The sequence below is a fragment of the Sphaerisporangium sp. TRM90804 genome, assembly GCF_029846175.1.
Classification (GTDB): Bacteria; Actinomycetota; Actinomycetes; order Streptosporangiales; family Streptosporangiaceae; genus Sphaerisporangium.
Genome location: NZ_JARWAC010000003.1, coordinates 1 through 57671 on the forward strand (window position 1 = coordinate 1; position 57671 = coordinate 57671).

General features: G+C 73.5%; 49 protein-coding genes (1 of these 49 running past the window's edge). 29 read left to right on the top strand and 20 right to left on the bottom strand.

The genetic code is table 11. From position 1 onward, the window contains the following. The first annotated feature begins 9 nt into the window (after positions 1-9). The 14 genes from PYR91_RS03205 to PYR91_RS03270 all read left to right on the top strand — a co-directional run bounded on the left by PYR91_RS03205 (position 10) and on the right by PYR91_RS03270 (position 13523). Positions 10-117, top strand: coding sequence for a SapB/AmfS family lanthipeptide (locus PYR91_RS03205; RefSeq protein ID WP_279777504.1), 108 nt, complete (start codon positions 10-12; stop codon positions 115-117). A gap of 83 nt (positions 118-200) precedes the next feature. Further along, positions 201-1994 (top strand): ABC transporter ATP-binding protein, encoded by a 1794-nt coding sequence (locus PYR91_RS03210; RefSeq protein WP_279777392.1) that lies wholly within the window; start codon positions 201-203, stop codon positions 1992-1994. Then, positions 1991-3742 (top strand): ABC transporter ATP-binding protein, encoded by a 1752-nt coding sequence (locus PYR91_RS03215; RefSeq protein WP_279777393.1) that lies wholly within the window; start codon positions 1991-1993, stop codon positions 3740-3742. The genes PYR91_RS03210 and PYR91_RS03215 overlap by 4 nt, the downstream gene beginning before the upstream one ends. A gap of 187 nt (positions 3743-3929) precedes the next feature. After that, positions 3930-4364 carry an Asp23/Gls24 family envelope stress response protein gene (locus PYR91_RS03220; RefSeq protein ID WP_279777505.1) on the top strand — a complete coding sequence of 145 codons (435 nt, stop codon included), beginning with the start codon at positions 3930-3932 and terminating at the stop codon, positions 4362-4364. After that, positions 4361-5008: a hypothetical protein gene (locus tag PYR91_RS03225; RefSeq protein WP_279777394.1), complete on the top strand. Its 648-nt coding sequence runs from the start codon at positions 4361-4363 to the stop codon at positions 5006-5008. Before PYR91_RS03220 ends, PYR91_RS03225 begins: the two co-directional genes overlap by 4 nt. A gap of 70 nt (positions 5009-5078) precedes the next feature. Beyond that, on the top strand, positions 5079-5270 hold the full coding sequence (locus PYR91_RS03230) for a hypothetical protein (protein ID WP_279777506.1): 192 nt from the start codon (positions 5079-5081) through the stop codon (positions 5268-5270). Then, positions 5267-5686, top strand: a complete 420-nt coding sequence (locus PYR91_RS03235) for an Asp23/Gls24 family envelope stress response protein (RefSeq protein ID WP_279777395.1) — start codon at positions 5267-5269, stop codon at positions 5684-5686. The genes PYR91_RS03230 and PYR91_RS03235 overlap by 4 nt, the downstream gene beginning before the upstream one ends. Next, positions 5683-6486: a DUF6286 domain-containing protein gene (locus PYR91_RS03240; RefSeq protein WP_279777396.1), complete on the top strand. Its 804-nt coding sequence runs from the start codon at positions 5683-5685 to the stop codon at positions 6484-6486. Before PYR91_RS03235 ends, PYR91_RS03240 begins: the two co-directional genes overlap by 4 nt. Positions 6487-6507: 21 nt before the next feature. Further along, positions 6508-7065, top strand: a complete 558-nt coding sequence (locus tag PYR91_RS03245; RefSeq protein WP_279777397.1) for an alkaline shock response membrane anchor protein AmaP — start codon at positions 6508-6510, stop codon at positions 7063-7065. Positions 7066-7237: 172 nt separating this feature from the next. After that, positions 7238-7699, top strand: coding sequence for a DUF4383 domain-containing protein (locus tag PYR91_RS03250; RefSeq protein ID WP_279777398.1), 462 nt, complete (start codon positions 7238-7240; stop codon positions 7697-7699). 207 nt (positions 7700-7906) lie between these two features. Beyond that, the gene (locus PYR91_RS03255) at positions 7907-8416 is read left to right on the top strand and encodes an RNA polymerase sigma factor (RefSeq protein ID WP_279777399.1); all 510 of its coding nucleotides are present in this window, start codon (positions 7907-7909) and stop codon (positions 8414-8416) included. Beyond that, positions 8409-9254 carry a VOC family protein gene (locus PYR91_RS03260; protein ID WP_279777400.1) on the top strand — a complete coding sequence of 282 codons (846 nt, stop codon included), beginning with the start codon at positions 8409-8411 and terminating at the stop codon, positions 9252-9254. The genes PYR91_RS03255 and PYR91_RS03260 overlap by 8 nt, the downstream gene beginning before the upstream one ends. A gap of 168 nt (positions 9255-9422) precedes the next feature. Beyond that, positions 9423-12374 (top strand): BTAD domain-containing putative transcriptional regulator, encoded by a 2952-nt coding sequence (locus PYR91_RS03265; protein WP_279777401.1) that lies wholly within the window; start codon positions 9423-9425, stop codon positions 12372-12374. Between the two features lie 168 nt (positions 12375-12542). Next, on the top strand, positions 12543-13523 hold the full coding sequence (locus PYR91_RS03270; protein WP_279777402.1) for a winged helix-turn-helix domain-containing protein: 981 nt from the start codon (positions 12543-12545) through the stop codon (positions 13521-13523). Between the two features lie 20 nt (positions 13524-13543). Here the strand turns inward: PYR91_RS03270 and PYR91_RS03275 are convergent, their stop codons facing one another. Next, positions 13544-14260: a TetR/AcrR family transcriptional regulator gene (locus PYR91_RS03275; protein ID WP_279777403.1), complete on the bottom strand. Its 717-nt coding sequence runs from the start codon at positions 14258-14260 to the stop codon at positions 13544-13546. A 92-nt stretch (positions 14261-14352) separates the two neighbouring features. Between PYR91_RS03275 and PYR91_RS03280 the strand changes: the two genes are divergently transcribed. After that, positions 14353-15348: an aldo/keto reductase gene (locus PYR91_RS03280; RefSeq protein ID WP_279777404.1), complete on the top strand. Its 996-nt coding sequence runs from the start codon at positions 14353-14355 to the stop codon at positions 15346-15348. 76 nt (positions 15349-15424) lie between these two features. Here PYR91_RS03280 and PYR91_RS03285 read toward each other — a convergent pair whose 3' ends face one another. Next, the gene (locus PYR91_RS03285) at positions 15425-16231 is read right to left on the bottom strand and encodes an SDR family NAD(P)-dependent oxidoreductase (protein WP_279777405.1); all 807 of its coding nucleotides are present in this window, start codon (positions 16229-16231) and stop codon (positions 15425-15427) included. Between the two features lie 272 nt (positions 16232-16503). Between PYR91_RS03285 and PYR91_RS03290 the strand changes: the two genes are divergently transcribed. The 4 genes from PYR91_RS03290 (at position 16504) to PYR91_RS03305 (ending at position 19224) form a co-directional block, all read left to right on the top strand. Continuing rightward, on the top strand, positions 16504-17166 hold the full coding sequence (locus PYR91_RS03290) for a response regulator transcription factor (protein WP_279777406.1): 663 nt from the start codon (positions 16504-16506) through the stop codon (positions 17164-17166). A 71-nt stretch (positions 17167-17237) separates the two neighbouring features. After that, positions 17238-17672 carry an ATP-binding protein gene (locus PYR91_RS03295; protein WP_279777407.1) on the top strand — a complete coding sequence of 145 codons (435 nt, stop codon included), beginning with the start codon at positions 17238-17240 and terminating at the stop codon, positions 17670-17672. Between the two features lie 80 nt (positions 17673-17752). Then, positions 17753-18841, top strand: a complete 1089-nt coding sequence (locus PYR91_RS03300; protein WP_279777408.1) for a PAS domain S-box protein — start codon at positions 17753-17755, stop codon at positions 18839-18841. Then, positions 18838-19224 (top strand): response regulator transcription factor, encoded by a 387-nt coding sequence (locus PYR91_RS03305; protein ID WP_279777409.1) that lies wholly within the window; start codon positions 18838-18840, stop codon positions 19222-19224. Before PYR91_RS03300 ends, PYR91_RS03305 begins: the two co-directional genes overlap by 4 nt. Before the next feature lie 150 nt (positions 19225-19374). Here PYR91_RS03305 and PYR91_RS03310 read toward each other — a convergent pair whose 3' ends face one another. The 8 genes from PYR91_RS03310 to PYR91_RS03345 all read right to left on the bottom strand — a co-directional run bounded on the left by PYR91_RS03310 (position 19375) and on the right by PYR91_RS03345 (position 31555). Next, positions 19375-20649, bottom strand: a complete 1275-nt coding sequence (locus tag PYR91_RS03310) for a cytochrome P450 (RefSeq protein ID WP_279777410.1) — start codon at positions 20647-20649, stop codon at positions 19375-19377. An 18-nt stretch (positions 20650-20667) separates the two neighbouring features. After that, positions 20668-21381 carry a helix-turn-helix domain containing protein gene (locus PYR91_RS03315; RefSeq protein ID WP_279777411.1) on the bottom strand — a complete coding sequence of 238 codons (714 nt, stop codon included), beginning with the start codon at positions 21379-21381 and terminating at the stop codon, positions 20668-20670. Between the two features lie 418 nt (positions 21382-21799). Next, complete coding sequence (locus tag PYR91_RS03320) at positions 21800-23356, bottom strand: gamma-glutamyltransferase (protein WP_279777412.1); 1557 nt, start codon at positions 23354-23356, stop codon at positions 21800-21802. Between the two features lie 64 nt (positions 23357-23420). Continuing rightward, a complete protein-coding gene (locus PYR91_RS03325) occupies positions 23421-24194 on the bottom strand; it encodes a peptidylprolyl isomerase (RefSeq protein WP_279777413.1) in 774 nt (257 codons plus the stop codon). Beyond that, positions 24191-28384 carry a glycoside hydrolase family 38 C-terminal domain-containing protein gene (locus tag PYR91_RS03330; RefSeq protein WP_279777414.1) on the bottom strand — a complete coding sequence of 1398 codons (4194 nt, stop codon included), beginning with the start codon at positions 28382-28384 and terminating at the stop codon, positions 24191-24193. The genes PYR91_RS03325 and PYR91_RS03330 overlap by 4 nt, the downstream gene beginning before the upstream one ends. Before the next feature lie 3 nt (positions 28385-28387). Further along, complete coding sequence (locus tag PYR91_RS03335; protein ID WP_279777415.1) at positions 28388-29209, bottom strand: carbohydrate ABC transporter permease; 822 nt, start codon at positions 29207-29209, stop codon at positions 28388-28390. A 49-nt stretch (positions 29210-29258) separates the two neighbouring features. After that, the gene (locus tag PYR91_RS03340; protein ID WP_279777416.1) at positions 29259-30188 is read right to left on the bottom strand and encodes a sugar ABC transporter permease; all 930 of its coding nucleotides are present in this window, start codon (positions 30186-30188) and stop codon (positions 29259-29261) included. Beyond that, on the bottom strand, positions 30185-31555 hold the full coding sequence (locus PYR91_RS03345; protein ID WP_279777417.1) for an extracellular solute-binding protein: 1371 nt from the start codon (positions 31553-31555) through the stop codon (positions 30185-30187). Before PYR91_RS03345 ends, PYR91_RS03340 begins: the two co-directional genes overlap by 4 nt. 192 nt (positions 31556-31747) lie before the next feature. Between PYR91_RS03345 and PYR91_RS03350 the strand changes: the two genes are divergently transcribed. From PYR91_RS03350 to PYR91_RS03360, 3 genes are all read left to right on the top strand, one after another. Continuing rightward, positions 31748-32956: an ROK family transcriptional regulator gene (locus PYR91_RS03350; protein WP_279777418.1), complete on the top strand. Its 1209-nt coding sequence runs from the start codon at positions 31748-31750 to the stop codon at positions 32954-32956. A 50-nt stretch (positions 32957-33006) separates the two neighbouring features. Further along, positions 33007-33912, top strand: coding sequence for an ROK family protein (locus tag PYR91_RS03355; protein WP_279777419.1), 906 nt, complete (start codon positions 33007-33009; stop codon positions 33910-33912). Positions 33913-34079: 167 nt separating this feature from the next. Beyond that, on the top strand, positions 34080-40733 hold the full coding sequence (locus tag PYR91_RS03360) for a HEAT repeat domain-containing protein (protein ID WP_279777420.1): 6654 nt from the start codon (positions 34080-34082) through the stop codon (positions 40731-40733). A gap of 74 nt (positions 40734-40807) precedes the next feature. On the opposite strand, the gene PYR91_RS03365 is transcribed toward PYR91_RS03360, so the two are convergent. Further along, complete coding sequence (locus PYR91_RS03365; RefSeq protein ID WP_279777421.1) at positions 40808-41143, bottom strand: hypothetical protein; 336 nt, start codon at positions 41141-41143, stop codon at positions 40808-40810. 370 nt (positions 41144-41513) lie between these two features. On the opposite strand from PYR91_RS03365, the gene PYR91_RS03370 reads away from it, so the two are divergent. The 3 genes from PYR91_RS03370 to PYR91_RS03380 all read left to right on the top strand — a co-directional run bounded on the left by PYR91_RS03370 (position 41514) and on the right by PYR91_RS03380 (position 42633). Continuing rightward, positions 41514-42011: a DUF2975 domain-containing protein gene (locus PYR91_RS03370; protein ID WP_279777422.1), complete on the top strand. Its 498-nt coding sequence runs from the start codon at positions 41514-41516 to the stop codon at positions 42009-42011. Then, positions 42011-42232: a helix-turn-helix transcriptional regulator gene (locus tag PYR91_RS03375; protein WP_279777423.1), complete on the top strand. Its 222-nt coding sequence runs from the start codon at positions 42011-42013 to the stop codon at positions 42230-42232. The genes PYR91_RS03370 and PYR91_RS03375 overlap by 1 nt, the downstream gene beginning before the upstream one ends. Before the next feature lie 218 nt (positions 42233-42450). Next, entirely contained in the window at positions 42451-42633 is a 183-nt protein-coding gene (locus PYR91_RS03380; RefSeq protein ID WP_347942863.1) for a DUF397 domain-containing protein, read from the top strand. 160 nt (positions 42634-42793) lie between these two features. Here the strand turns inward: PYR91_RS03380 and PYR91_RS03385 are convergent, their stop codons facing one another. The 9 genes from PYR91_RS03385 to PYR91_RS03425 form a co-directional block, all read right to left on the bottom strand. Beyond that, a complete protein-coding gene (locus tag PYR91_RS03385) occupies positions 42794-43876 on the bottom strand; it encodes a hypothetical protein (RefSeq protein ID WP_279777425.1) in 1083 nt (360 codons plus the stop codon). Positions 43877-44220: 344 nt separating this feature from the next. Beyond that, positions 44221-45174: an NAD(P)-dependent alcohol dehydrogenase gene (locus PYR91_RS03390; protein WP_279777426.1), complete on the bottom strand. Its 954-nt coding sequence runs from the start codon at positions 45172-45174 to the stop codon at positions 44221-44223. Positions 45175-45396: 222 nt separating this feature from the next. Then, on the bottom strand, positions 45397-45858 hold the full coding sequence (locus PYR91_RS03395) for a hypothetical protein (protein WP_279777427.1): 462 nt from the start codon (positions 45856-45858) through the stop codon (positions 45397-45399). Positions 45859-46089: 231 nt separating this feature from the next. Beyond that, on the bottom strand, positions 46090-46554 hold the full coding sequence (locus PYR91_RS03400; RefSeq protein ID WP_279777428.1) for a 2Fe-2S iron-sulfur cluster-binding protein: 465 nt from the start codon (positions 46552-46554) through the stop codon (positions 46090-46092). Next, positions 46551-47489: an FAD binding domain-containing protein gene (locus PYR91_RS03405; RefSeq protein WP_279777429.1), complete on the bottom strand. Its 939-nt coding sequence runs from the start codon at positions 47487-47489 to the stop codon at positions 46551-46553. The genes PYR91_RS03400 and PYR91_RS03405 overlap by 4 nt, the downstream gene beginning before the upstream one ends. Then, the gene (locus PYR91_RS03410) at positions 47486-49786 is read right to left on the bottom strand and encodes a xanthine dehydrogenase family protein molybdopterin-binding subunit (RefSeq protein WP_279777430.1); all 2301 of its coding nucleotides are present in this window, start codon (positions 49784-49786) and stop codon (positions 47486-47488) included. The genes PYR91_RS03405 and PYR91_RS03410 overlap by 4 nt, the downstream gene beginning before the upstream one ends. Positions 49787-49827: 41 nt before the next feature. After that, positions 49828-50577 (bottom strand): SDR family NAD(P)-dependent oxidoreductase, encoded by a 750-nt coding sequence (locus PYR91_RS03415; protein WP_279777431.1) that lies wholly within the window; start codon positions 50575-50577, stop codon positions 49828-49830. A 258-nt stretch (positions 50578-50835) separates the two neighbouring features. Continuing rightward, positions 50836-52278 carry a wax ester/triacylglycerol synthase family O-acyltransferase gene (locus PYR91_RS03420; RefSeq protein ID WP_279777432.1) on the bottom strand — a complete coding sequence of 481 codons (1443 nt, stop codon included), beginning with the start codon at positions 52276-52278 and terminating at the stop codon, positions 50836-50838. Between the two features lie 98 nt (positions 52279-52376). Then, positions 52377-53144 (bottom strand): TSUP family transporter, encoded by a 768-nt coding sequence (locus PYR91_RS03425; RefSeq protein WP_279777433.1) that lies wholly within the window; start codon positions 53142-53144, stop codon positions 52377-52379. 972 nt (positions 53145-54116) lie between these two features. On the opposite strand from PYR91_RS03425, the gene PYR91_RS03430 reads away from it, so the two are divergent. The 4 genes from PYR91_RS03430 to PYR91_RS03445 all read left to right on the top strand — a co-directional run. Then, positions 54117-54392, top strand: coding sequence for an MbtH family protein (locus PYR91_RS03430; protein ID WP_279777434.1), 276 nt, complete (start codon positions 54117-54119; stop codon positions 54390-54392). 57 nt (positions 54393-54449) lie between these two features. Beyond that, positions 54450-55433 carry a TauD/TfdA family dioxygenase gene (locus PYR91_RS03435; RefSeq protein WP_279777435.1) on the top strand — a complete coding sequence of 328 codons (984 nt, stop codon included), beginning with the start codon at positions 54450-54452 and terminating at the stop codon, positions 55431-55433. Then, the gene (locus tag PYR91_RS03440; RefSeq protein ID WP_279777436.1) at positions 55430-56416 is read left to right on the top strand and encodes a TauD/TfdA family dioxygenase; all 987 of its coding nucleotides are present in this window, start codon (positions 55430-55432) and stop codon (positions 56414-56416) included. Before PYR91_RS03435 ends, PYR91_RS03440 begins: the two co-directional genes overlap by 4 nt. 130 nt (positions 56417-56546) lie before the next feature. Next, positions 56547-57671, top strand: partial view of a non-ribosomal peptide synthetase gene (locus PYR91_RS03445; RefSeq protein ID WP_279777437.1) — the 5' portion only. The gene runs 5091 nt beyond the window's last position; only the first 1125 of its 6216 coding nucleotides appear in the window; its start codon is at positions 56547-56549; its stop codon lies beyond the right edge, outside the window.

Here is a 57671-nt window from a genome sequence, read left to right on the forward strand (position 1 = left end):
CTTCTCGACCTGCAGAACATGGACGTTCCCACCGGCGGCGGCGGTGGCGGCTCCAACCTGAGCCTCGTCGGGTGCACCCCCCACGAGAACAGCAGCCTGAGCATCCTCTGCGGCTGACATGTGACAAAGCCTGGGGCGGCCCTCGACCGGCCGCTCCAGGCTTGTTCGTTCCCTCAAGCGAGTGGAAGGAAACCTTTGCGATGTCGGGCACCCGGACGCGGGGCGGCCAGGTGACCGGCTCCGGACCCTCCCCCCAGACGGCGGACGGCCTGCTTCTGCAGGTGCTCCGCCGCAGCGGCCGGTGGCCGGCGGTGTACGCCGTCACCGCGCTGACCGGCGCCGTGGTCGAGCTGCTGCTCCCCGGCGCCCTCGGGCACGCGGTGGACGTCCTGGTCAAGCCCGGCGCCGAGCCGGGGAACGCCCTGCTCGTCTGCGCGGTGCTCGTCGCGACCGTCGTGGTGTGCGACGCGGTGGCCGTCCTGGCCGCGGGCTCGGGCGGCGCGCAGGCCGCGCGGTGGCTGCGCCGGCGGGTGGTGGGGCACGTTCTGGCGGGCGGTCCCGCCGTCTCCCGCCGCTTCCCCCCCGGTGACCTGGTCACCCGCGCCGGATCCAACGCCGAGGAGGCGGGCGCGGCCCCCGAGGCCCTGATCACGGCCATGGCCCTGCTCGTGCCGGCGTTCGGCTCCCTGATCGCGCTCGCGCTGATCGACCCCTGGCTGGCCGTGGCCTTCTCCGTGGGCCTGGCGGTGATCGCCGTCGTGCTGCGCGCGTTCCTGCGCGAGACGACGGCCGTGTCGGGCGGCTACCAGGAGGCCCAGAGCGACCTTGCCACGCGTCTGATCGACGCGCTGTCCGGCGCGCGCACCATCGCGGCCGCCGGCACCGAGGAGCTGGAGGCCGGGCGAGTGCTGGCCCCGCTGCCGCGGCTGCGGGCCCACGGCATGGCCCTGTGGCGGGTCAACGCCCGCGCGGGCGTGCAGGCCGCCATCGTCGTGCCCCTGCTGGAGATCGCGGTGCTCGGCGTGGGCGGGTTCCGGCTCGCCGCGGGCGAGCTGACCGCCGGGCAGCTCTTCGCCGCGGCGCGGTACGCGGTGCTCGGCGCGGGCATCGGCGCGGCGCTGGGCTACCTCAACAGGCTCGGCCGCGCCCGTTCGGCCGCCCGCCGCGTCCAGGAGGTCCTGCACCACCCCGCCGTCGCCTACGGCACACACGAGCTGCCCGCCCCCGACGGCTCCGGGGGGCCGCACGAGCGTACCGGCGGCCGGGCGGGGAGACTGGAGTTCCGGGCGGTCACCGTGTGCGTGGACGGGCAGCCCGTCCTGCGCGACGTCGACCTGGTCGTTCCGGGGGGCGCGGCCGTCGCCGTGGTGGGACGCTCCGGGAGCGGCAAGTCGCTGCTCGCCGCCGTGGCCGGCCGGCTGGCCGACCCCGACCTGGGCGAGGTGCTGCTCGACGGGGTGCCGCTGTCGCGGCTGAGCCGCGCGGCGCTGCGCGCGGCCGTGGGCTACGCGTTCGAGCGCCCGGTCCTGTTCGGCTCCACGCTGGGCGAGGCCATCGCGGTGGGGCGCTCGGAGCGGGCGGCGAGGGCCGCGGCCGTCGCGGCGGCGGCCGACCCGTTCATCCGCAAGCTGCCCCGCGCCTACGACACCGCGCCGGACGAGGCGCCGATGTCGGGGGGCGAGCGCCAGCGCGTCGGCCTGGCCAGGGCGTTCGCCCACGGGGGCCGGCTGCTGGTCCTCGACGACGCGACCTCCAGCCTGGACACCGTCACCGAGTACCAGGTGGCCCGCGCGCTCACCGAGGAGCTGCGCGACCGCACCCGGCTCATCGTGGCGCACAGGGCCACGACGGCGGCCCGCGCCGACCTGGTCGTGTGGCTGGACGAGGGCCGCGTGCGGGGCTGCGGCCCGCACGAGGTCCTGTGGCAGGACCCCGGCTACCGCGCCGTCTTCCAGGTCGCCGAACCCGGCGCCGGGCACCTGGTGCGGGCATGACCGCCCCGCCCACCGGCGTCGGGCCGGAGGCAGGGGTGCGGGAGGTGCTGTGGCGGGCGCTGCGGGCGCGGCCCCGTCACCTGGCGCGGCTGCTCGGCTGGTCGTTCGCGGAGATGGCGCCGTCGTTCCTGTCCGGCTACGCCATCGCGCACGCGCTGGACGACGGGTTCGCGGCCCGTGACCCGATGACCGGCCTCGGGTGGCTGCTGATGCTCGCGGGCGCCTGGGTCGCCGCCGCGATCGGCGCGCGGCAGGTGCTGCTGTCCATCGCCGGCATCGTGGAGCCGTTCCGCGACGACCTGCTCACCCACATCGTCACCGGCGCGCTGCACGGGGCCGCGACCACCGGGCGGGGGCCGGACACCGCGGCGGTGTCCCGGCTGAACCGTCAGGTCGAGCTGGCCAGGGACTCCTTCGGCGCCGTGATCGCGGTGGTGCGATCCTTCGTGTTCTCGGTGGTGGGCGTGGTGCTCGGCGTGCTGTCGCTGATGGGCGCCGCCCTGCCGCTGGTGCTGCTGCCCCTGGTCGCGGGGCTCGCGCTGTTCCTGGTCTCCCTGCCCGCCATGGCCGTGCGGCAGCGGGAGGCGATCCTCGCCGAGGAGCGCACGGCGTCGTCCCTGGCCTCCATGGTGGAGGGCCTGCGGGACGTCGCGGCGTGCGGCGCCGAGGACGGCACGGCGGCCGTGGTCGGCGTGGCCGTCGACCGCCAGGCCCGGGCGACGCGGGGGCTCGCGCGCCTGACCGCGGTGCGCACGATCTCGCTGGCGGTGGGCGGCTGGCTGCCCATCCTGCTCGTCCTGGCCGCGACGCCCTCACTGGTGCGCGACGGGGCGACCGCCGGGGTCGTGCTCGGCACGCTCACGTACGTGGCGCAGTCGCTCACGCCCGCGCTGGGCAGCCTCGTCCAGGGGGTGGGGGTCAACGGCGTGCGGCTGATGGTGGCGCTGGAGCGCATCCTGACGACGAGCGCGCACCGCCTCCCCGAGCCCCGGGAGCGGGGGGCGGCGCCCCCGGGGACGCTGCTGCGGCTGCGCGGCGTCACGTTCGCCTACGGCCCGGGCGCCGACCCGGTCGTCGACGGCCTCGACCTGGTCGTCAGGGAGGGGGAGCACCTCGCCGTCGTCGGGCCGAGCGGGATCGGCAAGTCCACGATGGCGGCCCTGGTGGCCGGGCTCCTGCGGCCGGCCGAGGGGCGCGTCCTGATCGGCGGGGTGCCGGTGGAGGAGCTCGACCGGGCCGCGCTGTGCCGTACCCGCGTGCTCATCCCGCAGGAGGCGTACGTCTTCCGGGGCACGCTGGGCGAGAACCTGAGGTACCTGGCGGACGGCGCCTCCGACGCCGACGTCGAGAAGGCGATCGACGAGGTCGGCATGACCGCCCTCGCCCGAAGGCTCGGCGGGTGCTCCGCGCCGGTGGACCCCTCGGAGCTGTCCTCGGGTGAACGCCAGCTCATCGCGCTGACCAGGGCCTACCTGTCCCCCGCCCGGCTCGTCCTGCTCGACGAGGCCACCTGTCACCTCGACCCCGCCGCGGAGGCGCGGGCGGAGGAGGCGTTCGCCCGCCGCGACGGCACGCTCATCGTCATCGCGCACCGGCTGACGTCGGCCCTGCGCGCGCGGCGGGTGCTCGTCATGGACGGCGCCCGCGCGCAGGCCGGGACGCATGACGAGATGGTGGACGCCTCACCCCTTTACCGGGACCTGATGGGCCGTTGGGACGGAGCGGTGACGGCGGCCGCCGACAGCTGAAAACATCCGGCCACCCCCGAGCGAAAACCCGACAAACAGGTTAAAATGGTGCATATCTCCCTCTCGGGGATGGGAGAAGAACTCCACCGGTGCCTTCCTATTTCGGGCTTCGGCGGCGCGGGAGAAGCGCCGCTGGAACGGGGGCGACAAGGTGAGCACACAACAGAGGAACGAGACCACCCGGCCGGTGCCGGGGACGGGGACCCGTGACGGGCCGTCGTCGCTCGAAAGCGGGCGGGGCAGGACGACGATCGCCGACGTGGTGGTCGCCAAGGTCGCGGGCATGGCGGCCCGCGAGGTGTCCGGCGTCTACGCGCTGGGGGCCGGGATGGGCCGGGCGCTGGGCGCGGTACGCGAACGCCTGGGCGGGGGCACGGGGACGACCGTCACCCAGGGCGTCGCGGTCGAGGTGGGCGAGACCCAGGCGGCGGCCGACCTCAACGTGATCGCCGAGTACGGCGTGTCCATCCCCGACCTGGCCGCCGGCATCCGCCGCAACGTGATCGACGCGATCGAGAAGCTGTGCGGGCTGGAGGTCACGGAGGTCAACATCGTCGTCGACGACCTGCACCTGCCCGGCGAGGAGCCGCCTCCCGAGCCGCAGGCGTCCCGGGTCCGATGAACCAGACCCCGGGCACCCCGAAGCGCGTCCCCCGCACCGGCGCGCCGGGCGGCGACGTGCCGGGCGGCGACGTGCCGGGCGGCGACGTGCCGGGCGCGGGCCCGCGGAACACCGGCGCGGCGAGCGGCGCCCCTTCCGGTCCCGGCGGATCAGGCGCATCGGGCGGCGCTTCCCGCGGCACCCGTTCTCGCGAGACCGCCTCCCCGGCGACGGCCGCCGGCCGTGCCGCGAAGGCGGATCCGCGGGCGGCGGAGGCCGCGTCCGGGCCCGCGCCGAAGAGCGCGGCCGAGCCGGCGCCCGTCGCCGAGCAGGGGCCGCAGACCGAGGCCGGGCACGGGGGGAACGCCGCCGAGACCGGAGGCCTGGCCGAACGCATCGCCGACGCGGTGACCGCCTGCCCGGGGGTGGCCTCGCTCAAGGGCGGGGTGGTGGCCACCCACCTGCCGGGCCGCACGGTCGCGGGCGTGTCGGTCGGCGAGGGGCAGGTGCGGGTCGCGGTGGTCGCGCGCTACGGGCCGCCGCTGGCCGAGATCGCCGGGCAGATACGGGCGTCGGTCACGCCACTGGCCCCCGGCATGCCGATCCACGTGCACATCCAAGACGTCCGCCTTCCGCGGGAGGGCGGCAGACCCTCGGACGCGTGATCGCGCACGGTCGTCAGTGATCTACGACAGCCGGCGGTCCGCTATTCCGATCCAGGGGAAGGTGAGCGATATGGACGAATCACGCATGTGGCCGGCGATAGGCCTGCTCTGGGGCACGGCCCTGGGGTTCGCCGTCGCGTTCGGCGGCCTGACCGTGTTCCTCGTCGTGCTGGTGCTCAGCGTGCTGGGCTTCCTCGTCGGCCGCGCGATGGTCGGAGATCTCGACATGAGCGGCATGCTGGGCGGGCGGAGGCGTACGTGAGCACGGAAGCCACAGCACGCCTCCCCGGCGGTTCCGGCGCCGCTCCGGCACCGGACGGCGCCCCGGGGCCCCCGGAAGAGCGGGGGCACACCCGGATCAGCGACCGCGTGGTGGAGCGCGTCGCCGCGAGCGCCGCCGCCGAGGTGCGCGACACCGGCGGGGCCGCGCGGCGGCTGCTGGGCGTGCCGCGCGGCGGCGAGGAGCCGGAGGTCCACGCGAAGATCATCGGTCAGGTGGCCATCGTGCGGGTGGCGGTGTCGGTGGTCTACCCGGCGCCGGTCCGCCAGGTGGCGCGGCGCGTGCGCGAGAGCGTCGCCGGCCGGGTCCGCGAGCTGACGGGCCTGGACGCGCGGCAGGTGGACGTCGTCGTCAGGCGCCTCGTCCACCCCGAAGAGGAGCAAAGGCACGTGCGATGACCACACCCGACCGCGACCCGTCCGAACGCCCCGGCCAGGAGCCGACCGTCCAGGGCCCCACCTGGACGACCGGCCCGGACCCGGCCGGCACCGGCCACGACGTCCCGGCCCGGGAGCACGACGCGAGCCGCGGCTGGGCCGGCGCGGACGCGCGGGACGAGGAGATGGACGCCCCGACCGGGCCCATGCCCGTCGCCGAGGACGACACGGCCCCCCGGGGGCACGACGGGGGCGGGACGGTGATCCGCGACCGGGAGCACCGCCGGGCCGCGGTGCGCGCCTTCCGGCCGCGGCGGACCGTGCCCGCGACGATCGCCGCGATCCTGCTGGCCGCCGCCGCCATCCCGACCGTGGTCGGCGCGGTGGCGGCCATGGCGGGCCGCCGGGCGGCGCTGCCGTCCCTGTCGTGGCTGGCCGGGTTCGGCCGGATGTACTGGGACGCCCCCGCGATGCTGACGACCAGCGCCGTCGCGCTCCTGCTCGGCCTGGTGCTGCTCGGGTCCGGGCTGACGGCCGGACGCCCCCGCCTGATCCCGCTGGCCTCGGCGGACCCGCGTTCGGTGGTCGGCATCTCCCGTCCCGGGCTGCGCCGCCACCTGACCGCCGTCGCGACCCGCGTGGACGGCGTCTCGCGGGCCCGCGTCCAGATGGGCCGCCGCGTGCGGGTCGTCGTCGACACGCCGCTGCGCGACCCGGGCGACCTGTCCGCACGGGTTACCGAGACGGTCACCGCGCGCCTGCGGGAGCTCGAACCGTTCCGTCCCCCGCCCGTCAACGTCGTCGTGCGGCGAAGAGACTGAATCGGCGAGGAGGAGAGAGCGGTGGGCGACCGTACCGGACGGGTGAACCGGGTGGGGCTGACGCTGACCGGGCTGGTGCTCACGGTGGTGGGCGCGGCGGGGCTGGCGCGTGGGCTGGGCCTGCTCGGGCCCGCCCACCAGAGGGTGGTCACTCCGGCGGCGGGCGAGTTCACGGCGGCGAACGCGGCCTGGTTCTGGCCCGCGCTGGCGCTGCTGGGGCTGATCGTGTTGCTGCTGGCGCTCCGGTGGCTGGTCATCCAGGCCCGGAGGGAGGCCGTGCGCTTCCTCGACCTGGAGCACGACACCGGCCACGGCACCACCCGCCTCGGCGCGCGCACCGCCGCCGGGGCCATCGAGGACGACCTGCGCGAAGGCCCGCACGGCGAGCTGGCGCACGCGACGTTCTCCGGCGCGCCGTCCGCGCCCCGGCTGGCGCTGGACGTCACGCTTCCGGAGGACGCCGACCCCGCCGGCTCCGCCCGCCGCGCGGAGCGCGGCGTGACCCGGCTGCGCCAGGCGCTGGAATGGGAGCACATGCCGGCGGTGATCCGGATCCGTCCCGTCCGCACCCACCGCTGACCGCTCGCGCGGCCTCGGTCGCCACCTCCCCCGCCGCGCCCCCCGCTTGTGCCCGGGGCGCGCGGCGGGGGACCGGTTTTCAGGAGTCTTTGTGTGAGTGACCGGTAAACACCGTCATACGCAGGGAATTCGGCAAGTAGCCACTTATTCATCACTTCAGGGGAGGGCGCTCATGAGTGCGCACGCGCGTGAGGCCACCCGAACGCCGGTGCAGATGGCTGCGCTGATCTTCGGCATCATCTTTCTCGTGCTCGGGGTGCTCGGGTTCATTCCCGGGGTCACCACCGACTACGGCGCCATGAGGTTCGCCGGACCCGGGTCGGACGCCCACCTGCTGGGCGTGTTCCAGGTGTCGGTCCTGCACAACATCGTGCACCTGCTGCTCGGCGTCGCCGGGGTGGCGCTGGCCCGCACCTGGACGGGGGCCCGCAACTACCTCATCTGGGGCGGCGTCATCACCCTGTTGCTGTGGATCTACGGCATGCTCGTCGGCCGGGAGAGCGCGGCCAACTTCGTCCCGATGAACGCCGCGGACAACTGGCTGCACTTCGTCATGGGGATCGTGATGGTCGCCCTGGGCGTCCTGCTGACCAGGCGCACGGCCTCCAGCAGGTCCAGGGTCACGCCCCTGTAGCTTCGCCGGGTGGCCTCGTCGCGCGCCGGGAGGGGCTTCGCCTCCTTCGTGTTCGTGGGGTAGGCCGGGCCCGGAGGGGGCAGGAGGACGCTCGTCCGTCGAGGGTCCGCAGCGGCATGCCGTCGACGCTCGCCGAAAAAGTCGGCGCCGCCCCGTCGGAGTTCGGGGGTGCCGGGCGATGGAGAGAGCGTGAGGTTACCGGCGGGTGTGGAGCCAGATCCCCGGGCGGCGCTGCTCGCGTTGTACGACGCGGCGCTGCCGGAGGTCTACGGCTACCTGCTGTCGCGGTGCGGGCAGCGCTCGCTGGCCGAGGACCTGACCGCCGAGGTGTTCCTGGCGGCGGTGGAGGCCGTGCGCAAGCGGCCGCCGCCCCAGCTGAGCACCGCCTGGCTCGTCGGCGTGGCGCGCAACAAGCTCGTCGACCACTGGCGGCGCGCCGAGCGGGAGCAGCGCGGGCTGCGGGTCGTCCACGGGCAGGCCCACGAGCACGAGGACCCGTGGGACGCCCGGCTCGACGCCATGGTGGCCCGTGAGGTGCTCGGCGAGCTCGGCCCGCACCATCGCGGCGCGCTGATCCTGCGCTACCTGGACGGCCTGCCCGTCCCGGAGGTGGCGCGGCTGCTCGACCGCACCGTCCACGCCACCGAGACGCTGCTCGTGCGGGCCAGGAAGGCCTTCCGTGAGGCCTACGAGAGGAGGGAGGGCCGCGATGTCTGACCCCTTCGAGGCCCTCTGGGACCCGGCCATGCCGCTCGACCCCGACCCGCGCTTCGCCGCGCGACTGCGCGCCCGCGTGGAGCGGGCGCTGCTCGACGATGTGAGAGGACAGACCATGCGGACACAGACACGGCTTCGCCACGGAGACGTCGGATACGTGACACTTCAGGTTCCGGACGCCGGACGGGCCGCCTCGTTCTACCAGGAGGTGCTCGGCTGGCGGTACACGCCCGGCGCCTCCCCCCAGGGCCGCGAGGTCGCCGGCGTGGTGCCGTCCCACGGCATCTGGGGCGGCCAGGAGACACGCACGCTGTGGGCCTGCTACCAGGTGGACGACGTCCACGACGCCGTGCGGCGCGTCCGCGAGGCCGGGGGCCGGGCCGAGGAGCCGGCACGGCGCCCGTACGGGCTGATCTCGACCTGCGCCGACGACCAGGGGCTGGGCTTCGGCGTGTACGAGGACGCCGGGGAGGGGCTGGCGCCGGACGGCGCGGAGCCCGGCGAGCTGGCGTACCTGACGGTGGAGGTCCCCGACGCCGCCCGCGCCCGCGCCTTCTACGGCGAGGTGTTCGGCTGGGAGTTCCGGCCCGGCAACGTCGAGGACGGGTGGCAGGTGCACGTCGGGGGCGCGGAGCTGCGCCCGATGACCGGCCTGCTGGGCGGCCGGGAGCGCGCGGCCGTCGTGCCGATGTACGCGGTCGCCGACACGCACGAGGCCGTGGCCCGGGTGCGTTCCCTGGGCGGCACGAGCACCGAGCCCGAGCGCATGCCGTACGGCGTGACGGCCGAGTGCACCGACGACCAGGGCATCCGCTTCTACGTCGGCGACCTGGCCTGACCCTGCCGCCCGCCGGCGAGGACCCGGCGCCCGCCTCCCCCGGCCTATCCGGTCGGCCGATTCGGTGACATATCGGCATGTTTCGCGATATGTAGTGGTGTGCACGCTCGGGGTGGAGCATGCGCATCGTGCCGGGGGGGCACGCGGGCACACGATCGGGGGCGGCGGATGACGACGTCAGAGGCCGTGGCCTTCCGGGTGCTCGGGCCGCTGGCCGTCTTCGCGGACGGCCGCGAGGTGCCCGTGGCGGGCAACCAGGTGCGGGTCGTGCTCGCCGGGCTGCTGCTGCGCTCCGGCGAGACCATCCCGGCCGCGCGCCTGGCGCGGTGGCTGTGGGACCGGGAGCCCGAAAGCGGGCACCGCGCGAAGGCGACCGTCCAGTCCTACGTCAACCGGCTGCGGGCCGTGCCGGGGGTGCGCGACGTCCTGCGCACCACACCCGCCGGGTACCGCGTCGAGCCCGGCGCGGGCGCGCTCGACCTGACGCTCTTCCGCGACCTGGCGGCCTCCGCCCGCCACGCCCTGGCCACCGGTGACGGGGAGTCGGCGCTGGGCCACCTGTCGCGGGCCGTCGAGCTGTGGCGCGAGCCCGTCCTGGCGAACGTCGACTCCCCGGCGCTGCACCGGGACGAGGTGGCGCCGCTCGTCGAGGAGTGGCTGCTGGTCCAGGAGCAGTGGGTGGACGCGAACCTGCGCGCGGGGCGGCACGGCGAGCTGGTGCCCCGGCTGCGCGAGCTCACCCGCGCCCACCCGTTGCGCGAGCCGTTCTGGGAGCGCCTGATGCTCGCGCTGCACCGGGCAGGACGGCCGGCCGAGGCGCTGCACGCGTATCACGCGCTGAGCGCGGTGCTCGCCGAGGAGCTCGGCGTCTACCCCGGGCCGGCCCTGCGCGCCCTGCACCAGGCGATCCTCACCGACGACCCCTCCCTGCCCGCCGTCCCGGCGGCCCCGGCCGGCTCGCGGGCGGACGTCCCGGCGGTGCCGGTGCCACGGCAGCTGCGGCCGGACGTGCCCGGGTTCGCCGGGCGGCGGGCCGAGCTCGCCGCGCTGGACCTGCTGCTGGAGGACACGGCCCGCCAGGACGGCACCACGGTGGTCTCGCTGCAGGGCATGGCGGGCTCGGGCAAGACGGCGCTGGCCGTCCACTGGGCCCACCGCAGGCGCGCGTCCTTCCCCGGCGGGCAGCTCTACCTCGACCTGCGCGGGTACGGCGGCGGGCGGCCGGTGGAGCCGGCCGCCGCGCTGGAGACGCTGCTGCGCGCCCTCGGCACCCCCGCGGACCGCGTCCCGGCCGGGCTGGAGGAGCGCGCCTCGCTGTTCCGCACGCTGCTGGCCGGCCGGCGCGCCCTGGTGCTGCTGGACAACGCGGGCGGCAGCGACCAGGTGCGCCCGCTGGTGCCCGGCTCGGACGCCATGATGATCGTCACCAGTCGCAACCAGCTGCGCGGGCTGGTCGTCCAGTACGGCGCGCGGCGGGTGGTGCTCGACCAGATGCGCCCGGAGGAGGCGTCCGAGCTGCTGACCGAGGTGCTCGGGACCGAGCGTGTCGCGTCCGCGCCGGAGGCGGTGGCCGAGATCATCGAGCGCTGCGCCCGTCTTCCCCTCGCGCTGCGCATCTTCGCCGAGCGCGCCGCCCGCTTCCCCGGCGTCCCGCTCGGCAGGCTCGTCGGCGACCTGCGCGACGAGCGGACGCGGCTGGCCGCGCTGGACACCGGCGACGGCGACGACACCGACCTCAGAACGGTGTTCTCCTGGACCTACCACGCGCTGAACCCGAGGGCGGCGCGGCTGTTCCGCCTGCTCGGCCTGCACCCGGGGCCGGAGGTCAGCACGGCCGCCGCCGCGGCGCTGGCCGGCGGCGACGCCGCGGCCGTCGCCCGGCTGCTCGACCGGCTGACCGCCGACCACCTGCTGCGGTCGCGCTCCCCCGGCCGGTACGACTTCCACGACCTGCTGCGCGCCTACGCCGCCGAGCAGGCGCGCGAGGCGGCGGCCGAGGAGGATCCCGGCCCCGCCCTCGCCCGGCTCATGGAGTGGTACGCGCACGCGGCGCGCCAGGCGTCGGACCACCTGCCGCCGGGGGGACGCTCGCTTCCCGCCGAACCGCCGCCGTCCGGGCTCGCCCCGGTGCGGTTCGCGGGCACCGAGCAGGCGGTCGCCTGGTACGAGGAGGAGCTGGCCAACCTGGTGGCGGCCGTCCGGGCCGCCGCCGCGCGGGGGTGGCACGGGCTCGCCCTGCGCCTGGCGCGCGCGCTGGCCCCCTTCGCCGGCGTGCACGTGCCGGGGCCGCTGTGGGTGGACGTCTGCCGGGCGGCGGTGACGGCGAGCCGCCGGCTCGGCGACACGGCCGAGGAGGGCTGGGCGCTCGTCGACCTGGCCTGCGCGCACGTCCGGCTGGGGCGGCTGCGCGAGGCGGTGGCGCGGTACGGCGACGCACTGACGGCGGCCCGCCGGGTCCGCGACCGCGACCTGGAGGGCGAGGTGCTCGCCGACCTCGGCGCCGCGCACTTCCGCCTGGGCGACCACGCGCGCTCGGCCCGCTGCCACGGCGAGGCGCTGGCCATCGCCCGCGAGAGCGGCGACCGCGGGCTGGAGGCGGAGACGCTCAACAACATCGCGCGGAACGACAACGAGCTCGGGCGCCACGAGCGGGCGCTGGCCGGCGGCGGTGCGTCGCTCGCCGTCGCCACCGAGCTGGGCGACCGGTACCGCCGGGCCGAGGCGCTGCGCACGATCGGCGTCGCGCACGCCGGACTGGGGCGCCCGAAGGACGCGGCCGTCGCGTTCCACGAGGCCGCGGCCGGATTACGCGCCTTCGAGGACCGCCGCGGCGAGGCGGACGTCCTTCCCCTGCTGGCCCGGGCACTGGACGCCTGCGGTGACCGCGACGGAGCCGAGGACGCCCGGCGGCGCGGCGAGGAGCTGGCGGCCGAGCTGGACGCGGCCGGGTGGCGGGGACCGGCCCCCGTGACACCGGCCCCCGCCGACCCCGCACCGTCGGCTCCCGAGCGCCGTTCCCCGTCGGCGCCGGAGCCTCGTGCACCGGCGGCGCCGCCCTCGACGACGCCGCCGTCGCTTCGGGGATCCCCGGAGATCCCTCGAAGCCATGACCGACTCTAGGCAGGGCCGCTCACATTCCGCTCACCGCCCGCTCACAGCGCGATCGCGAGGACACCGCCCGGCAAAAGGTCCCATACCAGCCTGGTTTAAGTACGCCGCGAAATCCGCGCATACATCACATCTCTGGCTAGGTTTCTCGTATCGGACCAAGGAGTGGACTGGAGTCTGATGCGGACGACCCTGAACGTGGAACGACCCCTGAGCGTGCCGGTGGGGCTGACGCTGGCACCCGGGCTGTCGATGCTCGCGTTGATCACCGACTCGCTGGGAGGGCGGGAACGCGGCGCCCCCGAGTCGTGGCGAGGGCTGGTGCGGTCGGTGGCCGAGGACAAGGACGCGCCCATCGTGCGCTCCCTGGCGACCCCCGGCTACAGCGTGGTGCCCGACCTGGTGTTCCCCGGCGATCCCGTCACCGACATCGGCGCCGAGACCCAGGTCGAGATGCTGCGCGACCTGCCCGGCGAGGCGCTGCTCGACGAACTGGAGGCCATCGTCGGCGACGAGCCGCCGCCGCAGTGGCGCGCCGCGGCCGACCGGCCGGTGGAGTGGCTGCACGGGTACGCCGACCTGCTGGAGCGGACGTGGTCGGTGATGGAGGACGTGTGGAAGCGCGCCCGGCCGCTGCTGGACCGCGAGATCGAGCGGGTGGCGATCGCCGCGGCCAGGGGCTCCATGGACGCGGTGCTGAACGGCCTGCACGACGAGTGCGCCTTCGATGACGGCGCGTTCAGCTTCCCCGACAGCCAGCCCGAGCGGTTCCACATCGGCTCACGCCGCCTGGTGCTCATGCCGATGCTCTCGGGCCCGACGGCCCTGGTCAGCCACCTGGACGGCCCCGACGTGGTGTGGATCGGCTACCCCCTCCCGCGCGCCGGCCTCCTGACGGCCGAACCGCGTCCGCAGGGAAAGGACGCCCCCCTCGCCCTCCTGCTCGGCGACGTCCGCGCCACCATCCTCAGCAACCTCGACCGCCCCCTCACCATGGGCAGGCTGGCCAAGGTGACCCGCCAGGCACCCAACGCCCTGACCTACCACTGCGACCGCCTGGAGAGCACCGGCCTCATCCGCCGGAACCGCCTGGGCCGGGAGATCCACATCGAACGCACCGACCGGGCCACAGCCCTGGTCCACCTCCTCCTCGCCCCCTGACCACGGCGCCCGCGTCTGGGTCAGCGGGTCAGGCGGGTGAGCCATTCGGTCAGGAGGGACTGCTCGGCGGGGGTGAGCGGGGTTCTCCTGCCGGTCAGGGCCGCCTGCAGGGCCAGGGCGTGGCTGGCCATCGCGTCGTCGGACGGGCGGGGGTGGGCGGGGCCGGAGGCCGGGGGGTCGGTGAGGATGGCCGTGAAGACGGCGTCGCGGGTGAGGGTGGACAGGTGCGGGTCGCGGTCCTCGGGCGGGGTCTCGATGAGGTTGAGGGTGACGCCGCGGCCCGCCGCCTCCGTCAGGCGGGCGGCGCGTTCGACGTCCATCTTGAGGCGGCCGGCCGCGGCTATGCGCGAGAGCATGCGGCGCAGGACGGCGGCGGCCTCGCGGGCGGCGGGCGAGGTGACGCCCGGCCTGACGTCGCCGTACATCAGCGTGTAGAACGCGGGGTGGGAGAGCCCGAAGGTCAGGTGCGTCTCCCAGCCGCGGCGCAGGTCGTCGACCGGGTCGCCGGACTCGCCGACGCCGGCCTTCTCGGCCAGGTAGCGCTCGAAGCCGTAGGCGGCGACGGCGTCCAGCAGGCCCTCCTTGTCGCCGAACAGGCGGTAGAGGGTCGGCGCCTGCACGCCGGCCGCGGCGCTGACCGCGCGGGTGGAGACGGCCTCCCGGCCGCCCTCCTCCAGCAGGTCGGCCGCGGCGCGCAGCACGCGGTCCCGGGTGCTCGCGGTCGCGTCGACTGTCATACATCAACGATAACAGATGATCAGTAGCGATGATTCGGTATCGATGATATGTTCCAAGTGTTAGCACTGATGCAACGCGGAAGGACGACACCATGCACACGCGCACTCTCGGAACCACCGGCCCGGTCGTCTCGGGCATCGGCCTCGGCCTCATGGGGATGTCCGACCTGTACGGCCCCGCCGACGACGCCGAGTCCATCGCGACGATCCACGCCGCGCTCGACGCCGGCGTCACGCTGCTGGACACCGGCGACTTCTACGGCATGGGCGCCAACGAGATGCTGCTGCGCGACGCGCTGGCCGGCCGGGCACGCGACGACGCCGTCATCAGCGTCAAGTTCGGCGCCCTGCGCGGCCCCGACCGCGGCTGGCTCGGCTACGACGGCCGCCCGGCGGCGGTGCGCAACTTCGTCACCTACAGCCTGCGCAGGCTCGGCACCGACTACATCGACGTCTACCGCCCCGCCCGCGTGGACCCCGCGGTCCCCGTCGAGGAGACCGTCGGCGCCATCGCCGAGCTGGTGAAGGAGGGGCACGTCCGCCACATCGGCCTGTCGGAGGTCGGGGCCGAGACGCTCAGGCGCGCGTACGCGGTGCACCCCATCTCGGACGTGCAGATCGAGTACTCCCTGCTGTCGCGCGGCATCGAGCGTGACCTGCTGCCGGCCGCCCGCGAGCTCGGCGTCGGCGTGACCGCCTACGGCGTGCTGTCGCGCGGCCTGCTCAGCGGCCACTGGAAGCCCGAGCGCGAGCTCGGCGAGGGCGACTTCCGCCTGAGCTCCCCGCGCTTCCAGGGTGAGAACCTGCGGCGCAACCTCGACCTGGTCGAGGCGCTGCGCGCGGTCGCCGAAGCACGGGGCGCCACGGTGGCGCAGGTGGCCATCGCCTGGGTCGCCTCGCGCGGCACCGACATCGTCCCGGTCGTCGGCGCCCGCAACCGGCTTCGCCTGTCGGAATCCCTGAGCGCCGAGGGCCTGGAACTGACGGTCGACGACCTCGGGGCCATCGAGCGGGCCATCCCGCCCGGCGCCGCCGCCGGAGACCGGTACAACGCCGCGTCCATGCGACACCTCGACAGCGAGCGCTGAACCTCACCCCGGCATCAAGCGGGCCGTCGCGCCCGGTGCCGGGACCCGGACGCGCCGCCCGGCGCGAGCGCCGGGCTCAGACCTGCTTCAAGCCTCCGGAGTCGACGACGTAGTCGGCGCCGTTCGTACTGGCCGAGCGCGGCGAAACGAGCAGGGCGACCACGTCGGCGATCTCCTGCGGCTCGGCCATGCGTCCGGTGGACAGGCCCGTCGTCTCCGGCACCATCGTGTCGAGCACCGCGTCACGACCGATGCCGGCCTTGGCGGCGAGCATGTCGGCCACGCCCCCCTCGTCGGTCCACCACGGCGTCCGGGTGACCCCCGGGGAGACCGTGTTGACGCGGATGCCGCGCGGCCCGTACTCCTCAGACAGCGTCTTGGTGAGGTTGCTCATCGCCGCCTTGGCGGCGCCGTAGTCGGCGTTGATCGGCGACGGCCGGCGCGCGTTCGTCGAGGACACGTTGACGATCGCGCCGCCGCCCCGTTCCAGCATCAGCGGGACAACGGCACGCACCGCCCGCACGGCGGTGAGCAGGTTGAAGTCGAGCACCGCCCGCCACTCTTCGTCCGAGGCGTCCATGAACGACGTCCGCGGCAGCGTCACGCCCGGCGGCGGCCCGCCGGCGTTGTTCACCAGGATGTCCACCCCGCCGTAGACCTCCACGGCCCGGGCCGCCACCTCGGCGGGTGCGGCGGGGTCGGTCAGGTCGACGGCCACGTGGACCAGGCGGGGGCCGCCGAGCGCGTCCAGCTCGGCCCCGCTCTTGCGGGAGGCCGCCACGACGTGCGCGCCCTCCTCCAGAAGGGTTCGGGTGATCGCCAGCCCGATGCCTCGGGAGGCGCCCGTGACGATCGCCACGCGGCCGGAAAGCTGCAGATCCATCAGTGTCTCCTCGTCATCGCCGCCGGTCGGGGACGAGCGTCCGCGAACCGGCGCGGGCCGCCCCGGGCCGCGGTGCGGCGACGGGCGGGCGGCCTCCTCGGATGACGACGAAGCTAGCGCGCGGGCGGGGTGCCGGTCTGGCGCGATTCGGACGGGTGGTTCCCGCGTGAATCGGACCGCGCGTCCGCGCCGGGCGCAGGCCCCAGCAGGGCGCCCCGGCCCGTGACCTGAGTATGGTGGGGGCATTGCCGAGCCCCGGGGGAAGCCGTCACATGTCTACGCCGCTCGAGCCGTCACCGCCGCGGCTGGTCCGGGTGGTGCTGGTCGAGGACCACGACATGGTGGCGGAGGCCATCGGGCTGGCGCTCGCCCAGACCGCCCACATCCAGGTGGTGGCGAGGGCGGGGTCGATCGCCTCGGCGCTGGCCGACGCCGGCCGGCTCAAGCCCGACGTGGTGCTGCTCGACCGCCGCCTGCCCGACGGCGACGGGATCTCGGCCATCGGCCCGTTGATGGTGGCGGCGGAAGGGGTGCGCGTGCTCCTGCTGACCGGCGAGGCGACCGCCTTGGTGGCCACCCGGGTGGCGGAGGCGGGCGGGGCCGGCCTGGTGCTCAAGTCGGGCCGGCTGCAGGATCTCGAATCGGCGGTCCATCAGGTCGCCGACGGCGGAATGGTCTTCCCGCCCTCCCTGCTGACCGGAGTCCTGGACAGGCTGACCGGACGCAAGGGGTTCTCCGGCTCGAAGCTGACGGCGCGGGAGCGCGAGACCCTGCTGCTGCTCGCCGAGGGGGCCAGCACCGAGCAGATCAGCGAGCGCCTGGGCGTGGCGCGCAACACCGCACGCAACCACATCCAGCACGTGCTGGACAAGCTGGGCGCCCGGTCGAAGCTGGAGGCCGTGGCCATCGCGCGCACCGAGGGCATGGTCGACTGATGCATTCGCACCAGGCGGTTTGGCATGCCTGCGTCTCGTGATCACAGGCAGAGATGCCCGAGATTATGAGGATGGGTAAGTCGACACCGCCGTGCGAGGTCGAGCGTCGGCTCGCGGAGGACCTGGACAGCATCACCGAGGCGCGCCAGGTGATCAGCCGGGCCCTGGAGGCGTGCGGCTACCGAGGCGAGCACGACATGGTCGTCCTGGCGGTCAGCGAGCTGGTGACGAACGCCCTGATCCACGGTGCCGGCGCGCCGGTGCTGCGCCTGAGCTGCCAGGAGCGGGGGGTGCGCCTTGAGGTCGCCGACTCCCGCCCCGAGCTGCCGCGCCCCCGTGAGCCTGACGCCGACGGCGGGTGGGGCCTGCACGTGATCGACCAGCTCGCCACCTGCTGGGGCATCTCCCCCCAACGGGGCGGCAAGGTGGTGTGGTGCGAGTTCGCGGCCCCACCCGCTCCGGCCCCGCCCGCCCCGGTCGCCGTCACCGGTGAGAGCGCGACCTGAGCTTTCGACCGCACCCGCCCGCCCGCCCACCCGCCATGGCCCTTCTCGCCGACACCGAGCCGTGCGTGCGATGCTGCACTATGCCTGAAGCGCGCCACCCCGAGCACGAGCTGTACGACAGCGAGGAGCGGTTCCGCCTGCTGGTGCAGAGCGTCGTCGACTACGCGATCTTCATGCTCGATCCCGGCGGGCGGATCGTCAGCTGGAACGCCGGAGCCGAGCGGATCAAGGGGTACGCCGCCCACGAGATCATCGGGCGGCACTTCTCGGTGTTCTACCCCCCCGACGACATCGCCGCGGACAAGCCGGGCACGGAGCTGGAGCTCGCCGTCGCCGACGGACGGCTGGAGGACGAGGGCTGGCGCCTGCGCCGGGACGGCACCCGCTTCTGGGCCAACGTCGTGATCACCGCCCTGTACGACGCGGACGGCAGCCTGCGCGGGTTCGGCAAGGTCACCCGCGACATGACCGAACGACGGAGCGCCGAGCGCGCCCTCGACGAGCGGGGCAGGCTGCTGTCCCACCTGATCCGCGCGCAGGAGGCCGAGCGGCAGCGCATCGCCTGGGACGTGCACGACGACACCATCCAGGCCATGGTCGCCTTCGGGATGCGCGTCCAGCTCATCGCCGACCGGCTGCCCGCCGAGCACGCCGAGGCGATGTCCCGGCTCGGCGACACCGTGAGCGCCACGATCGACCGGCTGCGCGACCTGACCTTCCGCCTGCACCCGCCGGAGCTCGACCACTCGGGGCTGCCCGAGGCGTTGTCCACCTACCTGGCGCACGTCGTCGCCGAGGCCGGCCTGACATGGGAACTGCGGCACGACCTCCGCCGCGAGCCCTCGCCGGAGATCGCGATCACCGTCTACCGGATCTGCCAGGAGGCCCTGACCAACGTGCTCAAGCACGCGCGGGCGAGTTCGGTGACGGTGTCGCTGTCGGCGGACGACCAGGGCCTGCTCGTCGGCGTCGCCGACGACGGCGTCGGCCCCTCCCCCGACGCGCCGGGCCGGCGTGAGCACTTCGGCCTGATCGAGATGCGTGAGCGGGCCGAGCTGGCCGGAGGCTGGTGGAGCATGGAGGCGGCGCCCGGCGGCGGCACCATCGTGCGGTTCTGGCTGCCCACGCCGCCCAGCGAAGCGTCGGCCGAGAGGTACCTGCCGCGATGAGCACGCCGCGGGGCAGGCACACCGTGCTGATCGGCGACGACCAGCCGATGATCCGCGACATCGTCCGCGAGGTCCTGGAGGCCGAGCCCGACCTCGCCGTGGTGGCGATGGCCGGCGACGCCGACGAGGCCATCCGGCTCGCCGAACGGCACCGGCCGGCCGTCGCCATCCTCGACGTGCGGATGCCGCGCGGCGGCGGGGCCCACGCCGCCCGCGAGATCCGGCGGTGCTCGCCCCTGACCCGTGTCATGGCGTTCTCGGCCTACGGCGACTCCGCCGTGGTCGAGGAGATGCGGCTGGCCGGGGCGGCGGAGTACCTGGTCAAAGGGGTGCCGAACGTCGCCATCGTGGCCGCGGTGCGGCGGCTGGCGGCCCTCGGCTAGACCGCCGGCCGGCGGCACCGCGGCCCTACGGCCGCGCGCGGGCCCGTACACGGCCGTCGGCGGACCGTACACGGCCGCGGGCGGGCCCGTTGGGCCCGTCCGACCGCGGGCGGGCCGTAAGGGTTCGCCGGCCCGCGGCGGGCTCCTCGCTCAAAGGCGCACCGGCAGCCGTGCCAGGCGCCAGGAGCCGGGGACCATCTCGCGCTCCAGTTCGGCCGGGTCGACGGCCAGGGAGAGGCCGGGGAAGCGGCGCAGCAGCGCCCCGAAGGCGACCTCGCCCTCCTGGCGGGCCAGCGCCGCGCCGAGGCAGTAGTGCAGGCCGGCGCCGAACCCGACATGGGTCTCCTTGTGACCCGCGTCGGCCTCGCGGGTGATGTCCAGCGTCTCGGGGTCGTCGAACCTGCGGGGGTCGTAGTTGGCGCCGACCAGGACCGCCATCACGGCGTCCCCCCTGCGCAGGGTGTGCTCGCCGATCTGGATTTCCTCGGCGGCGTAGCGGATGCGGGTGACGTGGACGGGGCCGCACCAGCGCATCAGCTCGTGGACCGCCCTGGGCGTCAGGGCGGGGTCCTTGCGGAGCAGGTCGAGCTGGTCGGGGTGGGTGAGCAGGGCGGCGGTGCCGTTGCCGATCAGGTGGGCGGTGGTCTCGTGCCCGGCCAGGACCAGCGTGAGCACCATCGTGATCATCTCGATGTCGCCGAGCCGGTCGCCGTCCTCGTCGTGGGCGCGGATCAGGCCGGTGAGCAGGTCGTCGGCGGGGGTGGCGCGACGGCGCTCGATGAGTTCCTGGATGTGGGCCACCATGTCGCGCAACGGCCCGTTAAGGTCGGAGGTCATCGAGGCGAGCCGACCGCCCCACTCGCGCCACTGCCCGCGGTCCTCCTCGGGGATGCCGACGAGCTCGCAGATGACGGTGATGGGCAGCGGGTAGGCGAAGTGCCGGATCAGGTCGACCACGCCGTCCTCGGCCGCTGCGCCGAGCTCGTCCAGCAGCCTCTCGGTGATCGCCTCGACCCTCGGCCGCAGGTCGGCGACCCGGCGCGCGGTGAAGGCGCGCGACACCAGCCGGCGCAGCCGCACGTGCTCGGCGCCGTCGGCGTCCAGGAGGCCCTCGACGACGTACTTGGCGTACTCCGGCTCGATGCCCCGGGCCGCGATCAGCTGGTCGCGGATGTTCCCGACCTCCATGCCGGGGACGCCGGCCGGGTCGTTGACGAAGCGGGTGTCGCTCAGCACGGTCTTGACGTCGTCGTACCTGGTGACCAGCAGCGCCGTCTGGTTCTCGCCATACAGCCGGACGAGAGCGAGCGGGCTCCGCTCCCGGATGCGGGAGTAGCCGTTGAACGGGTCCCGCAGCAGCTCGGGATCCATGAAGTCAACCGTGGGCAGGCCGGTGGCGGTGCCGTCGTCGGCTGAGGTGCTCATGATTGCCCTCCCGGGGCGTCAGTGGAGTTTCTGCCTTTCGATCTCCACACGGATGCGGTCGAGCAGCCGCTGGAGGTTCTCGATGATCCGCGGGGCCGCCGCGCCCGGCTCGCCGGGCTGCTCGAAGGACGAGCGGACGATATGCGCGAGCATGTCGGCCTTGGCGTGGACGCCGGAGGTGCTCAGCAGCACCAGCGGCTCGGCCATCAGGAAGCCCGCCATCACGGCGGAGAACGCGTGGAGTTGCAGGTCGGCGGGAACGTCGGAGTGGAGGACGCCGTGCTCGCGCAGGGTCTGGAAGTAGTGGTCGACGGTGCGCTCGCGCATGGCGATCAGGTCCCCGGCGATCACCGCCGCGCTGCGGGTCAGCGCGCCCAGGGTCTCGGCGTCGCCGGTGACGATCGCCGCGACGATGGGCTCCTCCTGCACCGCCAGGTAAGCCGTGCGCGCCAGGCGGCTGAGGCGGACGGCCTCGGGGTCGGCCCGCATCTCGCTCAGCATGCGCTCGATCAGCGTCGTCTGCGCGCGCATGAGCACCGTCAGGAAGAGCGCCTCTTTGGAGGCGAAGTGCAGGTAGACGGTGCCCTTTCCCACTCCGGCGCGGCGGGCGACGTCGTCGATGGTGATCCGCCGGTAGCCGTAGGCCACCAGCAGCTCGGCGGCGGCGTCCAGGATCTGCTCGGCCCGCCGCACGCGCACCGCGGCGTCGTCGACGTCTTCGACCCGTTTCATCCCCGCCCCCGTCCCCGTGCTGACCTCGTGACCAGATTTGAAATCTGGTCACAGGGTCAGGTTAACCCCGCGACGACGGCCCGGCAACCCCTCGGGCGCGGTGCGGGACGGCGGGTGTGGGCGTCCCGGCAAGCGGGCCGGGCCCGGGAAATGCGAAGACCCCGCCGGGACGAGCCTGGCGGGGTCCTACGCGTGCGAACCGGTGTGCGGGTCGCCTCTCGGCGAAATGCTCAACGCGGCTCCAGCCGAACGGTAGTCCGCGAAGGCGATAGGTGAGGCCCGGGGACACCGGACACACCGGTCACGAGTTATGTAACCAGTGATGCCCGGGGGATGTTCCCGGCGGACGGACGAATTCTCCGCCTGCCCCGGCCGCCACGGCGGCCCCGCCGGGGCCGGCGGATCAGGGGTCGGCGGATCAGCGGCCGGCGGCGCTGGAGATGAGCGCCCGGGGGTCGGCCGCCCCGGCCAGGACGCCGTCGGGGCGCACCTCGATCAGGTGGGCGTGCCCGAAGGATCCGCCGAAGGGAAGCTCCGGCGCCCGGTGGCCGCGCTCGCGCAGCCCTTCGGCCCAGGGGCCGCCGTGCTCGACCTCCACGGACGCCTCGTCGGGCTCGACCCAGGCGTCGAAGCCGGTGTGGCCGGGGCCGACGCGCCAGCGCGGCGCGGTGATCGTCTGGCCGGGCGACTGCCCGGCGACCAGCAGGCGGGTGACCATCTGCAGCGTGATCTGCGGCTGGGAGTCGCCCCCCATCGTCCCGAGGACGGTGCGCAGCGACCCGTCGGGCCGGGTGACCAGGACGGGGACGAGCGTGTGCGGCGGGCGGCGCCCGGGGCCGTACTCGGCCGGGTGACCGGGCTCCAGCGAGAAGCCGAGGCCCCGGTTGTGCAGGTTGATCCCGGTGGCCGGCTCGAACAGCATGCTGCCGAAGCCCGCCGCGTTCGACTGGATGAGCGACACGCCCATGCCCTCGCCGTCCACCGCGCACAGGTAGGTGGTGTCGCCCGGCGCGACCAGGTCGCGCAGGCGGGCCCGGCGGGACGGGTCGACCGCGGCCCGCCGCTCCGCCGCGGAGGCCAGCACGTCGTCAACCCGGGCGTTCTCGTGCAGCACGTCCAGCCGGTCGTGGCCGGCGGCGCGCGCCGCCTCGACGAGCAGGTGCGCCCACAGCGGGTCGTCGGGGTCCTCGGGCAGGCCGAGCCCCTCGGCGATCGCCAGCGACAGCAGCAGGAGGTAGCCCTGGGAGTTGGGCGGCATCGTCCACACGTCGTGGCCGAAGGCGTGGACGCCGATCGGCGCCACCCAGTCGGCGCCGGGGGTCGCCAGGTCGGCCTCGGTGTACTCGCCCTCGGCGCTGCCGCCCTTGGCGGCGTCCCGGCCCAGCGCGAGCAGGCCTTCGCCGAACGCGCCCAGGTAGAAGCCGTCGCGGCCGTCCGACGCCAGCGCCTCCAGCGCGCGGGCGACGCCGGGCCGCCGGATCAGGGCGCCCGGCTGCACCGCTCCGTCCACGCCCGGCAGCACCCCGGCGGCCGGGGCGAGCAGCGGGGAGGCGGGGAACCCCTCCCGGGCGTACCGGACGGCGGGCGCGAGCAGGTCGGCGAACGGCAGGCGCCCGTACCGCGCGTGCAGGGCGAGCCAGCCGTCGGCGCACCCGGGCACCGGGACCGACCTGATGTCCCGCTGGAACGGCATGCGCGGCTGCCCCTCGGCGCGCAGCCGCGCGGGGTCGGCGCCCGACCCCGCGCGCCCGGAGGCGTTCAGCGCCGCGGGCGCGCCGCCGCCCGTGTGCACGAGGGCGAACAGGTCGCCGCCGAGACCGCACGCCTGCGGCGAGGTGACCGCCAGCACCGCGTTCGCGGCCACCGCGGCGTCGGCCGCCGACCCGCCCCGGTCGAGCATGGCGACCCCCGCCGTGGAGGCGAGGTGGTCGATCGTGCAAACCATGCCGTACCTGGCGAACCGCGTTGCGTCCATGGTCAAACTGTACGACTCACCCGCCCTTCCTCCGGAACCGGCGGAGGCGCCCCGGGCGGTGGCGTCAGTGGCGGTGGGTCGCGTCGGAGTGCTGCGGGTCGGCCGGGTGCTCGAAGCCGTGGCGCAGGCGGACGCGCTCGGCGGCCCTGCGTTCCAGCCATCGGGCGAAGGCCCGCTCGACCGCCAGCGCGGTGAGCTCGGCGGCGATCTCCTCCCTGACCGTCTCGAACGGCACCCGCCCGCCCGGGTCGACGCCCTCCACCCGCACCGTCCAGGGCCCGCCGGGCCCGTCGACGGGCCCGGCCACCTCTCCCTCGCCTGCCGCGAAGACCGCCGCCTCCAGGGGGCCGGGCAGCTCCCCGCGCCGCACGCGCCCGAGGGACGCGCCTTCGACGCGGCTGACGTGCCGCGACTCCGGCCGCGTGTACCGGTCGAGGTTGCGGTCGTAGTACGCGCGCACCTCCCGCTCGCCGACGCCGACGCCGGCCGTGACCGCGCGGCGCAGCACCCGCGCCAGCGGCATCGAGGCCGTCACCGCCGCCACGACGCCCCCGGTGCGCAGCGCCGCCGTCAGGGTGAGCGAGGTGGGGGCGTCGCCGTCGTCCGGCGCGGCCAGCCCCCGGGCGGCGGCCTCCTGCTCGATGAGCGCCTCGGTGACCAGCACCTGCACCAGCCAGCGGCGCAGGTTGCGTCCCTCGGCGCTGTGGGGGTGCGGGAGCCGGGCGGCGAGCGGCCCCGCGCGCAGCGCCGCCTCGCGGGCGTCGACCTGCGCGACCGTGACGGCCCGCTCCCCCACCTCGGCCGCGATCGCCGCCTCTGGATGGACGGCGGAGATCACGGCAGGACCTCGATCTCGACGGCCTCGGTGTAGTGCAGCCAGCCGGCGCTCGCCAGCTTGACCACCGCCCACCAGCGGCCGGGCCGGGCGCCGGCGGGGGCCTGGACGTCGAAGCGGAGCCGGGCCTCCCCTCCCGCGGGGACGGCGACGCCGGTGTTCCACTCGGGGATCAGCTCGAAGGTGTGCCAGGGGCTGATGAGCTGCGCCTGCACCGACACCTCCGTGCGCGCCGGCGAGCGCAGCACCACCTCCACGGCGCCCGACGCCGTCTCCACGCCGCCGGGCGTCAGGCTCACCCGGGGCGTCGCGACCTCGACCTCCAGGCCCACCTCGTGGCGGCCCCCGACGTGCAGCCGCGTGACGTCCTCGTAGACCTGGCCGCCGTGGGAGGTGCGCGCACGCAGCCAGTACACGCCGGGCTCGGCGTCCTGCGGGGGGACCAGCCGGACCGGGACCGAGGCGTGGCCGCCCGGCGCCAGCGCGTACGGCCGCTCGGCCGGCTCGCAGGCCCAGCCCTCGGGCGCGAGCAGCGTGACGACGCCGGCCGCCTCGCCCTCGGTGAGCCCGGAGGCCACCGACAGCGACAGCTCGGCGGGGCCCGCGACCGGCAGGTCGGTCTCGGAGAGGTGGACCGCCACCGGCATGTTGCCCGCCGGGGCGGGCCCGGTGTCGTTCAGCCAGTAGCGGGTGTAGACCGGCTGGTAGGGCTCCCCCTCGGGGCCGAGCGCCGTGCCGGACGGCTCGGGCGCGGCCGACGGCGCGAGGGCCGCCGTGACCGTGGCGACCTGCATGCCGGTCAGCTTCAGCGCGGCGGCGTCCACCGAAGAAAGCGGGCGTTCGAGCAGGTCGGCCCGGTGCGCCTCGCCCAGCGGCAGCGTGGTCTCCACCCGGGCGTCGACCTCGTGGCCGGTCGCCTCGTACAGCCGCAGCGTGACGCCGTCGACGTCGCCGGGCTCGCGGCCGGAGGCCAGCGGGTTGCCCGCCGGCTTGAGCGCGGCCAGCACGACCTGCCCGGCCGGTTCGACCGACAGGAAGGAGCCGGAGGGCGCCAGCGGCCCCTCGTGCGCGGGCGCGGACACGGCGGCCAGCGGATGGTTGACGTCGTGCCCGTGCGGCACCAGGCCCGCCTGACGCCAGTCGCCCGCCCCCGTGACCAGGGAGTACTCGAACGAGTGGGTCCAGTGCTGGAGCTGGAAGTTGGCGCCGTCGGGCGTGGTGCGCCGCGGCGGGTCGATCCACACGCCGGACGGCCACCCGGTGCACGAGCGCAGCAGCGACAGGTGCAGGGCGCCGCCGGAGTCGACCGCGAAGCCGGGGACGCCGCGGTTGATCACGCCCACGGTGTAGTCGTCGAGCGCGGGCTCGGTGAGCGTGGCCAGCTCCGACGGCTGCGCGACGTCGATCACGGCGTCGTCCAGGTCGGCGACGAGCTCCTCGGCCGCCCCCTCGCCCGCGACGATCAGCACGGGCAGCGCGCGCGGCCCGGTGAGGTCGGCGCTGGGCACCCAGACCTTCTCCAGCGGCTCGGACGCGGGCACCCACACCCGCGCGCGCCCGTCCGCCGCGAGGCGGCGGCGCAGCAGCTCGCCGTAGCCGGGGTCGGACTCCTCCAGCACGCGGGCGACGAACGGGTTCTGCTCGGGCGTGCCGAGCGCGATGCGCACGTCGGGCAGGTTGGAGTCGACGCTGAGGTCGCCGTACCGGGGGCCGGGGGCGGTGGAGCACGTGGCGGTCACGCCCTTGCGGACCAGCGCCACCGCCAGGTCGCGCGGCTCACCGCCGATGATCTCGGCGATGCCGATGGCGCGGGCGCCGATCGGGGTGCCGTCCTCGTCGCGCAGCGCGACGCGGGCGGTCGACGACAGCGCGAACCAGTTGCCCGCGGGGTTGTCCAGCGTCCAGGGGTGCAGGCCGGAGTCGACGTCGATGAGCCCGAAGCCCCGGCCGACCACGGCGTCGCCGACCTCGCTCACCGGCAGCGCGCCGGGGACGCGGGCGGGCCAGCGCAGCCGGACGAGCTGGTCGGCGCCCCGGAAGTCGAGGCGGGTGTCGCAGTCGACCCGCTCGACTCCGTGCCACAGCGTGATGCGCTGGGTGTAGCCGACCTCGCCCACCCGGCCGGTGACCGTGACCCGCTCGCCGAGCGCGCAGGTCTCGACCGCCACCGAGGCCGCGGGCGCCCCGGCGGAGCCGGTGACGGTGCCCTTGGGCACCAGGTGCCACGGGCCCTCGTGGAACTCCGGGTGCGCCGGGTACTCGTCGTACACGAGCAGCTCGTTGCCGACGCGGCCGGGCTGCAGCAGCTCGCGGTCGGCGGCGACGTCGTAGAACCGCGACACGCACCCGCCCCGGGCGGGGTCGACCTCGATCAGGTGGGTGCCGTTGGTGAGGCTCAGCCCGTCGCGGGTGGTCCAGCCGACCGGCGCGGCGTCCGGCGCCGCCTCGGTGAGCGGCTCGGCGCGCAGGGTGCGGCGGCCCAGCGGCGGCACCGGCCCGGCCGGCACGACGACGTCGACCGCCGCGAGGCCGCCGTCCTCGTCGTACTCGGCGTTCTCCAGCAGCACGGGCAGCTCGCCCGCGTCGGGGTCGCTCACGCGGACGCCGTACGCGCCGCGCCCGGGCAGCGCGAGCCGGACGCGGACGAGGTCGGTGCGCTCCCACGACGAGGGGTTCCACACCACCACGGCGAGGCCGTCGCCGCGGGTGTCCACGCGGGCGGTCAGCTCGCCGAGCGAGGCCCGGAGCACGCCCTCGCCGAGGTCGTGGGCCTCGCGCCAGCCGGTGAGCAGGTCGAGGTACACCTGGTCGGACTCGGAGCCGGTGATGGCGTCGTGGTGCGCGCCGTACACGAGCTGCCGCCAGGCCTTGTCGAGCGCGGCGTGCGGGTAGCGGGCGCCGGTGGTGACGGCGGCGATCGTGGCGAACTTCTCGGCGTCGGCGACCAGCGACTCCGCGGACCGCTGGGCCTGCTTGGTGTCGATGTAGGAGACGTCCTTGCCGGTGTACACCGGGTTCATGTCGCGGGTCTGCGGCGAGGGCGCGGTGAGCGTGGCGCGGACGGCGTCGAAGAACTCCCGGGGCAGCCCGCAGACGAAGCGCGGCGACACGTAGCGCGCGTTCCAGTCGCGGTGGATCTCGGTGACCCACTTGTTCGGCGGGGAGTAGTCGGTGCCGACGGGCAGCAGCAGGTTGCGCGTCGCCGCGACCTTCTTCAGCCGCACGAACAGCTCGTACACGGCCTCCTCGGCGGTGGCGAGGTCGGCCGCGGCGTCCATCCACCAGCCGGCGCTGTAGTGCGCGGGCATGTAGTGGGTGAGCACGCCGTTGCCGGACGGCGCCAGCCACTCGAACTCGGCGGGGAACTGCATGCCGGTCGGGTCGCCCCAGCCGTCGCGTTCCAGGTCGCGGCCGGTGAGCATCGGGCCCCACTGGTGGTACGGGCCGCGCGCCCAGGAGCTGGAGGTCAGGCCGGCCTCGGCGATCAGTCCGGGGAACTGCGGGTCGTGGCCGAACACGTCGAGCTGCCAGGCGGTCGCCGGGTCGCCGCCGACGATGTCGCGCTGGAAGCCGACCCCGTAGACGATGTTGCGGATCGTCGACTCGGCGGAGGTGAGGTTGGTGTTGGGCTCGTTGTAGGTGCCGCCCATCAGCTCCACGCGGTTCTCGGCCATCAGGCGCCGCAGGTGCTCGCGGTCTTCGGGGTGGGCGTCCCAGTACGGCTTGAGGTAGTCGACCTCGGCGAGCACGAACTTGTAGTCGGGGTCGCGGCGTGCGGTGTCCAGGTGCTCGCGCATCAGGGCGAACCCGGCGTTCTGCCGGTCGTTGCGGAACCGCTGCGCGACCTCCCCGGCCTCGTTCCAGGTGGTGGTGTAGGCGGCCTGGGTGTTCCACCACACCGGGTCGTAGTGGAAGTGCGGCACCATCCACACCGTCCAGCCGGGCTCGGCCACGACGAGCTCCCCGGTGGCCGCGGCGTCACCGGCCGTCACCTCGACGGGGATGCGCGTCCCGGGCGCGGCGTCCGCCGACACGCCGACCTCCACGGGCCGCCGGGCCGTCCGGCCGGCGCCGGAGACCCCGGGGCCGGTGACCCGGACCTCGACCTCGCCGGGAGGCCCGTCGAGATGCACCCGGACGACCTGCCCGGCCTCGACGAAGAGCTCGGTGGATTCCACGCTGGTGATACGCAAGGGTCAACCCTTCACTGATCCGGCGAAGCTGAAAGATCCGGCGAGGTACTTGTTCACGGCGACGTAGAGCAGCACCGCCGGCGCTGTGTAGATGATCGAGAAGGCGGCCAGCTCGCCGTAGGCGACCTGCCCGTACTGGGAGAAGAAGGTGTAGATGGTGACGGCGGCCGGCTGCTTCTCCGGCGTGTCCAGCAGGACGAACGGGACGAAGAAGTTCCCCCACTGCGCGACGAAGACGAAGATGGCGACGACCGCGACGCCGGGGGCCATCAACGGGAGCACGACCCTGGCGAGCGACTGCACCCAGCCGGCCCCGTCGACCCAGGCGGCCTCCTCCAGGCTGACCGGCACGCCGTCCATGAAGTTCTTCATCATCCAGATGGCGAACGGCAGCGAGCTGGCCGCCAGGAACAGCACCATGGCCGGGACCGACCCGTAGAGGTTGAACCGGAAGAACATCGAGTAGACCGGCACCATGATCGCGGTGACCGGCAGCCCGGTGGTGAACAGCAGCGTGAGCATGAAGTGGCGCTTGTACCGCAGCTTGTAGCGCGACAGCGGGTAGGCCGCGAGCCCGGCGACCAGCACGGTGACCAGCGCGGTGCCGCCGGAGATGGCGATCGAGTTGAGCACCGGCAGGTAGATGGTCTCCCAGTTCATCACCGCGCGGAAGTTCACCAGCGAGAACTCGAAGGTCGGCTGGGCGGTGAGGTTGGCGCCGGGCTGCAGCGAGGCGAGGACCACCCACAGGAACGGGCCGAGGAAGGCCAGGGTGATCAGCGCGAGCGCGAGCAGCGCGGCGCCGCGGGCGGCTACGCGGGTCATCGGACCTCCCCTTGCGGCCTCGGGCGGAGACGGGCGGACGCGCGGGCCATCAGGCGTCCACCTTGATCATGCGGAGGTAGACCAGCGAGAAGAGCCCGCCGATGACCAGCAGCACCAGCGCCATCGCGCTGCCGTAGCCGATCTCGAAGTACCGGAACGCCTGCTCGTACATGTACAGCGGCGTGGTCTGGCTGGCCGTTCCGGGGCCGCCGCCGGTGAGGGCGTAGATCAGGCCGAAGGCCGCGAGGGTCTGCAGCGTGATGAGCATGAGGTTGGACAGGATCGAGCGCCGGATCAGCGGCAGGGTGACGTGCAGGAACCGCCGCCAGGTGGTGGCGCCGTCCACCGACGCGGCCTCCAGCAGGTCGCCGGGCACGTCGGACAGCGCCGCCGAGTAGACGAGCATGGAGAACGCGGTGCCGCGCCACACGTTGGCCAGGATGACGGCGATCATCGGCGCGGTGAACAGCCACTCCTGCGAGACGCCGAAGCCGCCGAGCAGCTTGTTGAGCGTGCCCTCCTCCGACAGGAACGCGAACCAGCAAGCGGCGGCGACGACCTCGGGGACCACCCAGGCGGCGACCACGACGCCGTTCACGACGCTGCGGGTCACCCGCCCGCGCCCGCGCTGCAGCAGGGCGATCATCAGGCCCAGGGTGTTCTGCCCGATCACGGCCGACCCGATGACGAACACGAAGGTCAGGACGAAGGAGTTGCGGAAGTCCTCGTCGCCGAACATCTTGACGAAGTTGTCCACGCCGATGAACCGGGAGTTCACCGAGGCCGCGCCGGTCAGCGTCTCGTTGGTGAACGAGATGTAGACGCTCCACAGGATCGGCCCGGCCATGAAGATGACCAGCAGGACCAGCGCGGGCGCGAGCGGCACCAGCCAGCGCAGGGTCCGGCCGCGCCGGCGGCGCGGCTCCCCCCCGCGGGGGGAGCCGGCCAGCCGGGACGGCGTCGCCGTCGTGACGGTCATGGGGCCGAGATGACCTTGTCGGGGCCGCCGACGACGCCGGGCAGTGCGTCGGCGTACTCCTTGGCCGCCTGCTCGGGGGTCTGCGAGCCGGTGGTCATGGCCTCCATGGCCTCCTGCACCTGCGCGGAGACCTTCGGGTACACCTCGTACGCCGGGCGGTAGTGCGTCACCGACGCCAGGTCGGTCCAGAACTTCACGCTGGGGTTGCCGGCGGTGTACTTCGGATCGGCGGCCACGTCCTTGCGCGGGGTGAGGTCACCGGACCCGACCGAGTAGGTGAGCGTGTTGTCCTTGTTGGTGACCACGCTGATGAAGTCGAACGCCGCCTTCTTGTTCTTGGCGTAGGAGCTCATCGCCATGACCCAGCCGCCCGACATGCTGACCGCGCCCGGCTCCTCGCCGTTCTGCGTGGGCATGGCCGTCCAGCCCATCTTCTCGGTCCACTCGGGCCACGGCTTGGTGCTGGTCTCCTTCCACGAGGCGGCCGACCAGGCGCCGTCGAGGCTGATGCCGAGCTTGCCCGCCGGGAACCAGTCGAGGTTCATCTTGTCGGCCAGCTTGGGGTTGAACGCGTCGGCCTGCTTGGGGCCGAGCTCCTCGCGGTAGATCGTGTTGATGAAGGCCAGCGAGTCGTTGATGCCCTTGCCGGAGGCGACCCACTTCTTCTGGGCGTCGTCGTAAAGCGTGCCGCCGGGGGTGCCGTAGAGCAGCATCTCGAAGCCCTGCATGGTGGCGGCCTCGCCGTGCGGCTTGGTGGAGTACATGCTGAACGGGACGGCGTCGGGCACCTTCTGCTTGATGGCGCGGGCCGCGGCCAGCACGTCGGCCCAGGTCTTGGGCTCCCAGGGCACCGGCAGGCCCGCCTTGGCGAAGACGTCCTTCTGGTACCAAAGGCCGCGGGTGTCGGTGCTGATGGGCACGCCGTAGATCTTGCCGTCGGGGCCCTTGGCGGCCTGCTTGACCGAGTCGGCGTACTGCGACTGCCAGTCGGGCCAGGAGCCCAGGTACTCGTCGAGCGGGGCGAGCTTGCCCGCGGCGACGTCGGCGTTCACCTGGAAGGTGTCGTGCAGGTACACGTCGGGAGCCGAGTCGGCGGAGCGGTTCAGCAGGGCCAGCTTGGTGTAGTAGACCTCGTTGTTGCCCTGGACCGGCGTCAGCTTGATGGTGACGCCCTTGTTCGCGGCCTCGTACTGGCTCTTGGCCTGCTTGAGCACCTTCTCCATGTGGGGCCAGGTGGGCTCGACCTTGTACAGCACCTCGATCTCGTTGGCCGCGCCCTGGCCCTCTCCGGCCGTGTCACCACCGCAGGCACCGGCGGTCGCGGCCACCGCGACCGCCAGTGCCGAGGCCACCATCGCTCGTCTCATCGGACTCCTCCTCCGGCCTTGGCGCCGACCACTGGTGCCCGGCGGGGGCCCCGACCCCCACGCCGGAGTGGTCCGCCGACCGTGTTTCGGCCGTGTTTCTTCGGGTGAACGAGAACCTAAGTCACTCTGATTTACTAAGTCAACGGTCTGTGCGATATTGCCGGGGGACCTCAAGGACGCCGGGAGTCGTACATGCAGATGGGCACCAATCTGCCGAAAGTGGGCACCTACAACCGCGCCGTGGTCCTTGAGGCGATCCAGGTCTCCGACGGCATCAGCCGCGTCCAGATCGCCGAGCGCGCCGGCCTGACCGCCCAGACGGTCTCGGTCATCGTGCGCAAGCTCCTGGAGGAGGGGCTGGTCATCGAGGACGGCTCGCTGCCCTCGCAGGGCGGCAAGCCGCGCACGATCCTGCGGGTCGACCCCTCGGCCGGGTACGCCGTCGGCATCCACTTCGACCCCGGCGCCATCTCGTACGTGCTCGCCGACCTCGCCGGCGAGCCCGTGGCCGAGCTGCACGCCGACGTGCGTCCCGGGCTCGTCCCGGAGGAGGTCATCCGCCTGATGGCCGAGACGGCGCGGCGGATGCTGCGTCAGGCGGGCGTCCCGGACGCCAAGGTGCTCGGCATCGGCCTGGCCTGCCCCGGGCCTCTCGACGCCGACGGCGTGATGAACTACCCGCCGCGCCTGTCCGGGTGGGATCACGTGCCCATCAAACGCCTGCTGGAGGAGCACACCGGCTTCCCGGTGACGTTCGACAACGACGCCTCGGCGGCGGCGATCGGCGAGCGCTGGGCCGGCCTGGCCCGCTCCACGCCGAGCTTCGCCTATCTGTACCTCGGCACCGGCATCGGCGGCGGGCTGTTCCTGGAGAACCAGATCTACCGGGGCCGTTCGCTGAACGCCGGCGAGTTCGGCCACATCACGGTCGTGCCCGACGGGCCCGCCTGCTACTGCGGCAACCGCGGCTGCGTCGAGGCCGTCTGCTGCCCGAGCGCCATCGAGGCCACGGTGCGCGCGCGCCTGTCGGAGGGCGCCGGCAGCACGCTCTCCGGCGGCCCCGCCGACCACACGGCCATCTGCGCCGCCGCCGCGGCCGGCGACCCGCTGGCCCGCGAGGTCATCGACGAGGTGGCGGCCCGGCTCGCCGACGCCGCCGTGAGCATCGTCAACATGCTCGACATCGACCTGCTGGTCCTCGGCGGCCCCGCCACGCGCGACGTCGCGGGCATCTACCACGACGTGATCGCCGAGGCCGTCGCCACCCGCCCGCTGGCGCGCCGCCTGCACCGCGTGCAGGTCGAGATCTCTCCCCTGGCCTCCGACGCCGCCGCCATCGGCGCCGCCTCCCTGGTCTTCCACGCCACCTACGCCCCCCGCCTCGGCGCCCTCACCTCCTGAACCCGCCGATGACCCACCGGACCACCCACCTCCGTAGCGACGAGGAGCCCATGACATCCCACGTGCTGGCCGCCGACATCGGCGGCACGAAGCTGGCGGCGGCGCTGATCGCCGAGGACGGATCCGTACTGCGCCGCAAGGAGGTGCCCACCCCCGCCGCGCCGCCCGGCGGCTCCGAGGTGGTGAGCGACGCCCTGACCCGTCTGCTGCGCGAGATGACCGGCGACGCCCCGCCGGTCGCGGTGAGCGTGGCGTCGGCCGGCCCGCTCGACCCCCGGGCGGGCACGGTCAGCCCGGTCAACATCCCCGCCTGGCGCGATTTCCCCGTGCTGGCACGGGTGTCGGAGGTCGTCCCCGGCGTGCCCGTCCGGCTGATCGGGGACGCCGTCGCGGCGGCCGCCGGCGAGCACTGGCGCGGCGCCGGCCGGGGCAGCGACTCCATGCTGGGCATCGTGGTCTCCACCGGCATCGGCGGCGGCCTCGTGCTCGGCGGCGCCCCGTTCACCGGCCCGACCGGCAACGCCGGCCACATCGGCCACGTGGTGGTCGATCCCGGCGGCGCCCGGTGCCCGTGCGGCGCCACCGGCTGTGTCGAGACCATCGCGAGCGGCCCGTCCATGGTGCGCTGGGCCCACGCCCACGGCTGGACGGGCGCCGACGCCCGCGACCTCGCCGAGGCGGCCCGCACCGGCGACACCACCGCCGTGGCCGCCTTCCACCGCGCCGCCGCGGCCCTGGCGAGCGGCATCGTCGCGGTGGCCGCCCTGTGCGACCTCGACCAGGTCGTCATCGGCGGCGGCGTGGCCGGCGCCGGGGACGTCCTGTTCACCCCGCTCCGCGACGCCGTGGCCGCCCGCGCCCACATGGCCTTCATCCGGCGTCTGCGCATCGCCCCCGCCGCCCTGGGCCGGGACGCCGGCCTGGTGGGCGCCGCCCGCATGGCCCTCCCGGCGTGACCCGCCGCGAACCGGAAATCGCGCCCCAAGGCCATATCGCGCGGGCGTGGCCGACCGGATACGGATGACGAATGGTCACACGCGAGCGAACGCGCGATAAACCGACTCCGCCCCCCATGTCAGGAACATTCGGATCTGCTTAGGTACGCAGGGGTAGCCTGGCTGATGTGCCGAGTGTATTCATCAGCCACACGTCGGACATGGCTGAATACCCCGCGGGCAAGTCGTTTGTTCAGTCGGCTGTGGACGCCGTGGTTCGCGCGGGCCTGGTACCGGTGGACATGTCATATTTCCCGGCGCGCGGGATGCCTGCGGCCGACTACTGCCGCGACCGGGTCGCCGGCTGTGATTTCTACGTCGGCGTCATCGGATTCCGTTACGGCACCCCGGTGCCCGGCGCGGACGTCTCCTATACCGAGATGGAATTCGACACGGCCGCCGCGCTGGGCATCCCCCGCCTCGTGTTCCTGCTTGACGAGGAGGCGCCGCTGCCGCCGCGCCTGGTCGACAGGGACCGCACGGCCGTCGACGCGCTCCGCCGTCGCCTGCTGGACGCGGACCTCGTCCTCGGCATGTTCTCCTCGGCGGACGACCTCGGCGGCCGGGTCCTCCACGCCGTCGTCGACTGCCAGGACGCGAGTGCGGGACGGGACTCGCCCGGGGCGCCGGAGGACGACTCGTTCCCGGCCGCCCGGCGCTCGTACCTGGAGAAGCTGGAGCAGCGTTACCGGCGGCTCGACCTGGAGGTGCTGACCCCGGCCGAGCACGACGACCAGATGCCCATCCTGCTCCGTTCGGTGTTCGTCGCCCAGAACGTCCGGGCCGACCCTCCGCCCATCGAGCTGTCCAAGGAGCTGTGGCGGCGCCTGCTGAGCGCCGAGGAGATCGCGGAGAAGGACCTCCCCGAGGGCCTGGACCCCGACAGGATCGCCCAGGCGCGCACAACCTACAGCAAGAAGCCGATCCGCCCGGTGCTGGAGGTCCTCCGCGAGCCGGGCAACAGGCTCGTGGTGCTGCTCGGCGACCCCGGAGCCGGCAAGTCCACGCTGGCCAGGTACATCCTGCTGGAGATGGCCGGCCACGAGACGACGCCCGGCGCCTGGACCGAGCTGAAGGGCTGGCTCCCCCTCCTCATCGAGCTGCGCCAGTACGCCGACGCGCGCAGCCGGTGCGAGACGTTCCTCGCCTACCTGGAGCACCTCCACCGCACCGAGCGGGCGGGCTTCCCCGCCGAGGCGCTGGACCGGTATCTCCACGAGGACGGCAGGGCGCTGGTCGTCTTCGACGGCCTGGACGAGCTGTTCGACCCCAAGGAACGCGAGATCGTCACCCGGCAGATCGCCGGCTTCGCGGCGCGCTACCCGAAGACCCGGATCCTGGTCACCAGCCGCATCATCGGCTACCGCCGCACCGAGCTGCACAACGCCGGGTTTCAGCACCACACCCTGCAGGACCTGGACAAGACGCAGATCGAGGAGTTCATCACCCGCTGGTACGACCTGGCGATGCACGACCGCCGCGAGGAGGTCCACCACCGCCGCGACCGCCTGATGCGTGCCACCGACGAGTCACCGTCCATCCGCGAACTGGCCGGGAACCCCCTCCTGCTCACCATCCTGGCCATCATCGGCCGCCGCAGGGAGCTGCCCCGCGAACGCCGCGCCGTCTACACCCACGCGGCCGACGTCCTGGTGGAGCACTGGGACGTCAACCGCCATCTGGAGGACGCGAGCATCCCCGCCGGCTACATGGACAGCGAGGACAAGAAGGAGCTCCTGCGGCGGGTCGCCTGGCGCATGCAGAGCGGCCGAGCCGGCCTGGCCGGCAACCACATCCGCCGCGAGGACCTGCTGGAGGAGTTCATCGGCTACCTGGTGACCCGCTACCAGACCGATCACCTGACCGCCAAGCGCATCGCCCACACCATGCTCGACCAGTTCCGCGAGCGCAACTTCATCCTCAGCCTCTACGGCGGCGGCGTCTACGGCTTCGTCCACCGCGCCTTCCTGGAGTTCTTCTGCGCCGACGAGATAGTCCGCCGCTTCCAGAACAAACGCGAATGGGACCCCGCCCAGCTCACCTCGGAGGTCTTCGGCCGCCACTGGCCCGACCCCGCCTGGCGAGAGGTCCTCCTCCTGGTAGCCGGCATGATCGACGAACGCTTCACCGCCCGCATAGTCGACTACCTGGCAAGAGAGGCCAACCCCCTGTGGCCGAACACCGGCGACGACGAGGCACCGCAGAACCTGATCCTGGCGGCGGGCTGCATCGCCGAGATCCGAAACCTGGGAGCGATGGAAGCTCAGGGAATCGACATCCTCGAAGCGATAATCACCTGGCTGGAGCGCGCCGAGGACACCTACCTCGCCGACCTCGACGGATTTCTCCAGGACATGGTCATACCTCTGCTGAGATCCGTGCGCCCGCACTGGCCAGGGCGTGATCACTATCTTTCGTGGTTCCTCACCCGGGGACGGCGGATCACCTCCTCGGAGGTCCCCGCGATCACCCGTAAGATCGCGGTCGCCCTCTCGCCTTCCGACCAGCGCCTGAGAGAGCTCCTCCGCCGCGAGGCGATCACGGCGCACGACGAGCATCTGCGCAAGGGGGCGATCCACGCTCTGACCGAGTGGCGGGACGATCCGGAGACACTGCGCGTCCTCATGGAACGCGCCACGACCGATCCGGCATGGCGGGTGCGGGCCGCCGCGCTCCGGGTGATGGTGGAGCACTGGGCGGACGCCCCCGGCACCCTGCCGCTGCTCGAAGAGCGGGTTGTCGCCGATCCCCACTGGCAGGCGCGCCAGGCCATGATCTGGACAATCACCGGGCATCGCCACCGCTATCCCGGGTTACTGCCCCTCCTTCGAGGGAGTGCCGCCGGCGACCCCCATTGGCAGGTACGCCAGACAGCCCTTCAGAGCCTCGCGGAAGGCTGGCGCGACGACCCCGGCACACTGCCGCTTCTCAAAGAAAGCGCCACCACCGACCCACACGAAAACGTCCGGACAACAGCACTACAAGCCATAGCCGGAAACTGGCGCGACGAACCCGACACCCTCTCAATGGTCCGCCACAACGCCGCGGCCAATCCGGACTCGCAGACGCGCCAGGCGGCCCTTCAGAGCCTCGCGGAAGGCTGGCGCGACCACCCCGGCACACTGCCGCTTCTCAAAGAAAGCGCCACCACCGACCCACACGAAAACGTCCGGACAACAGCACTACAAGCCATAGCCGGAAACTGGCGCGACGAACCCGACACCCTCCGATTACTGCGCGATCGCGCAGTAATCGATCCGCACCATCACACACGCACAGTGGCGATCCAGGCGGTCGCGGGCGGCTGGCGCGACGCCCCGGCCACCCTTCCATGGCTGAAGGAACGCGCCATCCTCGATCCCTACCACTGGGCCCGGCACACAGCGGTCACCGCCGTGGCCGCCGGCTGGCGGGGCGAACCAGACACACTCGCCTGGCTCAGCCAGATCGCCACCACCGACACCGACGAGGTCGTACGAACAGCCGCACTGGAGGCCGTCGCGAACGGGTGGCCGAAGGAGCCCGGCACCCTGCCGCTCCTTCTCGATCGCGCCGTCACCGACACCCACCACCAGACACGTGCGGCAGCCGTCCAGGCGGTCGGGGACGGCTGGCGCGACGCCCCGGGCACCTTGCCATGGCTGAAGGAACGCACCGCCGTCGAGCCTCACTACTGGACCCGCCGCGCGGCGGTCACCGCCATCGCCGCAGGCTGGCGCGATGCCCCGGACACACTCGCCTGGCTCAGCCAGATCGCCACCACCGACGCCGACGAGGATGTGAGAACCTCCGCGCTGCAAGCCATCGCCAAGGACTGGCGTGACGAACCAGGCACCCTGCCGTTGCTCCGTGATCGCGCCGTCGCCGATCCCCACCAGCTAGGACGCGCGGCCGCGCTTCGTGCGACGGCCAAATGGTGGCGCGAGGAACCGGCCACCCTGCCCTGGCTCAGGCTGCGCGCCGTCGCCGACCCCCACTGGCGCGTACGCCAAGTCGTGGTTGAGCTCGTCGCCGGAGGCTGGTACGACGACACCGGCCTGCTGCCCTGGCTCCGGCGACGCGCCGTCGCCGACCCCGACGAGGACGTGCGGACCACCGCCCTTCAAGCCGTCGCCGAAGGCTGGCGGGACCACGCCGGCACCCTGTCCTGGCTTCGACGGCGCGCGCGCCGTGACGGCGACAGCCGGGTGCGCCTGGCGGCCGTCAAGTCCGTCGCCGCCGGTTGGCGCGACCATCCCGGGGTCGTGGACTGGTTGAAGGGAGAAGCACTGGACGGCGTCGAGGCGATCAGCAGCGAGACACTCAGCCTGTTGGGCTCGACCTACCAAGATAGTCCTGAGATCTCGCGATGGTTACGAGAGCTGGTCGCCTCAGACCGCGATCCTGAGACACGGGCCGCGGCGCTGGAAGCCGGCGCCGCGACGCTGTCCGGCGACGACGCCATCTCCGCGCTCCGGTACATGGCGGTCACGGACAGGGACTGGGAGGTGCGCCGTTCCGCCATACGAGTGCTCTACCAATCGCAGACGATGGGAGATTCCACCTATCTGGCCGGGGACCCGCACTGGAAAGTGCGCCGGACCGCCATCCTGGATGCCCCGTTGTACGGAGCCCGTTTCTCGGACCTCATCACCTACATGCACGGGCACGCGGCCGGGGACCCGCACTGGGAGGTCCGCCGCGCGGCGATTCAACGCCTGCCGTTCGTCAACGACGTCCCGGAACTCACGTCTTTACTGCGCGGATGCTCGGTGGGCGACCCCCACTGGCAGGTCCGCAGGAGCGCCGTCCAGCGTCTCGGCGTGTCACGGCTCGACCCGGAGACCTCCTCGTTCCTGCGAGAGCGCCTGACCGAGGACCCGCACTGGGAGGTCCGCCGCACCGTCGTCCAGCGTCTCGCCGTGTTCAGCCAACGCGAGCCGGACACCTTGGCTCTCCTGTGTGAACGCGCTGTCGAAGACCCCCACGCGGAGGTCCGCCGCACCGCGGTCAACGAGATCGCCGAGGTCGGGGCCGACGACCACGCCTCGTCAGCCTGGCTGCGCGGCCGGGCCCTCGGCGACGGAGACGACGCCATCCGCATAGCGGCCCTGACGGCGATGGTTCACCGTCCCAGCCCTCGCTCCGGCAAGCGGTCCCTGGTGGTCGGCGTCGCTCTCGAGGATCAGAGCTGGAAGGTGCGGCAAGCCGGGGTGAGCCTTCTGGGGCGCTACTGGCCGGACGCCGACACGCTGATCCTGCTCAGGGCGCGGGCCGTGGCCGATGACGATGAGGATGTCCGGGCCGCGGCCCTCACCGCCGTCGCCCTCGGGGGGGTCGACCACGACGACGTCGTGTCCTGGGTGCGCGTTCGCGCGGTGCGGGACGTCGATGGCGTGGTGCGCAAGACAGCCCTGGAGCTTGTCGCACGCGTCTGGCCGGAGGCGCCGTGGGCCTTGACGTTCCTCCGGGAACGCGGGCTTCTCGATGAAGAGTGGGAAGTGCGTCAGGCGGCCGTGGAGGTTCTCGGGATGATCGGGGCGGACGAGCCGGGCGTCGTCTCGTGGATCCGCGATCGGGCCGAGCATGACCGTCATCGGCAGGTCCGCCGCACGGCCCTTCAGGTGTACGCGCGGCTGGCCTCGGATGAGGAGACCACCCTGGCCTGGTTGCGCGGGCTCAGCGCCACCGACGGAGACGCCGAGGTCCGCGGCGCCGCGATCCAGGCCGCGGCGGCCGGGTGGCGGGACGACACGGGCATGTGCGACTGGGTGCGGACCTTCGCCACCGACTCCCGCGACGAGGACGTCCGTGCCGCCGCCCTGGCCGCGCTGGCCGGCGGGTGGCCCGACCCGGCCGACGTCCTGCCCCTGCTCACGCGGCAGGCGCGTACGAGTCACCGGTGGGACGTCCGGCAGGCGGCCGTGCAGGCGCTGGCCGACACCTGGGCCGAGAACGGCGAGGTGCACACGCTGGTGAGGACGAGCGCGCGGGAGGAGCCGGACTGGCGGGTGCGCGCGTCCGCGCTGCGAACGCTGGCGGGGCTGTGGGCCGACGAGCCGGACACGCTGCCCCTGCTGCGCGAGCGGGCGTCCGCCGACCGGCACGGGAGGGCGCGGCAGGCGGCTCTGCGGGAGGTCGCCCAGCGGTGGGTCGACCACGACGCGACCTATCCGCTCGTCCTCGATCGGGCCGCGCGCGACGACGACGCCCGGGTGCGGTGCGCGGCCGTCGAGTCGCTGGTCAACCAGTGGAGCACCCTGGAGCCCACGCTGAGTCTCCTGCGCGAGCTGGCCGCCGCCGACGTCCACTGGAAGGTCCGCCGAGCGGCCGTCGAAGGGATCGCCGGCATACGCGGGGAGTCCCCGGACACCTTCGCCTGGCTGCGCGACAGCGTCATGCTCGACCCGAGCCCGGCCGTGGCGGCGAGCGCCGTCGACCTCGCCGGCGTCGGACGACCGCCGGACGAGACGGTCGTGGCGTGGCTGCACGAGCGGACCACCCCGGCCGAGCACTGGTTCGTCCGCGAGGCCGCCATCCGGCGCATCACCCGCGCCGGAACGCCGCCGGATACCGCCGTGTCGTCGTGGCTGGACGACCAGCCGGGCAGCTCATGGCGCGTGAGACGCGCCGCCTTGGTGACGACGGCCCTTCGCCGCCACGAGGATCCCGCCGTCCTGCCGTGGATCCGGCGCTTCGCCGATCACGACCCGCACCCAGGCGTCCGCGAGGACGCCGTCCGCCTCCTCGATCACCTGATCTCGGACGAGCCGTCCAGCCGGGAGGATGGACGCGGCGGTTAGTGCCTAGAACACCATGCCGCGCGTAGAAGAGCCCCGGAGGCGAATACCTCCGGGGCTCCTCGTGGCGACGCGGGTCAGGAGGCGACGCTCTCCAGTCGGGACACGACTCGGGAGAGAAGATCACGAATCTCTACCTGCCCGGCCTTCAGCTCGCCGATGTCGTCACGCATCAAGGCGGCGTTCCGCTCCAGGCTGGTCAGGGCTCTGGAGTGGCCGGCCAGCACGATGCTCTGAGTCTCCAGGAGGCGGGAGTGCTCGGCCAGCACCGTGGAGTGCTCGGCCAGCACCGTGGAGTGCTCGGCCAGCACCGTGGAGTGCTCGGCCAGCACGACGCTATGAGAGCGCAGGGTGTCCTTGATGTCGGTGAGGTCGGCCTCGACGGTGTGCACTCGTTCTTCGAGGTAAGGCATGCCCTAAGGATAGAAGTCGTCCCAGCGCGAGAGACCTCGACGCACATGAGAGAGTGACCGTTTCCGGCCAAGGAAACCTGAGACCGGAGCGGCGGGGGCCGAGTTGACCAGGAACGTCAGGCTTCGGCCGGTTATCGCGGCACACTTGACCGACGACCTCGTCGGCCACCTGCACGCCATCGACGGCCCTTGGTGTTCGGCCGCCGTCGGCGAGGCCGTCACGCGACCACCCGGAACGAGTGCGGTGGCGCGGCCGGCGCGGCGGTCGACGACGGGGACCGAGGGCCCACCTCGCACGCGCGGTTCGACCGCTTGCCAGAACTATCGATTATCGATAGATTTCCATCGCTGCTCAATCGAAGGAGAGACGATGGGAAAGCTGACAGTGCTCGCGTTGCGTGCCGTCATCGCGGCGCTGCTCGCGGGGTCGGTGTTCGTGCAGGCGGTGATGGTGCCGCTGCTGGCCGCCGACATGGAGGCACTCAGGCCGGAATACGCGTACCTGCGCACCCCGTTCATCGTGATCATGCTGCTGGGCATCGTGACGGCCCAGGTCGTCCTGGTCTGCGTCTGGCGGCTGGTGACGATGGTGCGGCGCGGCACGGTGTTCTCCCACGCCGCCTTCCGGTACGTGCACATCGTGATCGGCGCGTTCGTGGCCGCGGCGGTGGACGTCTTCGCGCTCGCCGTCCTGTTGGCGCCGGGCGAAGCCGTCGCCCCGGGCATCGTCCTGCTGATCTGCGGCGCCTCCCTGGCGGTCCTTGGGGTAGCGCTCGTCGTGCTCGTGCTGCGGATGCTGCTCGCCCAGGCCGTCGCGCGCGACGTCGAGGCGGCGCGGATGCGGGCCGAGCTGGAAGAGGTCATCTGATGCCGATCGTCGTCGACATCGACGTCATGCTGGCCAAGCGCAAGATGTCCGTCGGCGAACTGGCCGAGCGCGTCGGCATCACCCCCGCCAACCTGGCCGTCCTCAAGAACGGCCGCGCCAAGGCCGTCCGCTTCGCGACCCTCGCCGCCCTCTGCGACGCCCTCGACTGCCAGCCCGGCGACCTCCTGCGCTGGGAGTCCACGAACGGCACAGACGCCTGAGCCCACCCCCCGACGGCGGCGACGCTCCACCCACCCCGTGCTGATCCAGCATTCCGCCCACCACAACGGCCGACGCCGCCGCCAACGCGTCGACGGTGCCACCGAGCGTTGACGAGCACCACTCCCCCCGCCCACGAAAGGTGCCTTCGGCGCGCCCTTTCTCGGCGAGACTCGCCGACCCAAGACAGCACCGCTTCGCGAGCAAGGCACTCGTGGCCGTGTGGGGGAAAAGCTCTCGCAGCGGCAACAACGGCGGTGAATGTGTGGAGGTCGCCACCGACCTTCCCGGCGTCGTAGCCGTCCGAGACGGCAAGAACCCGACCGGCCCCGTACTCACCCTCACGCCTGGTGGCTGGAGAGCTTTCCTGGGCGACGTGAAGTGCAGCCGGTTCGTCCCTTGAGGTTCCTGACGTGGAACGACCGGCGGTAACCCGTGCGCCCCCGAATCCCTCGCCTGCGCGGCGAACCGATGCCCGGTGGGGGCAGGGGCGCCCTGGGAAGGCGCGCCGAAGGCACCTTTTCGGGGACGGGCGGGTGAATATCGCCTTCCGCTGGTGAGGGTCAGCGGGTGGGGCGGCCGTAGTCGTAGGGGAGGGCCTGGAGGCGGTCTACGGGGATCTCGCTGAGGACCACGTACTTCTCGGAGCCGTCGGGGACCAGGTCGTCGGGGTCGAAGAGGGCGGTGTACGGGTCCACGCCGCCGTTTTCGGCCATGTACGGGCGCGGGTCCTCGGCGTAGGTGACCAGGGCGCCGCCCTTGTCGGTCATGATCAGGCCGTACTCCTGCATGGCGCGGGCGATGGTGCGCGCGGCGGGGCTGGTCAGGGTGGAGACGTCGAACGTGGGGTCCAGCCGGAAGCGCTGCCCCTCGCAGGGGATGTCCTCCCCCTCGACGAAGCCGTCGTCGCGCGTCGCGGGCCAGGCGTGGCAGCCGGCCCTCGTGCGGACGGTGACGATGTTGAGCGCGTGGTCGATGCGTCCCCGGCGCAGCTCCTCGATCCGGATCGTGAACGCCCCGAACGGCAGGCCGGTGGCCGTCGCGCCGAGCGGGTTCTCGAAGATCCCCGGGTTCTTCGAGTAGTTCTCGATCTTCCCGCCCCAGCACGCGGACCACTGCCCGGCGGCGTCCCGCTCGGCGCGCCAGAAGTCCCAGTAGGTGTCCGTCGACGGCTGGTAGATGGTGACCGACGCGTCCGTTCCCTGGGACACCAGCATGTCGTCCGGCGTCGGGACGGCGGCGAGGCTGTCGGCGATCACCGGTGCCAGCTCCGGCAGGTTCAGGCAGTCGGAGAACTTCCAGCGCTTCTTCGGCGTCCGGCGGCCGACGTGGTAGATCGGCGTCGAGTAGGTGTCGGTGTTGATCGCCCAGGAGCCGTAGTTGTTCTCCTTGTCGGACTTGATGTTGTTCACGATGGCCTGCGAGTTGGGCGCCAGCGGCACGTGCCGGGGCAGCCGGGTGTTCCACGGGCCGCGCGGGGAGAACCCGTTGGTCGGCCGGTGGTGGCCGAGGGACGGGCGGGGGTGGCCGGCGGGCGCGCGGGCGGCCGCTTCCGCCTGGTCGGGCCCGCTCGCCAGCGAAGGCTGGGGCGAGAGCACGGCCAGGGACAGGGATACAGCCAAAGCTACGGGGATCGCACGCTTCACGCCTCTGCGCATGACGGATCAGACCCTTCCCACGCCGGAGATTGGATGGCACCGTCCCCGATCCCTAGAGACTGGTTCGCGCGCGCGAAGGAGACAAGGGCCGCCCCCGCACGACCGCCCGACCTGCCGTTGACCCCGCCCACCTGCTGAAAGTTTCACCGCCCGCCCGACCGCGCGAGGCGTGGGCGCGGTGGGCGTCGGGGTCGGCCGCTCGGGTGGTGGACGAGAAGGCGTCGGCGGCGAGGCCGAGGCCGTCGCCGCGCGGCGGGGCGATCTTCCGGTGGATCGGACACACCGCTCCGCCGGGACTCGCCGCAGGGTACCGATCTCGGCGGCGCCCGGGGTCACTCGACCGTGATGACGAGCTTTCCCGGCGCGTTGCCCGCCGCCAGGTCACCCACCGCCTTGGGGGTCTCGGCCAGGGAGTACGTGCGCCCGACGGCCGGTCGCACGGCCCCGGCCTCGATGAGGTCGCGCAGCGCGTCCAGGTCGGCGGTGCGGGTCAGCGCGATCAGCGCGTCCAGGCGCTGGCGCGTGAACAGGTTGACCAGCCGGGCGGCCAGCAGCCGGCCGAGCCCGCCGAACCACCGGCCGCCGCCCTCGCCGCCGACGAGAACGAGCCGGCCTCGCTCGGTGAGCAACCCGCGCAGCAGGGGCAGCGGCCGCATGCCCGCGATGTCGATGATCAGATCGTACGTGCCGGTGAGCGGCTCGCGCGTGTAGTCGATGACGGCCCGGGCGCCCAGCGACCGGACGAGGTCGGCCTTGGCCGTGCTGCACACGGCGGTGACGTGGGCGCCGCCGGCGACCGCGAGTTGCGTCGCGAAGCTGCCCACCCCGCCGCCGGCGCCGATGACCAGCACCTTCTCTCCGGCGGTGACCTGGCCGACAACCCGCAACGCCGTCACTCCCGACGTGGGTACGGCCGCCGCTTCGGTGAAGCTCAGGTTGGCGGGCTTGCGGGCGAGCTTGCCCTGGCGGGCGAGCGCGAACTGCGCGTACGCGCCGGTCGCCTCGCCGTACACCTCGTCGCCGGGGCGAAACGCGCTCACGTCGGCGCCGGCGGACTCCACGACGCCGGCGACGTCCATGCCGGGCACACGGTTGCGGGGCCGGCGCGGGCCGAAGGCGAGGCGGCCGATGAGCGGCAGCCCGGTCATGAGGTGCCACACGCCGTAGTCGACGCCGGCCGCGTGGACGCGGATCAGCACATCGTCGGCGCCGGGCGCCGGGATCGGGACCTCGCCGAGGCTCAGCACGTGGGGCGGGCCGTACTCATCCTGGATGATCGCCTTCATCGGGGGTCTCCTTCGGGGGGCGGGGTGCCGGAAGACGTCGTCGAGTCCGGCCCGGAACACCCGGGCGACGCGGAACGCCGTCTCCAGCGAGGGGGTGGCGACCCTGTTCGATCGCGATGACGGTCTGGCGGGTGACGCCGACCTGGTCGGCCGGCTCGGCCCGGGGCAGCTCGTCGTGGGCGAACCGCGGGGCCCGGATCACGTCGGCGACCCGCGTCGGCTTCACCACGTCTGGAAACCGCCCTTGCGGTACGCCATGATCTTGGCCAGCGAGCTGAGCACCGCGGAGAGCACGAACGCCAGGTAGACGGCGTTGGCGATCCAGAAGTGGCGCAGCTCGGCGATGGCCATGATCACCGCGGCGAGCGCGCCGATGACGACGATCGACTGCCCGATGCGCTCACCGACCTTGTTGATCTCACGGTCGCGCTCGTCGGTGCGGTCGGCGCCGTGGCCGCCCGCGACGGCCATCGCGATGGAGGCCACGATCGCGGCTGCGACGGCGCCGCCGATGGTCCACAGCAGGGTTCCCGCGTAGGCGACGTCGGCGAGCGGGCCGTCGCCGGCCCGGCGCAGGACGGTCACCACATAGATCGTGTACGCGCAGACGGTGACCACGATCGTCATCCAGGCGCGCTTCTCCTCGAAGGCCATGCCGCTCCCCGCGTAGAACAAGGCTGACATCGACCAATGTAAAGCGACACGGACATCATGTCAAAGATTCTTTACACCCGCAGGCGCAGGACGTAGTCGCCGAGCAGGAGCCCGCCGCTCCAGCCGTCTTCGATCGAGAACGTCGTGAACCCCTTCGCGCCCACCGGGTACCGGTGGGGGCGGCGCCTCACGGTGACGAAGGCGCGTGAGCCGTGGGCGGCCTCCCGGCGCCGGCCACGGCGGCGCGACCATGCGCGGGGGTCACTCGGACGCGGCGCGCAGGATCGCCCGGTGGATGGGCTCGTAGCCGGTGCAGCGGCACAGGTTGGAGCCGACCAGGGCCCGCACCCGCTCGGGGTCGGCGGCGATGGCGGGGTCGGACTCCAGGGCTCCGGCGGCGAGCATGAGGAAGCCGGGCGTGCAGAAGCCGCACTGGAGGGCGTGTTCGGCGGAGAAGGCGCGCTGAAGCGGATGGGGAGTGCCGTCGGGGCCGGCGAGCCCCTCCACGGTGCGGATCGCCCGCCCGTCACACTGCACGGCCAGCAGCAGGCACGAGCGGACGGCCTCGCCGTCCACCAGCACGGTGCACGCCCCGCACACGCCCTGCTCGCACCCCAGGTGCGTCCCGGTCAGGCGGCAGTCCTCCCGCAGCACGTCGGCGAGGACCCGCCGCGGCTCCACGTCCAGCGCGTGGTCCCGGCCGTTCACGGTGAGCGTGATCCTCATGGGCGGTCTCCCCCTGGCCGGTCGTGGCCCGTGTGCGCCGCCAGGTCGGCCGACGCCTGGCACAGCGCCCGTCCCACCAGTACGGCGATGACGTGCCTTCGGTACTCCGGATCGGCGTACGGCTCGGGGACGGGACGGGCGTCCCGCTCGGCGGCGATCCGGCCCGCCCTGGCGAACGGGTGCTCCGGCGGCGGGCGGCGCCCGGCGACGGGCGGGCCCGCTTCGGCGCCGGCCAGCGAGCGTTCGGCGGCGTGGGCGCGCAGCGGCCGGTCGGCGCAGTTGGCCAGCCCGATCCTCGCCTCGGCGATCACCCCGTCGCGCACGGTCAGCGCCGCCGCGACGGCCACCTGGGCGAAGCAGAACTCCGTGCGGCGGTGCTCGACGAACGCGACGCCCGTGGCCGGGCCGAGCAGGGGAAGCCGCACGGCGGTGATCAGCTCCCCCGGGACGCGCGCGGTGGCGTGCGCGCCGTGGAAGTAGTCCCCGGCCGCGACGGTGCGCGCGCCGGCGGCGCCGCGCAGTTCGATGGCCGCGTCCAGGGCGAGGGCGACGGCGCACCACTCGGACGCCGGGTGGGCCCACGCCAGGCTGCCGACCACGGTGCCCCGGGCGCGGATGGGCGGGTGCGCGATGTGGACGACGGTCAGCGCGAGCAGCCGGCCGAGCGGGCCTGGCGCCGCCGCAGGGGACTCGAACACGCGGTGGCGGGCCAGGGCCCCGACCTCCAGCGCGCCGTCGCGCACCCGCACCTGGTCGAGGCCGCCGACGCCGTTGACGTCGACCAGCAGCCCCGGGCCGGCGCGTCCCAGGCGCATGTCGAGGAGGAGGCTCTGGCCGCCGGCCAGGACCTCGGCCCGGCGGCCGGGGTCGGCCAGCGCGTCCACGGCCTCGGGAACCGTGCTCGGCGCGAGGTAGTCGAAGGCCGGGAGCTTCACCGGTCGTCGCCCGCCTTCGGGGCGCGTGCCGCGCGCCACACGACGTCGGGGGTGAGCGGCATCCGCAGCAGGCCGGGGTCGGCGACCCGCAGCGCGTCGGCGACGGCGTTGACGACGGCCGCCGGGGTGCCGATGCATCCGGACTCCCCGGCTCCCTTGGCGCCCAGCGGCGTGACCGGGCTCGGCGTGCTGGTGCTCGCGATCTCGATGGGGGGAACCTCGGCGAACGTCGGCAGCAGGTAGTCCAGCAGCCCGTTGGGCAGCAGCGGCGCGCCGTCGTCGTCGTAGGGCACCCCCTCGTACAACGCCTGGCCGATGCCCTGGACGGCCGAGCCGAGCGCCTGCCCGTGCACCGCCGCCGGGTTGAGCGCCACGCCGCAGTCGTCCACCGCGACCAGCCGCAGCACGCGTACGGCGCCGAGGTCGACGTCGACCTCCACCACCGCCGCATGGGTGCCGAACGGGAAGGCCATGCCGGAGGTGCACCGCTCGTCCACGCGCAGCGGCCCGGTGGCCCTCACCAGCTCGCCCAGGCCCAGGGTGGGCGCGACGCCCCGGGCCGGGCGCAAGGTGCCGGCCGACCAGAGCACCTGGTCGACCGGCAGCTCCCACAGGGTCGCGGCCCGCAGCCGGGCCTGCTCCACGAGCGTCTCGGCGGCCCGTCGCAGCGCCGCGCCGCCGATCTGCGCCGTGCGGCTGGCGAACGAGCCCATGCCGTCGGCCACCTCGCCGGTGTCCCCCTCGATCAGGCGGACGAGCGCGGGGTCCAGGCCGAGGGTGTCGGCGACCAGCGCGGAGAAGGTCGTCTCGTGGCTCTGCCCGGTGGAGGCGCTGCCGCATCGGGCCACCACCGTGCCGTCGGGGCACGCTTCGACGCCGCCGAACTCGTGCAGCCCGCCCGGCTCGCCGCCGGAGCGCTCCACGTAGCAGGACAGGCCGATGCCCAGCGGCGGCGCGTCCGGGTCGGCGCGGCGCCGGTCCCGCTCGGCCCGCCACCGGTCGTAGTCGAGGGTCCGCAGGGCGAGAGCGAGGGCGGCGGCGTAGTCCCCGCTGTCGTAGCGCCGGCCGGTCGGGGTGTCGTACGGGAAGCGGCCGGGCGGGATGAGGTTGCGCCTCCGCAGCTCGGCCGGGTCCATGCCCAGCCGGCGGGCCAGCTCCTCCATCGTCCGCTCCAGCGCGGTGGCCGCCTCCGGCCGGCCGGCGCCGCGGTACGGGTAGGTCATCATCGTGTTGGTCAGCACCGAGCGGACGGTGGCGTGCACCAGGGGGGTGGTGTAGGGCCCGGTCGCCATCTTGGCGGTCTGCATTGGCAGCCCGGCCCCGAGGTGCGGGTAGGCGCCCACGTCGGCGTCGATGGTCAGCTCGTACGCCAGCAGGCGGCCGTCGGCGTCGGCGGCGAGCCGCACCCGCTGGTCCTGGCCCCGGCCGCGCGTCGCGACCAGCTGCGACTCCAGGCGGTCCTCGATCCACCGGACCGGCCGGCCGAGCATCGCGGCCAGGTAGGCGACGACGACGTACTCGGGGAAGGTGGCGCTCTTGGACCCGAAGGCGCCGCCGCAGTCGGGCGCCACCACCCGGATCCGCCCCGCGGGCCACCCGAGGATCCCGCTCAGCTCGCGGCGCAGCCGGTGCGGCATCTGGTGCGAGCACCACACCGTCAGCTCCTGGCCGCGGGGCACGGCGAGGAAGGCCCGGCACTCCATCGGGGTGGGCAGCAGCAGTTGCTGCCGGTAGCACGCCTCGACGACGACGGCCGCCCGCCGCCACACCGCCTCGTCGATCGGCGCGCCCGCCGAGCCTTCCAGCGCGACGTTGCTCAGGCCGTCGAACAGGGCCGGGCCCCGCAGGGCGGCGGCGGCCGTCACCATGGCGGGCAGCGGGTCGACGCGGACGCCGACCCGGGCGGCGCCGTCCTCGGCGCGGTAGCGGTCCTCGCCCACCACCACGGCGACCGCCTCGCCCGCGTAGCGCACCCGCTCGGTCACCAGGGAGGGCCACTCGCGGCCGGCCACGGCCTCCGCGCTGGTCAGGGTGGTGAGCAGGACGGGCTCGTCCGGCGGACCCGAGGCCGGCAGGCCGGGCGAGGGGAGCCCGGGCAGGTCGGCGGCCGACCAGGCGCCCAGCACCCCGGGCGCCTCCAGGGCGGGGGCGCAGGTCACCTCGCGCAGCTCGCCGTGCGCGACCGCGCTCCGGACGAAGGCCGCCTCCAGGCATCCCGGCGCCTCGATGTCGGCGACGAAGCGGCCCCGCCCGGTGAGCAGCCGCTCGTCCTCGCGCCTCGCGTAACCGTGCGGCACAGCACCCTCCGTGGTCGGCCCCCCTGGTCCCCGGCCCGCTCTCAGACGGCGACCCGGCCCCCGTCGACGGCCAGGACGGTGCCCTGGACGAACGAGGCGGTGTCCGCGGCCAGGAAGACCACCGCGTCGGCGATCTCCTCGGGCCGCCCCGCGCGGCCGGCGGGGGCGAGGTGCACCTGGTGGTCGAACTCCTCGCCCATGGCCTCGACGCCCTCGGTGCGGATCGTCCCGGGGGCGACGGCGTTGACCCGCACCCCCCGCGGCCCGAACTCGGTGGCCCAGGCCTTGGTGAGCAGTTCCAGTGCCGCCTTGGTCGCCCCGTACAGCGCTCCGCCGGGCATGGCGAAGCCGGCGGCCATGCTGCTCAGGTTGATCACCGCGCCCTGGCCCCGGTCGGCCATCGCGGGCGCCAGGGCCGCGACGAGGAAGAAGGGGGCTTTGACGTTGACGGCGAAGGTCTGGTCGTAGACCTCCTCGCTGGTCTCCTCGGTGCCGGTGAACGGGTAGATGCCGGCGTTGTTGACCAGGATGTCCACCCGGCCGCCCGACGCGTCCAGCGCCTCCCGGGCCAGCCGCAGCACCGACGCCCGGTCGGTCAGGTCGGCCTGGACGAAGACCGCCCGCCCGCCGTCCCGCCGGATCTCCTCGACCACCGCGTCGCCCCTGGCCGCGTTCCTGCCGCTCACCACCACGCCGGCGCCGTTCGCCGCCATGGCGGACGCCACCGACCGCCCGATCCCACTTGTGGCCCCTGTGACCAGCGCGTTCTTGCCTTCCAGACAGCCAGACATGCCGCCTCCACGTCGTGAAGCCCCGCTTCCAGCCCCAAGAGTCGCGCACAGCCCCGGCGCGACACGGTTCGCCTAGAATTTTATTCGGCGACGAGGAAAGCCCTGCTCTGCCCAGCCTCTACAGGACGCAAATCACCACAAACCCCGCAACAGGGAGACAGGTGGTGTCTCCCTGTCCTCGTGACAAGGCTCGTCGTCCTGGTGACCAGGCTCGGCCCGAGCGGCCGGACGAAACCGCGCGGGCGCCCCACCCCGGTGTCAGGAGGACGGGGTGAGGGTCTTCAGCTCCTCCAGGGCGTCCTTCAGGTGGGCGGTGAGGGCCCAGACGTCGGGGACCATCTTGCGGTCGGCGACGATGCCCACGGCTATGCGGCCGTTGTAGGAGAAGGCGGTGATGTTGAGGCCGCCGCTGGCGTCGGTGACCACCGACACGGGGTACTGGGCCAGCAGGCGGCGGCCGCAGACGTACAGGGGGATCTGCGGGCCGGGGACGTTGGAGACGATCAGGTTCACGGGCGGCGTCGTCTGGGAGATCAGGCTCAGGGCGGCGCGGTCGGCCAGGCCCGTCAGGGCGGCGGGCATGCTCTCGCTCAGGTGGCGGAGCCATCGCGCCGAGGCCAGGTTGAAGCGGTCCTTGATGCGGCCCATCGCCTTGTGGACGGCCTGCAGGCGCTCGCGAGGGTCGGCGATCTGCGTGTCCAGGGACGTGATCATGAGCGTCACCTGGTTGCCGGGGGCGTCGGCGCCCACGTCGCGCAGGGAGAACGGCACGCCCGCCACCAGCGGCTCGTCGGGCAGGGCGTCGTGCTCGATCAGCCAGCGCCGCAGGGCCGTGGCCGCGAGCGTCATCACGACGTCGTTCACGCTGACGCCGAAGGCGTTCTTCACCCGCTTGACGTCGTCCAGCGGCAGGTCCACGAACGCGAACCGGCGGTGCGCGGACACCGGGCCGTTGAACGGCGTGCGCGGGACGGTGAGCCTGGGCAGCTCGGGCACCTCGTCGCCGCCGCCCAGCCACCGCGACAGGCGCCGGGTGGCCCGGGACACCGGCACCGCGCCGGGCATCCGGGAGACGATCGGGATCTCGTCCAGGCGGGGCGCGGCCAGGACGAGGAAGCGCAGCAGGTGCGCCGGGTTGGTGACGAGCCGGGCGGCGGTCCTGACCAGCATCTCGACCGTCTCCGGGCCGTGCTCGGCCTCCGGCGCGTCGGCCGGCTCCTCACCGCTCGGGCACTCGGAGGGGCCGAGGTCCATGAAGGCGGCGAGCACGTCGGCGCCCATCATGCCGTCGATCGCGGCGTGGTGGAGCTTGACGTACAGGCCGGTGCGCCCGCCCTGCAGGCCGTGGATCAGGTACATCTCCCACAGCGGGTGCCCGCGGTCGAGCCGCCGGGCGTGCAGCCGCGCCACCTGCTCGCCGAGCTGCGCGTCGTCGCCCGGCGCGGGAAGCGCAAGCTCGCGCACGTGGTAGTCGAGGTCGATCGTGTCGTCCTGCACCCAGTACGGATGGTCGAGCCCGAAGGGCACCGACATCATCCGCTGCCGCAGCGGCGCGACGCTCGCGGAGCGGTGCCGGACGAGCCGCACGAGCTCCTCGCGGGTCAGCGGCCCGTCGAGGATCGACAGGCCGGCGATGTTGGCGACGTTGGTCTCGGTCTCGAAGTTGAGGAACTGCGCGTCGAGCGCGCTGAGCTGCCGCACCTGCTCATCCCCTTCCCCGGCGCCGTCGCCGTGTCCCGTTCATCTTGCCCCCTTCCCGGACGGAGCGCTGCGCACCCGTCCGCCTCGCGTGTTTCCGGTCATCGGAACTGGTCGTAGCCGAGCTTGAGCACGGTGGCGGTCACCACGACCAGCAGGACGATCCGGACGAAACCGGAGCCGCGCCGCAACGCGGTCCTGGCGCCCAGCACGGCGCCCGTCACGTTCGCCACCGCCATGGCGGCGCCCAGCAGCCACAGCACGTGGCCCTGGGCGGCGAACACGATGAGGGCGCCGAGGTTGGTGCCCACGTTGACGACCTTGGCCAGCGCGGAGCTCTGCAGGAACTCCATGGACAGGAAGCTGGTGAACAGGATGATCAGGAAGGTGCCGGTCCCGGGCCCGAAGACCCCGTCGTAGAAACCGATGGCGCACCCGCCCAGGCCGATGACGGCCAGCCGGCGCCGCCGGGAGACGCCGTCCGCCCGCGGGAGCGCGCCGAAGCTCGGCCGCAGGGTGACGAAGAGCGCGACGGCCAGCAGGAGCACGATGACGAGGCCGCGGAACCACTCCGCGGGCACGCTGGACGCCGACAGCGCGCCCAGCCCGGCTGACGGCACCGCCAGCGCGGCCGCGGGGACGGCCACCGAGCGGTCCGGCCTCGTCCGCCGGGCGTAGGTCACCGCGGCGGTGGCGGTGCCCGTGATCGCGGTCAGCTTGTTCGTCCCCAGCGCCGTGGCCGGCGGGATCTGCGGCAGCACGATCAGCAGGGCGGGGATCATCAGCAGCCCCCCGCCGCCCACCACCGCGTCCACCCAGCCGGCCGCCAGGGCGGCCACGACCAGCATGACGACCTCGCTCGCCTCCACGATCCCCCGATCTCCGCCCGTTCCACCCGATCACGACCCGCCGAAGTGTACGGTCACGAGCTTCGCGCGCACCCGGGCCCCCGGACGACCGCCGCCGGCGACCAGGACCGCGGCTCCCGGACGGGTTTGCCACCGGCCACTCGGGCGGTCGGGCGGTGGTCGGGGGGACCGCCGCCGGTACCTCCGGGCGGGTGGTCGAGCGGACACGGCGCGTCGACCGGCCGGACATCCGGCGGCATCCCTCCGATCGGCGGGGGGCTTTACCGTCCGGCCGTAAAGCGGCGGACGCAGCGTCGCGCCGCCCGTTTCCGGCGCCGGCCCTGCCGCCGGGGAATCGGCCGGCCCGGCGACGGCGGCGGTCTCGGTGACAGGCCGAAAACACCCGGACCGTTCTTCACGCCGTGCCCGCGGCGTGGACGCCGGCGTCCCGCGCGGCGGCGCCCGGCCCGGGTCAAGGCAGGACGGCACATCGCCCGCGAGGCGTCGGTCACATCGCGGAGGCGGAGGTCCGCCGTGGTGGGGCACACCCGGCTCAAGAACACCATCCCTCCGGCCGGGACCACCCTCACCACGCGACGCACTTCGGAGGAACCCCGGCGGTGAGGGCCGCCGAAACGCTTTCAATGGGTTATGCCGAAACTCGCCGAGTGGTCGCCCGGCCGTCTATAACGCGCCCGACCGGCGGTGGACATTCACCGTGGACTCCGCGCGCATAAAGGGCCGTCCGGGCCGGTGGGAAATGAAATTCGGACAGCGGCCGGAATTCACGAACGCTTAAAATTACCGCTTGACGGTCCGGCGCGGCCGCCTGCATGCTAGGCCCGCAAGCGCAGCATCGGGGGATGCGCTCTGATCCGGGAGGCAGTCTGCCAATCTTTCGGCACTGATCCGTGCCGTGCGTGTCTCTCCTTTCCAGCGGAGCCGGCCCTTTGTCATGCCCGCCGGTCTTTTTCGTCGCCTCAGGGAGTTCCTTTGACGAACCCATTCGAAGACCCCTCCGCCTCGTACGTCGTGCTGGTCAACCACGAGGCGCAGTACAGCCTCTGGCCCGCGGAACAGGCCGTGCCCGCCGGTTGGAGACCGGCCCGGGGGCCGGGAACGCGGCAGGAATGCCTCGACCACGTCGAGGCGAACTGGACCGACATGCGTCCGCTGAGCCTCCGGCACGCGGCGCCGTCCTCTCGTCAGGACGCCGCGCCCGCCTCGGCCGGCTCCACCGATTTCCCCTCTAATCTGGCAGGGAATTAGATGAATGTGAAAGGGCGCCTGAGAATACGCTCCGCCGCGCCCATCGCCGAAGGTGACATGTTCACCTCCGCCGTCGCGCCGGACAGCGAAGGCCTGCTCACCGTCGTCCAGCCGCGGGCGGCCCGCCTTTCCGCGCCGGAGATGATGAGGGCGCGGCGCGAGGAGTTCGCCGGCGAGCTCCACCGGCGCGGCGCGCTGCTGTTGCGCGGGTTCGGCGTCGCGGGGCCGGAGCAGTTCAACGAGGTGGTCCAGGCGTTCTCCGCCGACCTGCTGGAGTACTCGCACCGCTCCACCCCGCGCACCAAGGTCTCGGGCGGCGTCTACACCTCGACCGAGTACCCGCCCGACCAGGTCATCCCGCTGCACAACGAGCTGTCGTGGACGCATCACGCGCCGCGCTACCTGTGGTTCTGCTGCCTGCGGCCGTCCGCCGCCGGTGGCGCGACGCCCATCGCGGACACGCGGAGGCTGCTGCGCCTGCTCCCCCGGGAGCTGGTGGCCAGGTTCGCCAGGCACGGCGTCCTCTACGTGCGCAACTACTACCCCGACATGGACCTGCCCTGGCAGGAGGTGTTCGGAACCGACAGCAAGGCCGAGGTGGAGACCTTCTGCCGCGCCGAGGGGATGGAGTGGGAGTGGGTCACCGACGACCACCTGCGCACCCGCCAGCTCTGTCACGCGGTCGTGGAGAACCCGGACACCGGTGAGCTGTCCTGGTTCAACCAGGCTCACCTTTTCCACCACACCCGGGTCGGGGCCGAGGGCGCCGCGTCGCTCATGGCCATGTTCGGCAAGGAGAACCTGCCGCGGAACACCTACCTGGGCAACGGCGAGGACATCACCGCCGAGGACCTCACGGCCATCCGGGCGGCCTACGACCAGGTGCTCTACCGCTTCGCCTGGCAGGCCGGGGACGTGCTGCTGGTGGACAACCTGGCCTGCGCGCACGGCCGGGACACCTACGAGGGTCCGCGCCGGGTCGTCGTCGCCATGACCGACTCCGTCGACTGCACGCGGATCACCGCGCGGGAACTGCCATGAGGCTCCAGATCGCCAAAGCCGCGACGATGCGGGTGTCCAGCGCGAACCTGGTCGAGGTCGACACGGCCGAGGACGGCAGGCTGCACCTGGTCACGGCGACGGGCGCGGGCGACCTCGCCGAGTGGGCCGCGCACAACAGGGAGCGCGTCGAGGAGCTGCTCCGCCGCACCGGCGCCGTGCTGTTCCGGGGCTTCCCCCTGGCGCGGGAGGCCGCGTTCGAGGCGGTGGTGCGGACGTTCAGCGGCGACGCCCCGTACCTGGTGCAGGACCAGAACACCCACAACCAGTTCGTCACCGACCACGAGAACGTCTGGTACCACAACGACTACTGCGACCGTGTCGCGTGGCCGCGTTACCTCGTCTTCTGGTGCGAGCAGACCGGCGCCTCCGGCGGCCAGACGCCGTTCGCCGACTGCGCCCGGGTCTACCGCGACCTGCCGCCCCACCTCAGGCGCCGTTTCGAGACCCAGGGGTGGGTGCTCCAGCGCCGTTTCCACCCCGGCATCGGGGTGGACGCCAAGGGCTACTTCAAGACCGCCGACCCCGCCGAGATCCGCAGGCAGGCCCGGCTGCTCGGCGCGTTCGACCAGCGGTGGAGCGGCGACGTGCTGACCGGCTTCTCCGCGCGGTTCTCCCCGGCGGTCGGCCACCCGGTCACCGGCGAGCAGGTCTGGGCCAACAACCTGCTCTTCAGCAACATCGCGATGGTCGAGGAGACCATCCGCGACCGGCTGCTCGGGGACTACTCCCCCGACGAGCTGCCGGTCACCACCTTCTGGGGAGACGGCGCCCCCGTCTCCGATCGGGACATCGCCGAGCTGCGCGACGTCTACCTGGCCAACGAGGTCTGCTTCGACTGGCGCCAGGGCGACGTGCTGCTGCTGGACAACATCCGCTGCGCCCACGGGCGCAGGCCCATCCTCGGGCCGCAGCGGGTGAACGTCGGGGTGTGCGACTTCCACACCAGGCTCAACGCCATCTGAACGCCACAGGACACCGGTAGGGATCATCACAATGACGGTAGACGCGCCCCCCTCTTCCTTATCCCGGATAGAGGGCTACGCCATCTCCCCTGTCCAGCGCGACATCCTCCGCCGCCTCGCCTGGCCCTCCGTGCTGACCGAGGACATCACCGCCCACATCCACATCCCCGTGCCCGTGGACCGCGCCGCTCTGGAACGTGCCTTTCTGGACACCGCCCGATGCCACGACCTCCTCAGATCGGACTTCCAGCAGATTCCCGGCATGGCCGAGCCCGCGCAGATCCCCCGCCCCATCCCGGCGGTGGAGCTGACCGAGCAGGCCGCCCCCAACCCGCTGGTGGTCAACGACACCTTCGTCCTGCGCCCGCGGCTCACCGAAGGCGACGACGGCGCCACGCTCGTCCGGCTCAGCCTGCCGCGCTTCCTGGCCGACCCCGCGTCGCTGGGCAGGGCGGCGCGGGAGCTGGCGAGCGCCCTGGGCCTGGCTCCGGCCCTTCCCGACGAGGAGCACCCGCAGTACGCCGACGTGGCCCAGTTCCTCACCGAGGCCGGCGAGGACGCCGAGGCCCGGCTCTTCTGGCGGCAGGAGACGGCGCGGGCGCGGGACGCCGTCCTGCCGGCCGTCGGCTACGACGAGGGCCGGGTCCACGAGCTGCCGTTCACCCTCGACCCCGCCGTCAACGCCGCCGTGTTCCGCGCCGCCGCCCACCACGGATGCTCCTACCAGGACATCGTGCTGGGAACGTTCCACGTGCTGCTGCGGCGGCTCACCGGCCGGGCGGTCACGGTCGCCGTGGAGTGGTCGGCACGGGAGGCCTATCCCGAGCTGGCCGGGGTGTTCGGCCCGCTGTCCTTCGACGTGCCGGTGACGGTGGACGCCGCCGACGGCGCCGACTTCACCGCCTTCCAGGCCCGCCTGCTCGACCACCTGGGACGCGTCGACGAGCACGCCCTGGCGTTCCCCGCGTTCGCGGCCGGGGAGCCGGTGAGCGCGCCGCGCTTCCAGGCCGGCTTCAGCCGCGCGCGGGCGGCCGCGTCCGCCACGGGCGTCACCCTGCGCGTCGAGGACGCCGACCCGCGCTCGTACGACCTCGCGCTGTCGTGGACCGACTTCGCCGAGGGCTCCTGCCTGATCCGCTTCCGCGCGGAGCGGTACGCCGAGCAGGACGCCGAGCTGTTCTTCGACCGCCTGCAGGCCCTGCTGGCCCGGGTGTGCGCCGACCCGTCCGCCGACGTGGCGCGCGTCCCGGTCATG

Coding starts and splice junctions, on each gene's coding strand:
- PYR91_RS03295 (WP_279777407.1), top strand. CDS start 17,238: ATGGGTAAGTCGACACCGCCGTGCGAGGTCGAGCGTCGGCTCGCGGAG.
- PYR91_RS03215 (WP_279777393.1), top strand. CDS start 1,991: ATGACCGCCCCGCCCACCGGCGTCGGGCCGGAGGCAGGGGTGCGGGAG.
- PYR91_RS03390 (WP_279777426.1), bottom strand. CDS start 45,174: ATGAAGGCGATCATCCAGGATGAGTACGGCCCGCCCCACGTGCTGAGC.
- PYR91_RS03230 (WP_279777506.1), top strand. CDS start 5,079: ATGGACGAATCACGCATGTGGCCGGCGATAGGCCTGCTCTGGGGCACG.
- PYR91_RS03340 (WP_279777416.1), bottom strand. CDS start 30,188: ATGACCGTCACGACGGCGACGCCGTCCCGGCTGGCCGGCTCCCCCCGC.
- PYR91_RS03365 (WP_279777421.1), bottom strand. CDS start 41,143: ATGCCTTACCTCGAAGAACGAGTGCACACCGTCGAGGCCGACCTCACC.
- PYR91_RS03240 (WP_279777396.1), top strand. CDS start 5,683: ATGACCACACCCGACCGCGACCCGTCCGAACGCCCCGGCCAGGAGCCG.
- PYR91_RS03270 (WP_279777402.1), top strand. CDS start 12,543: ATGCGGACGACCCTGAACGTGGAACGACCCCTGAGCGTGCCGGTGGGG.
- PYR91_RS03375 (WP_279777423.1), top strand. CDS start 42,011: ATGCCGATCGTCGTCGACATCGACGTCATGCTGGCCAAGCGCAAGATG.
- PYR91_RS03415 (WP_279777431.1), bottom strand. CDS start 50,577: ATGTCTGGCTGTCTGGAAGGCAAGAACGCGCTGGTCACAGGGGCCACA.
- PYR91_RS03435 (WP_279777435.1), top strand. CDS start 54,450: ATGTTCACCTCCGCCGTCGCGCCGGACAGCGAAGGCCTGCTCACCGTC.
- PYR91_RS03355 (WP_279777419.1), top strand. CDS start 33,007: ATGACATCCCACGTGCTGGCCGCCGACATCGGCGGCACGAAGCTGGCG.
- PYR91_RS03210 (WP_279777392.1), top strand. CDS start 201: ATGTCGGGCACCCGGACGCGGGGCGGCCAGGTGACCGGCTCCGGACCC.
- PYR91_RS03335 (WP_279777415.1), bottom strand. CDS start 29,209: ATGACCCGCGTAGCCGCCCGCGGCGCCGCGCTGCTCGCGCTCGCGCTG.
- PYR91_RS03370 (WP_279777422.1), top strand. CDS start 41,514: ATGGGAAAGCTGACAGTGCTCGCGTTGCGTGCCGTCATCGCGGCGCTG.
- PYR91_RS03400 (WP_279777428.1), bottom strand. CDS start 46,554: ATGAGGATCACGCTCACCGTGAACGGCCGGGACCACGCGCTGGACGTG.
- PYR91_RS03305 (WP_279777409.1), top strand. CDS start 18,838: ATGAGCACGCCGCGGGGCAGGCACACCGTGCTGATCGGCGACGACCAG.
- PYR91_RS03320 (WP_279777412.1), bottom strand. CDS start 23,356: ATGGACGCAACGCGGTTCGCCAGGTACGGCATGGTTTGCACGATCGAC.
- PYR91_RS03225 (WP_279777394.1), top strand. CDS start 4,361: ATGAACCAGACCCCGGGCACCCCGAAGCGCGTCCCCCGCACCGGCGCG.
- PYR91_RS03265 (WP_279777401.1), top strand. CDS start 9,423: ATGACGACGTCAGAGGCCGTGGCCTTCCGGGTGCTCGGGCCGCTGGCC.
- PYR91_RS03260 (WP_279777400.1), top strand. CDS start 8,409: ATGTCTGACCCCTTCGAGGCCCTCTGGGACCCGGCCATGCCGCTCGAC.
- PYR91_RS03440 (WP_279777436.1), top strand. CDS start 55,430: ATGAGGCTCCAGATCGCCAAAGCCGCGACGATGCGGGTGTCCAGCGCG.
- PYR91_RS03280 (WP_279777404.1), top strand. CDS start 14,353: ATGCACACGCGCACTCTCGGAACCACCGGCCCGGTCGTCTCGGGCATC.
- PYR91_RS03395 (WP_279777427.1), bottom strand. CDS start 45,858: ATGTCAGCCTTGTTCTACGCGGGGAGCGGCATGGCCTTCGAGGAGAAG.
- PYR91_RS03350 (WP_279777418.1), top strand. CDS start 31,748: ATGCAGATGGGCACCAATCTGCCGAAAGTGGGCACCTACAACCGCGCC.
- PYR91_RS03275 (WP_279777403.1), bottom strand. CDS start 14,260: ATGACAGTCGACGCGACCGCGAGCACCCGGGACCGCGTGCTGCGCGCC.
- PYR91_RS03345 (WP_279777417.1), bottom strand. CDS start 31,555: ATGAGACGAGCGATGGTGGCCTCGGCACTGGCGGTCGCGGTGGCCGCG.
- PYR91_RS03315 (WP_279777411.1), bottom strand. CDS start 21,381: ATGAAACGGGTCGAAGACGTCGACGACGCCGCGGTGCGCGTGCGGCGG.
- PYR91_RS03310 (WP_279777410.1), bottom strand. CDS start 20,649: ATGAGCACCTCAGCCGACGACGGCACCGCCACCGGCCTGCCCACGGTT.
- PYR91_RS03290 (WP_279777406.1), top strand. CDS start 16,504: ATGTCTACGCCGCTCGAGCCGTCACCGCCGCGGCTGGTCCGGGTGGTG.
- PYR91_RS03250 (WP_279777398.1), top strand. CDS start 7,238: ATGAGTGCGCACGCGCGTGAGGCCACCCGAACGCCGGTGCAGATGGCT.
- PYR91_RS03285 (WP_279777405.1), bottom strand. CDS start 16,231: ATGGATCTGCAGCTTTCCGGCCGCGTGGCGATCGTCACGGGCGCCTCC.
- PYR91_RS03300 (WP_279777408.1), top strand. CDS start 17,753: ATGCCTGAAGCGCGCCACCCCGAGCACGAGCTGTACGACAGCGAGGAG.